Origin of the sequence: Sphingomonas donggukensis, assembly GCF_023674425.1 — a bacterium.
In the GTDB taxonomy this organism is placed as follows: domain Bacteria; phylum Pseudomonadota; class Alphaproteobacteria; order Sphingomonadales; family Sphingomonadaceae; genus Sphingomonas; species Sphingomonas donggukensis.
The window spans coordinates 2,666,086-2,723,066 of sequence record NZ_CP098401.1 but is presented as its reverse complement, the minus strand read 5'-3'; the positions used below and the strand labels follow the sequence as shown (position 1 = coordinate 2,723,066).

Genomic DNA, 56,981 nt, shown 5'->3' with positions numbered 1-56,981 from the left:
GTCGAGCAGATCGGCCTGAAATCGACGCGCATCCGCGGCATCATGGGCGAACAGCGGATCGTCGCGAACAAGGTGCTGCTGGACAAGGAAATCCAGAACAACACCCAGCGCGACCACCGCCGCATCAAGTTCGCGCTCGGCCTGATCTACCAGACGCCGCCCGCGGTCTGCGCGCGCGTACCGCGGATGTTGCAGGACGTCGTCGAGAAGCTGGACCTGTCGTTCGTCCGCGCCGGCTTCGTCGGATTCGGCGCATCTAGCCTCGATTTCGAGGTCGAGTTCGACAGCCCCCATGCCGATTTCCAGCACGCCTACGACGCGCGCCACGAAGTGGGCCTCGCGATCCTGCAGAAATTCAACGCAGAAGGGATCGAGTTCGCCTACCCGACCCAGACGACCTTCACCTCCGCGCCCGACGGGACGATGGTGATGCCCTATGCAACGCTGCACGAGGACGGTGCCGGCGACCACGACCCGCGCCCGCCGGCGAACGATCCGGAGCCGGCGACGAACGCTTAGGACCGGTCGGCCTGAGGCTCCGCCTCGGCGACTTCGTCAGCCGGTTCTTCGTTTCGCCCGAACAGGCGCCGACCCCAGCGCAGGATCGCGCCGCCGGCCAGGACGAGCAGGATGATGAACTTCTTTCCGAAGCCGAGCAGGATCGCGAGCAATCCCAGTTTCTTGGCGGCAGCCACGCCGACGCCCGCGGCGACCAGCCCGGCGAGCCCGAATTCGGCCTTCTTGTCGGTGGATGAGTCGAAATCGGCGTAGCGAGAGCCCGGCGTGAACGCCGCGGTGCGACCGAATTGCTCGGCCGCGGCTTTCACCTCGGGCAGATGCGCCATGTCGGACACCATGTTGAGGCTCAGCACCCCGCGCCGTCCGAGCAGGCGCACGTCGTAGTTGAGCGAATCGACTTTCGAACCGTCGAACTTCAGGTCGCGGGCCCAGATCAGCGCGTGGCTGCGCGCATCATAGGCGGGCGGCTGTGCCCAGCCGACCAGGCGCACGCCGGCGTAACCCTCCTTGCGCCGCGCCGCGCTCGTTTCTTCGGCGGCATCGCGGGATTGCTTCAGAACCTCGTCGTAATCCTGATCGGCGGCATCCGCGTCGGAGACGTAGCCGGTATCCTCGTACGTAACGACGGCACCCCAGACGTTGTCGAACGCGGTCTTGCCTGCAGGCAACACCATACCCAGCACATCGGCGACGCCATCGGGCGGGTTGCCCCACACCTGGGTCAGCACGCGCTTCGCATCCTCGGCCGGCAGGAAATAATAATCCTTGCCCAGTCGCAGCACCGCGCTGGCCGCTGGAATGGCGACGTCACCCGATTGCGGATGCAGGCTCTTTTCGAACGCAGCGAACTGCGCGGCCTGTTCGGCGGCGGTCGGGACTGCCACTGCTGGTGCCGTCTTCGGCGCCTGCGCGGTTGCGGGCACCGCGGCCAGCGCGATGCCCAGCACCATCCAGAATTTCATGCTTTTCCCCCGTAAACTCCCCGGGAGCATCAGAAATTCAAATACCCCCTTCGTCAAGCGAAAGCAGGCTGGCGTTGCCGCCGGCGCTGGTGGTGTCGACCGAGACCGCGCGTTCGGCGCAGAAGCGGGGGAGGTAGTGGGGGCCGCCGGCCTTGGGGCCGGTGCCCGACAACCCTTCGCCACCGAACGGTTGCGAGCCGACCACCGCGCCGATCATCGAGCGGTTGACGTAGAGGTTGCCGACGCGCGCCATCGCCTCGACCACCTCACCCGAGCGGGCGATGCGGCTGTGGAGCCCCATCGTCAGGCCGTAGCCCTTGGCATTCACCCGCGCGACGGTGTCGGCGAGGGCGCCTGCCTTCCACGTCGCGACGTGGAGGATCGGGCCGAAGAATTCGGACGTCAGCGAATCCATGTCGTCGAGGCGGATCAGCGTCGGCGGCACGAAATGACCGGTTGCGGGCGCGGCGACGGTCTTGATCCAGCGATCCTTCGCGCTTTCGCGGTACGTCATCAGCCGGTCGTAAGCGGTCTGATCGATCACCGGGCCGACGTCGGTGCGCGGATCGGCGGGGTCGCCGATCGTAAGCAGATCCATCGCGCCGGAAAGCATCTCGATCACGCCATCGGCGATCTCCTCCTGGAGCAGCAGCAGCCGGAGTGCCGAGCAACGCTGGCCGGCGGAGCGATAGGCTGAGGTCAGGACGTCGGCGACCACCTGTTCGGGGAGCGCGGTGGAATCGACGATCATCGCGTTGATCCCGCCGGTCTCCGCGATCAGCGGCACGATCGGGCGGGCGTCGTCGTCGAGCAGCGCGCGGGCGATCTTTTTCGCGGTGGCGGTCGAACCGGTGAAGGCAACCCCGGCGACGCGGGTGTCGGCGACCAGCGCGGCGCCGACCTCTGGCCCGCCGGGCGCGAGGATCAGCGCGTCCTCTGGCACGCCGGCGTCATGCGCCAGCGCGACCGCGCGGGCGGCGATGCCGGGCGTCTGGGGTGCGGGCTTGGCGACGACGGTGTTGCCGGTGACGAGCGCCGCGGCACATTGGCCGAGGAAGATCGCGAGCGGGAAGTTCCACGGCGCGACCGTGGCCCACACGCCGCGCCCCTCCAGCCGCATTGCGTTGCGTTCGCCGGTCGGGCCGGGCAGCGTGATCGTGGCGAGGTCTTCACGCGCGCGCATCGCATAGTAGCGGCAGAAATCCGCGGCCTCGCGCACTTCACCGACGGCGTCGGCCAGCGATTTGTATGCTTCCTTGACGGCGTAGGCCATCAGTTCGGTGCGGTGTTCCTCGAGCAGGTCGGCGAGGCGTTCGAGGATGGCCGCGCGATCCTCGACCGGGGCGGCGGACCAGGCGGGGAAGGCGGCGGCAGCGCGCCCCACCAAATCTTCTGAACCTCCCCGGCGAAGGCCGGGGTCCAGTTTCGAACCGCTCGCAGCTCGACCCCGGCCTTCGCCGGGGAGGCGCGTTTGATTTACGGCGCTGACTGTCTCCGCCAGGATGTCGATGTCCTGCAGGTCGACGCCCTCGCTGTTCCGCCACGCCCCGAAAAGGTCCTTCGGCAGCGGGATGTTCGGGTGGCGGCTACCTCCCACCGCGGCGATCTTTTCGACCGGGTCGGCGAGCAGTTCCTCGTCGCTCAACCCTTCGTCGGCGAGCTGGTGGACGAAGCTGGAATTCGCGCCATTCTCCAGCAGCCGGCGGACGAGATAGGCCAGCAGGTCGCGGTGGCCGCCGACCGGGGCGTAGATGCGGGTGTGATAGCCCTCCTCGCGCACCAGCCGTTCGTACAGCCCCTCGCCCATGCCGTGCAGGCGCTGGAATTCGAAGTCGCGGCTCTCGCCCGCCCATTCGAGGATGGTGGCGACGGTGAGCGCATTGTGGCTGGCGAAGGCGGGACGGATGTTCTTCGCCTCCAGCATGTCGCGCGCGCAGGCGAGGTAGCTGACGTCGGTCGCGGCCTTGCGCGTGAACAGCGGATAGTCGGCGAGCCCCTCGACCTGCGTGCGCTTGATCTCGCTGTCCCAATAGGCGCCCTTGACCAGCCGTACGTTCATCAGCCGCCCGCGGTCGTTGGCCCATTGGATGACGGGGCGGCAGCGCTTGCCGTACGCCTGAACCGCCATGCCAAAGCCGTCCCAGCCGTCGAGCGACCGGTCTGCCGCGACGGCAGCGATGATGTCGAGGCTCATCTCCAGCCGCTCGCTCTCCTCGGCATCGACGGTGAAGGCGATCCCGGCCTTCGCCGCCGCCTGTGCCAGCTCCAGCGTCATCGCGGTCAGTTCGGGCACGCAGGTGTCGTATTGCGCGACCTCGTAGCGGGGATGCAGCGCCGACAGCTTGACCGAAATCGAGTGCCCTGCGCCCGCATCCGCAGCGATCGCGGCGATCGCCCCGGCATAAGCGTCGAAATAGCGGCATGCGTCCTCGGTCGTGCGCGCCGCCTCGCCCAGCATGTCGAAGCTGGCGGTGAAGCCCTTGTTTTCGGAGCGGCGCATGCGCCTTGCCGCCTCGTCGATGGTGCGGCCCATCACGAAGATCTCGCCCATCATCTTCATCGCGGCACCGACCGCCTGGCGCACGAACGGCTCGCCCGCGCGGCTGATGAGGCGCTTGAGCGCACCGCCGCCGTCGCCCACCAGCACCCGCCCGACGACGAGGCCCCAGGTCGCCGAATTGACCAGCAGCGAGCTCGACTTGCCGGTGTGGGCGCGCCAGTCGGCATCGCCCAGCTTGTCGGCGATCAGCAGGTCGGCGGTCTCTGGATCGGGCACGCGCAGAAACGCCTCGGCGAGGCTGAGAAGCGCAACGCCCTCGGATGAATTGAGGCGATATTCCTGCAGGAACTGGTTGACCCACCCCTTGGTCTGCGCGGCGCGCAGGTCGGCGATCAGTCCGGCGGCATGATCGACGACGTTGCGCCGCGATTCGGGCGTGAGGCGAGCACGCTCCAGCAACGGCTTTAGAACATCGGGTTCGGCGGCGCGGTGCAGCGTCTTCATCGTGGCGCGAGCGGTTGCCGTAGCGTCGAATGCCATTTTCGTAATCTCGGTTTAGCGCGGGCTTGCGGCAGGGCCGTTTCGCCGGTTAGGGAACGCTCGCGCTATGCGACAAAGCCTTGGCGGAGGGAATGCCGTGCCGACGATCACGATCCAGGAACGCAGCGAACAGATCGGTTCGGAGGCGGTGTCGGATTGGGTCGAGGTGACTCAAGGCATGATCGACCAGTTCGCGGAAGCGACCGGCGATCACCAGTTCATCCATGTCGATCCCGCCAAGGCGGCGATGACCCCGTTTGGCGGCACGATCGCGCACGGATTCCTGACGCTGTCGCTGATGCCTTTGCTGTCGGCGAAGACCGCCCTGCCCACGATCGCGGGCGTGAAGATGGGCGTCAACTATGGGGGCAACAAGGTCCGCTTCCTGACGCCGGTCCGCTCCGGGAAACGCGTCCGCGGACGCTTCAAGCTGCTCGAACTCACCGAGAAGCGCCCCGGCCAGTGGCAGCAGACCAATGAATTTACCGTCGAGATCGAGGGCGAGGACAAGCCCGCGATGATCGCCGAATGGATCAGCCAGATTTTCGTGTAGCAACCGTCACCCCAGCCTTCGCTGGGGTGACGAAAATCAGGAGATTTTCGTCATGCGCAGCGCCGTCATCGTTTCCACCGCCCGCACCCCGATCGGCCGCGCTTATCGCGGGGCGTTCAACAACCTGCCCTCGCCGACGCTCGCGAGCCACGCGATCAAGGCCGCGGTCGAGCGCGCCGGGATCGACGGGGCTGAGGTCGACGACGTGATCCTCGGCTCCGCGTTGCAACAGGGGCATCAGGCGGGCAACATCGCGCGCACATCGCTGCTGCGCGCCGGGCTGCCCAACACCGTGTCGGGCATGTCGGTCGATCGCCAGTGCGCCAGCGGGCTGATGGCGATCGCCACCGCCGCCAAGCAGATCACCGGTGACCTGATGGACGTGTGCATCGGCGGCGGCGTGGAGAGCATCTCGCTCGTCCAGACGCCGCAGATGCGCGTCGCGCCCGACCATGAGCTGCTGGCGATGGTGCCGGACGTCTATATGCCGATGCTCCAGACCGCCGAGGTCGTCGCCGAACGCTATGGCATCGGCCGCGACCGCACCGACGCCTACGCTCTTCAGTCGCAGCAGCGCACGGCGGCGGCACAGGCCGCAGGCTATTTCGATGCCGAGATCGTCCCCGTCACCGCGACGATGAACGTGGTGAACAAGGAGACGAAGGAAGTCTCGACCAAGGAAGTCACCCTGTCGAAGGACGAGGGCAACCGCGCCGACACCACGCTGGAAGGGTTGCAGTCGCTGAACCCGGTGCTGCCGAACGGGACGATCACCGCGGGCAACGCGTCGCAGCTGTCCGACGGCGCCAGCGCCAGCGTGCTGATGGAGGAAAGCCTGGCATCGAAGCGCGGCCTGACCCCGCTCGGCCGCTATGTCGGCATGGCGGTGGCCGGCACCAAGCCCGACGAGATGGGCATCGGCCCGGTCTTCGCGATCCCGAAGCTGCTCGAGCGTTTCAACCTGAAGATGGACGACATCGGCCTCTGGGAACTGAACGAGGCGTTCGCGGTGCAGGTGCTGTACTGCGCCGACAAGCTCGGCATTCCGCAGGAATTGCTGAACGTCAACGGTGGCTCGATCGCGGTCGGCCACCCCTACGGCATGACCGGCGCGCGCTGCACCGGCCACGCCCTGATCGAGGGCAAGCGCCGCGGGGCGAAGTACGTCGTCGTGACGATGTGCGTCGGCGGCGGCATGGGCGCTGCCGGGCTGTTCGAGGTGCTGTGAGCCGTATCTTGCCTTTCAAGGCAAATTTGCCTATGTAGGCAGCTCTGCAAGAGTCATTCTCTTTCTATCTGAGCCCCGGTCGTGCCAGCGGCCGGGGCTCAAATCGTTTGGGGCCCGACTGCCAGGTCGGACCCAGCCCGGTGCTACTTGGTACGCGCCACTTCGATGATCTTCACGACCAAGGTCGCAAAGGCGAAGAGCGCGCCCAGGATCAGGCACAGTTCTGCAATCGTCATCGTCACTCCTTCTATCCGATGGCTGGATTGCCGTCGCATCGATCATGGCAGCGTCGCGCGACCGCGCAACCATCGCCCGCGCCCCTCGTTTCGCTCCCGAACCCCTATTCGAGGAGCACCCCCGCGATGGCCGACAAGACCGACGACCAGATCAAGCAGGACATGTGGAAGAAGATGGCCGACAGCCCGTTCGTGATGATCGGGCTGACCGGCGATCACCAGCACAGCGCGCCGATGACCGCGCAGCTCGATCCCGATGCCGACGGCAAATTCTGGTTCTACACCAGCAAGGACAATCGCATCGCCAAGGGCGGCGCGGCGATGGCGCAGTTCGTCGCCAAGGGGCATTCGCTGTTCGCATGCCTGGCCGGCACGCTGGTCGAGGAAACCGACGAAGCGGTGAAGGACAAATATTGGTCGAAGCAGGTCGAGGCCTGGTTCGAGGGCGGGCGCCAGGACCCGAACCTGCTGATGCTGCGGTTCGAGCTGGGCGATGCCGAGATATGGGAATCCGACATGAGCGTCGGCGGGTTGTTCAAGCTGATGACCGGGCAGACGATCGACCCGCAGCAGGCCGGCAGCCACGCCGAGGTCGCGCTGTAACGCCGACTGTCGTAGGAGCACCGGACGGGCGGCGGGTCGTGCGATCCGCCGCCCGTTCGTTTTCAGGAGAACCCCGTTGAGTGTTGCCTTCCGTCGCGAGAATGACGACGAGCATCTGGAACCGAAGTTCGAGGTGCCGATCGCGCCCGGCCCCAATCTGGTGACGCCGCGCGGCCTGCGGCTGATCGCGGCGAAGCTCGCCGAGCTGGACGCCGCGATTGCGGGCGAGGCCGACGAGGCGGCGCGCAATGTGCTGAAGCGCGACCATCGATACTGGGGCACGCGCCTGTCCACCGCGCAGGTGGCCGAGCCGCCGCCGACGGGCGAAGTCGCGATCGGATCGCGAGTGAAGTTCCGGCTGAACGGCAAGATCCGCACCATCGACATCGTCGGCGGCGACGAGGCCGATGCCGCGCACGATCGCATCGCGTTTTCCGCGCCGCTCGCCCGCGCGCTGATCGGCGGAGAGGTGGGCGAGACGGTCGATTTCGGCGATCGTACCGATGCCCTCGAAATCCTTGCCACCACCGCATCGCCCGACGCAGACTGACCGCGATTGAGCGGGGAGAGCGAGCGCGTGGCGCACTACGGCGATTACCAGAACGAACTGTACGGCGCTGGCCTGCGCGGCGTGCTGCCGAAAGTGCCGGTCGATTTCGCCACGCTGGAAGCGCGCGCGACGGCGGCGATGCCGCGCTATGTGCTCGATTACGTCCAGGGCGGGTGCGGCGACGAGCACACCCAACGCTGGAATGCCGAAGCGTTCCGCCACTGGGGGATGGTGCCGCGGATGCTGGTCGACACCGCGACCCGCGACCTGACGACCGAGCTGTTCGGGCTGGCGCTGCCCAGCCCCATCTTCATGGCGCCGATCGGGGTGACCGGCATCTGCACGCAGGACGGCCACGGCGATATCGCGGCGGCGCAGGCTTCGGCAGCGACCGGCGTGCCGCTGATGCTGTCGACGCTGAGCAACGATCCGATGGAAGCGGTGGCGAAGGCGTGCGGCGACACGCCGGCGTTCTTCCAGCTCTACACGCCCAAGGATACGGCGCTCGCCGAGAGCCTGGTGTCGCGGGCCGAGGCGGCGGGGTACAAGGCGATCGTCGTGACGCTCGACACCTGGGTGACCGGATGGCGCCCGCGCGACCTGAACTCCGGCAATTTCCCGCAACTGCGCGGGCATGTGCTGGCGAATTATTTCTCCGATCCGGTGTTCGGCAAGCTGCTCGGCCACGCGGTCGCCGATGATCCCGCCGCCGCGGTCGGGCTGTGGGCGCGGCTGTTCGGCAAGGTGCTGACGTGGGACGACCTCGCGTGGTTGCGCGGGGCGACCAAGCTGCCGATCGTGCTGAAGGGCATCTGCCACCCCGACGACGCCGCGCGCGCAGCCGATGCAGGGGTCGACGCGATCTATTGTTCGAACCACGGCGGGCGGCAGGCGAACGGCGGGGTCGCGGCGATCGACATGCTGCCGGGCGTGGTCGCCGCGGCGGGCGACGTGCCCGTGCTGTTCGACAGCGGCGTGCGGTCGGGCAGCGACGTGGTGAAGGCGCTGGCGATGGGCGCGCGGGCGGTCGGGGTCGGGCGGCCGTATCTGTACGGGCTGGCGCTGGGCGGCGCGGACGGGGCGGCGCACGTGCTGCGATCGATCCTGGCCGAGGCGGATTTGATGATGGCGGTCAACGGGTGGCCTACTCTGGAGGCGGTGCGTGCGGCGGGGGCGGCGCGGCAGGGGTAAAGACCATCCAACCCGTTCGTTTCGAGCGCAGTCGAGAAACCGCTCCGAGCGCCGCGCCAGGTTTCTCGACTTCGCTCGAAACGAACGGAGGGCGAGTGCATGGCGATAATGGTTCGCCCTACCGGACCCCGGCCTGCGCGGGGGAATGGGAAATTCCGCCCCCCGTGCTCCCGCCTGCGCGGGGGCACCGGCTATCTCGCGTGATCCGCAAGCGCCAGCGGCGTGGGCCCAGGCGCCCTACCTGACACCCTCCAGCCCCGCGCCAGCCGGAGCGGTCGCCGCATACCGCGGCGCGATCCGGGCGCGCGCGACCTGCTCATAGGCATAGCCTGCGCCGAGCAACGTAGCCTCGCTCCATTTCGGGCCGATGAAGCTCAATCCCACCGGCAATCCGTCGACCAGCCCCATCGGCACGGTCAGGTGCGGGTATCCGGCGATGGCGGGGAGTTCGCTGGCGCTCGGTCCCTGGAAATTGTCGCCGTACACCGGGTCGGACAGCCACGGCATGCCATAGGTCGGCGCGACCAGCATCGTCGCGTTCGCGGTCTTCAGCATCGCGTCGATGCCCTCGACGCTCGCCTGACGCAGCGATTTCGCGCGCGCGGCCTTGTAGGCGGGATCGTCGGTGCCGCCGGTCTTGTCCGCCATGTCGAAGATTTCCTGTGCGAAATACGGCATCTCGGTGCCCGCATTCGCACGGTTGAAGGCGATGACGTCGGCCAGCGTCCGCGTCTTCACTGCCGCCGGGGTGGTCGCGAGATAGGCGTTGAGGTCGGTCTTCAACTCCATCTTCAGCACCTCGAACTCTGCATCGCCCATGCCGTCGAGCTTAGGCTGGGTGACGTCGACCAGCACCGCCCCGGCCCGCCGCAGCGCATCGAGCGTCGCGGCGTAGTGGGCAGACAGATGCGCGCCCATCTTGGGCCGCAGCACGCCGACGCGGACGCCTTGCAGCGCGGTGGGCGACAGGCCTGCGGCAAAATCGCGGCGGCGGGCGTCCGCCCCCAATGTCGTCGCATCGGCGGGATCGTTGCCGACCATCGCGCCGAACAGGAGCGCGGCGTCGCGGACGCTGCGCGCCATCGGCCCGGCGGTGTCCTGGCTGTGGCTGATCGGGACGATGTGCGTCCGGCTGACCATGCCGATCGTCGGCTTCAGCCCGACCAGCCCGTTCATCGACGACGGGCAGACGACCGATCCGTCGGTTTCGGTCCCGAGCCCCGCCGCCGCGAAGCTCGCCGAGACTGCGGCACCGGTGCCGCTCGACGATCCGCACGACGAGCGATCAAGCGCATAGGGGTTACGGACCAGCCCGCCGACCGCGCTCCACCCGCTCATCGACGCGGTCGAGCGGATGTTGGCCCATTCCGACAGGTTGGTCTTGCCCAGGATGACGGCACCCGCCGCCCGCAGCCGCGCGACCACGGGCGCGTCGCGATTGGCGAAATTGTCCTTGAGCGCCAGACTGCCCGCGGTCGTCGGCATGCGGTCGCGCGTTTCGATATTGTCCTTCACCAGGATCGGCACGCCGTGGAGCGGTCCGCGGATACGCCCCGCGCGGCGCTCGGCATCCAGCGCGCGGGCCTGCGCGATCGCGTCGGGATTGACGGCGATGACGCTGCGCAGCCGCGGCCCGGCGCGGTCCATCGCGGCGATCCGCGCCAGGTATGCGCGCGTCGCCGCCTCCGACGTCGTGCGCCCGCTCGCCAGCATCGCGGCGAGATCGGCGAGCGGCAGCTCCTCGACCTGGGGCGCGCTGCGCCGCTGCGCGGTCGCCGGCATCGCGACGCAAGCCAGCATCGCCAGTCCAATTCCGATCGCGCGCATCGTGCTGCTCCCCCTCAAGATATCCGTCAGGCTAGGGCGGCGCGCGCGCTGTCGCAACGCCCGTGATTCGGCTATGGTCGGGCATCGGGAGTGGGCGCGATGCTGGTCACCAAACGCGAGGTCACGCTGGGGCTAGGGGCGGCGATGCTGCTGCCCGCCTGCACCGCCCGCGCCGATGCCGAGGCGGGGCAGGCGCGTGCCGACCTGTATGATTGCGAGGGGTGCGAGGCCGCGCTGGAGGGTGCACCCGCGGCGCTGCGGTCCCGCACGACACTGGGCGGCGCGAGCGAACCGGGCGAGCGCATGCTGCTGATGGGACGGGTGCTGAGGCCGGACGGTCGCACCCCGGCGCCGGGCGTCGTGGTCTATGCCCATCACACCAACGCCGCGGGCCTGTACGCCGGCGGTCATCGCGGCGCGACGTGGAGCGCGCGCCACGGGCGGTTGCGCGGCTGGGTCGTGAGCGCGGCGGACGGCGGATATGCCTTCGACACTATCAAGCCCGCGCCCTACCCCGACCGGTCGATGCCGGCGCACGTCCACCTCTACATCGCGGAACCGGGTCGGCGACCCTATTATATCGACGACGTGGTGTTCGCCGGCGAGTTCCGGGTCGACGATTCGTACCGCAGGCGCATGCCGCTGCGCGGCGGCAACGGCATCGTGCCCGTGATCCGGCGCGGCGAGGTCTGGCATGTGCGGCGCGACATCATCCTGGAACGGCATCCCGCCTGACAGCCGCCCCGCGCACCAAAATTTTTTCGGTTCGCGCTTCGTTCGCTTGCAACTCGCAAACCCGTGGGAAGTCCACGCGTCGCGGGGTTTCGGACGCCATTTCGCGGCCACGAAACGACTCAAAATAGCGACGAACCGTTGGTCGCACCCCCGCGTCCCCCACTTGCGTTACCGAGCGAATAGGCACAATCTGTTGTGGTTGTGTCGGGGGACCAACCCAAGCATTGGTGATAAGCCTCTACGATCCCATATCGTGGAGCAGCCTTTCCTGCGCCCCGGGCACCGGCCGCGGCCTCGTTTTGTTCTCGGACAAGCGGGGCGAGCGGTGGTAGCATGGCGGCGCGCCCGATTCGGGGCTCGTCGCGGACGAGCGGACGAGGAACGGCGCGATGGATTTCAGGGATACGGCGGAGACGAACATGAACGACGCGACCACCATGTTCGAGGCGGCAGCCGGGGCGATGGCCGCGGCGACGGCGAGCGCGCCGAGCACGCTGGAAACCGACGGCACGCGGCACATCGCGACGCCCTATCCGGTCGAGGTCGATCACGGTCGCGATGCGCTGCTGACCGAATTCGGCAAGGAGACGTTGCGCGACCGCTATCTGCTGCCGGGCGAGAGCTTCCAGGACCTCTTCGTCCGCGTCGCCTCGGCCTATTCGGACGATGCCGCGCATGCCCAGCGCATCTACGACTATATCAGCCGCCTGTGGTTCATGCCGGCGACGCCGGTGCTGTCGAACGGCGGCACCGGGCGCGGCCTGCCGATCAGCTGCTTCCTCAATTCGGTGCCGGACAGCCTGAACGGGATCGTCGACACCTGGAACGAGAATGTCTGGCTCGCCTCGCGCGGCGGCGGCATCGGCACCTATTGGGGCCATGTCCGCGGTATCGGCGAGCCGGTCGGGCTGAACGGCAAGACCAGCGGCATCATTCCGTTCGTGCGCGTCATGGATTCGCTGACGCTCGCGATCAGCCAGGGCTCGCTGCGCCGCGGGTCGGCGGCGTGCTACCTCGACGTCAGCCATCCGGAGATCGAGGAATTCCTCGAAATCCGCAAACCCTCGGGCGATTTCAACCGCAAGGCGCTGAACCTGCACCACGGCGTGCTGATCCCCGACGCCTTCATGGAAGCGGTGCGCGACGGCGGCGCATGGGAACTGAAGAGCCCCAAGGACGGATCGGTGCGCGGCAAGGTGGATGCGCGCGGGCTGTTCCAGAAGCTGGTCGAGACGCGGCTGGCGACCGGGGAGCCGTACATCGTCTTCGCCGACCATGTGAATTCGACGATGCCCAAGCACCACCGCGACCTGGGGCTGAAGGTGTCGACGTCGAACCTGTGCAGCGAGATCACGCTGCCGACCGGCAAGGATCACCTAGGGCAGGAGCGTACCGCGGTGTGCTGCCTGTCGTCGCTGAACCTCGAGACGTGGGATCAGTGGAAGGACGAGAAGGGCTTCGTCGAGGACGTCATGCGCTTCCTCGACAACGTGCTGCAGGACTTCATCGAGCGCGCCGAGCCGGGCATGGAAAAGGCCGCCTATTCCGCCGCGCGCGAGCGTTCGGTGGGCCTGGGCGTGATGGGCTTCCATTCGTTCCTGCAGGCGCGCGGGCTGCCGTTCGAAGGCGCGATGGCGAAGTCGTGGAACCTCAAGATCTTCAAGCACATTCGCGCGCAGGTCGATGAGGCATCGATGCAACTGGCGGTCGAGCGTGGGCCCTGCCCCGACGCCGCCGACATGGGGGTGATGGAGCGGTTCAGCTGCAAGATGGCGATCGCGCCGACCGCATCGATCAGCATCATCTGCGGCGGCACCAGCGCCTGCATCGAGCCGATCCCGGCCAACATCTACACGCACAAGACGCTGTCGGGGTCGACCAGCGTCAAGAACGTCCACCTCGAGCGCGTGCTGAACGCCAAGTCCAAGAATTCGGACGCGGTGTGGAATTCGATCCTGGAGCGCGGCGGATCAGTCGCGCACCTCGATTTCCTGAACGAGGACGAGAAGGCGACGTTCAAGACCAGCTTCGAGATCGACCAGCGCTGGCTGCTCGAGCTCGCCGGCGACCGCACGCCGTACATCGACCAGGCGCAGTCGCTGAACCTGTTCATCCCGGCTGACGTGGAAAAGTGGGACCTGCTGATGCTCCACTTCCGCGCATGGGAGCTGGGCATCAAGTCGCTCTATTACCTCCGCTCGAAGTCGATCCAGCGCGCCGGGTTCGCCGGCGGGGTCGAGGCGGACAACACGATCGAGAAGCCGACGTTCGATCTGGGCGAGAGCACGGATTATGACGAGTGTTTGGCGTGTCAGTGAGGTGGTCGAGCTAGTCACCCTCACCCTTCCCACGCCGCTTCGCGACGCGGGCCCCTTCCCTCTCCCGGCGGGAGAGGGAGGGAGGCGCGCAGCGCCGGAAGGGTGAGGGCGATGCGGCTGTACGAAAACCAGCCATCCGGCACCGTCGATCGCGCGAGGCAATTGCGTCGTGACGCGCCGGAGCCTGAACGTCGGTTGCTACGCGCGATACGTGAGGCTTTTCCGCAGCTGAAATGGCGGCACCAAGCGCCAGCCGGTCCGTTTTACGCCGACATCCTGTGCTTTTCGGAGCGGCTGGTGATCGAGGTCGATGGCGATACCCACGCGGGGGAAGAAAGCCGGGACGCGACACGGACGGCGATCATCGCGCGCGAAGGTTTTGGCGTGCTGCGGTTCGCGAATGCCGATGTGATGCAGAATCTGGAGGGCGTTATCGCCCGAATTTCCCTCTCCCTCAGGGAGAGGGAGGAAGCACTGAGGGTGCGAAAGGGTGAGGGTGACAAGACATGAACCAGATCACCCTCACCCTTCCCACCGCTGACGCGGCGGGCCCCTTCCCTCTCCCGATGGGAGAGGGAGAGTCAGCCGGCGTTCTCTTCTTCCTCGAAGGTCACGGCGACGTCGCCGTTGGCGCTGAGGCGGACCTTGTCGCCCTCGACATCGGCGACCAGGCCGAGCGAGATGAAGTGGTGGTGCCCCTTGTGCGAGCCTTCGCCCGAGTCCTTCTTGGTGAGCTTGATGCGGTCACCTTCGACGTGATCGACGGTGCCGACGTGGACGCCGTCGGCGCCGATGACTTCCATATGTTCGCGGATTGCGGATGCGTCGGCCATGGGGTTTCTCCTGTAATGGTTACGGCGGCAGAACGCGCGCGGTGGAGTTTGGCTGCATGAGCACCCCTGATCCGCGCTCCCGCGCAGGCGGGAGCCCAGAGCCGCAAGCGACGCCCCCCGTTACCCTGGGCTCCCGCCTGCGCGGGAGCACGGCCGGGGTGTTGCTGCTGTCGCTCACCGCCTGTGCAACCCAGGTTTCGACCGCCGTCGCCCACACTGCGACGACGCCGGGCTTCCTGCTCGGGCTGTGGCATGGCTTCATCTTCCCGGTCGCGTGGGTGCTCAGCCTCTTCATGCCCGACGTCGCCGTCTACGCGGTGCCGAACACCGGCGGCTGGTACGACTTCGGCTATTTCCTCGGCATCGTCGTGTTCGGCGTCGGTGCGCGTCAGACCCGGACGGTGTACGTGACAAGGCGCTCGCGCTGATGCCGCTGGAAAGCATCATCATGTACGCCGTCGCCGCGGTGTTCAGCCTGCTCGGCGCCGGCCTGCTCCTCGCGCTCGCCCGCCCGCGCTCGGCCGGACAGGTTTATGCCTTCCGCATGGTCGGCATCATGGCGCTGTCGGGCGGCGTGGTGCTCGCGATGAGCGCGACCGCGATGTGGCAGTGGAGTGCCAGCATACCGCCACCCTGAATTTCAATCGCCCGATCACACCTGTTATATATTGCTCAAGGAGCTGCCCCCATGTCCCTCACCGAAGCCCGCAAGACCTACAAGCCGTTCGAATATCCGTGGGCCTATGAGTTCTGGAAGCGCCAGCAGCAGATCCACTGGATGCCGGAGGAAGTGCCGCTGGGCGAGGATTGCCGCGACTGGGCGCAGAAGCTGACCGATCACGAGCGCAACCTGCTGACGCAAATCTTCCGGTTCTTCACCCAGGCCGACGTCGAGGTGCAGGATTGCTACCACGAGAAATACGGCCGCGTGTTCAAGCCGACCGAGATCAAGATGATGCTCGCCGCCTTCTCGAACATGGAGACGGTGCACATCGCGGCGTACAGCCACCTGCTCGACACGATCGGCATGCCCGAGAGCGAGTATGGCATGTTCCTCGAATATAGCGAGATGAAGGACAAACACGACTATCTGCAGAACTTCGGCGTCGATACCGATGAGGATATCGCCAAGACGCTGGCGATGTTCGGCGGGTTTACCGAAGGACTTCAGCTGTTCGCGTCGTTCGCGATGCTGATGAACTTCCCGCGCTTCAACAAGATGAAGGGCATGGGGCAGATCGTATCGTGGTCGGTGCGCGACGAATCGCTGCACTGCGAGGGCATCATCAAACTGTTCCACACCTTCGTGAAGGAGCGCGACTGCCTGACGCCGAGCGTCAAGAAGGACATCCGCGACATGTGCCACACGACCGTGGACCTGGAGGACGCGTTCATCGACCTGGCGTTCGAACAGGGGCCGGTCAACGGCATGAGCCCGGAGGAGATCAAGCGCTACATCCGCTACATCGCCGACTGGCGGCTGGGGCAACTCGGCCTGAAACCGATGTACATGATAAAGGAGCACCCGCTCCCCTGGCTCGCGCCGCTGCTGAACGGCGTCGAGCACGCCAATTTCTTCGAACAGCGCGCGACCGAATATTCGAAGGGCGCGACCAAGGGCCAGTGGAACGACGTGTGGTCGAGCTTCGACAAGCGCCAGAAGGCGAAGGCGGGGCCGGCCGCGAACGAGGGTGGCGACGCGGGCGACCAGGGCGGCGACATGTTCGCAAGGGCGGGGGTCGCGGCGGAGTAAGTCGCGCCGAGCAAGGGATTAGCAATCGCTAATCCCGCGCACCCGCGGCGCGACCGGCCGGCGGTGCCCAAGCACCGTCCGACGACACGGGCTTTGCCCGTGTCGCGCCCCACTCACTCCGAAGCCACCACCCGTCCATCCCCCGGCACATAGCGCGCATAGAGCCAGCCGATCCCGATCAGGCTGAACCCCAAAGCAGCGAAGGAGGCGATGCGCAGCAGGCCGTCGAGCCCGGCGGCGTCGGACAGGAACACCTTCCCCACCGCGACGAGCATCACCAGCAGCGAGGCGATCCGCCAGTCGCGGGCGCCGGTGCGACCCTCCGCGACGATGCCGTGGCGCAGGAACGCGACGGCGACGGCGATCAGCGCCACCGAGCGGAGGATGTCCTCCCCCGCGCCGACCGGCCCGACCGCTAGGATCGAGCCGTGGGCGAACTGGCGCAGGGTCGAGGCGACGAACAGCAGCACGAGCGCCATCTGGACGCCGCCGCGGAGACGCTCGGCCACGGGCGGCAGGGCGAGGCGCGCGCCGAACAGGGTGACCGCGAAGGCGGTGGCGTAGGCGGGCAGCAGCAGGTTGGCGAGCGGCCACCCGCCGACCGCCTGGACCGCCCACAAGGGGTTGTGGAGCAGGCCGGTGAACAGAGCGAAATGCGCGAGGCTCGTCGCAGCAAACGCCTTCGCGACGCGCGGCCAGCGTGGCCATGCCGCGAAGGCTGCGGTGGCGAGGGCGGCCTCCCACAACGTGCGCTCGGCCAGCCCCAGGCGCACGAAGGCGGTGGTGTCAGCAATCGCGAACAGCTGCTTGTACGCGATGTGAGCGACGACGACGCCGAGCAGCGCCACGGCGATGCGCGCGGGCGTGGCGATGCTCGGGTCGGGCTGGCGCAGCGCGACGACCGCGACGGCGAGCGCAGGGATGCCGAGCCGCAGCAGCGCGTCGGCGATAGATGGGAGTGCAGTGACGAGCGTCGGTACGCCGAACACCGCGCCGCCGCTCGCCGCGATCCACTGGCCGAGCGGCACGATCGCCCAGGCGACGGCGATGGCGCCCGCCGCCAACAGCGCAGGCCGCACGCCGCGGGCGACCGCGAGCGCGGCGAGCATCGCGGCGGGCACCAGCGGCAGCAGGTGCGACGGCACGACTTGCGCCGCGGCGACATAGCCGAGCCCGACCGCGACCGGCTGGGCAAGGCGCTGCGCGGCGGCGATCCGCCCGCGCCACGCGAACACCGCCGCGATGATGGCGGGGATGAGCCAGCGCACCGCCTCGGTCACGCCGCCGCCGTGGTCGATGCCGACGGCGCGCCACGCATCGGCGGGCGGGGCCAGCACCAGCGCGGCCACGGCTGCCGTAGCGAAACCCCAGGCGGCGAGGTCGATGCGACCGTCCCCGGCGCGGTGGGCGAGCAGCAGCACGCCGCCGGCGACCAGCGCGATTGCCGGGGGCGCCAGCCACGGCGGCGCGACGACGACCAGGGCAACCGCTAGCAGCCCCGCCGCCGCGGTGGCGAGGGTCGCGAAGCGTGCGTCCTCGCGCCGATCGGCAGCCCGCCAGCCGAGTGCGGCCACCGTCCCGGCAATCGCTCCGCCGGCGAACGCGAGCAGGCTCGAGGTGCTCTCGGCTAGAGGCAGATGCAGCGCGGGCAGCGCGACGATGGCGACGGCGACGGCCGCGACCTGGCCGGCATCGCCGACCCGGGCATCCCGCCACACCCGCCACGCCGCGGGTCCACCGTAGATCGCGACGATGCCGGCGAGCACCAGCGCCAGCGCGCGGGCCGTAGGATCCGGCCACGCGGCGGTGAGCAGCAGCGCGACCGTCAGGCCCGCGACCGGCAGGTCGGCCAGCGCCGCCTCGCGCCGCGACAGCCAGACGATCGCGATCGAGACGAGCGCGAACAGGCCCCATTCGAGGCCGCCGAACCCGCCCATCGCGACGAGGGCGGCAAGCTGCGCACAGGCCGCGAGACTCCCCGCCAGCCGCACCCAGCGCCCGCGGTCGCCGGCAAACGCCAGCACCGGCAGCGCGACGCCGAGCAACAGCATGTACGCCCCGATCGACAGCGACGCCGCCGCATCGAGCGCCCCGCCCAGGACCAGCACCAGCCCCCAGCCGAACCCGCCGACGAGAGCGGACACGCCGAGCCACATCCACCGCTGCGACCGCGACAGAGCGCACAGGCCGCCGACCGCAAGCGCGAGATAGGCAGAGAGCAGGGGCACGTCGGGCGATCCCGACCCGACCAGCGCCGGCGCGGCGAGCCCGCCGACCAGCCCCAGCACCGCACTCGGCGCGCCGAACCGCAGCGACAATCCGCCGGCGAGCGCGGTGACGAGCGCCATGCCGACGAACGCGACCGGCGGAGAGATCAGCTGGTACAGGTTCGCCGCCACCAGAATGCTGGCGTAGAGCGTGGCGATGCCGGCGCCGGCCAGCGCCTGACGCACGCGCGGATCGCGGACGCGCGCCTCGGCCCGCAGCGCGACTTCGGCGCCAGCGATCAGCGCGGTGCCGAACGTTAGCCCGAACAGCACGCGAATAAGAGGCGATAGCAGGCCGGCGTCGATCGAATATTTGACGATCAGGAACCCCGCGACCGCAAGCGTCACGCCGCCCGCCCAGATCGGTAGCTTGCGACCGAACAGATCCTCGAACGCGAAACCGCGCGGGGCCGGCGTGGGCTGGGTGACGGGGATGTCCGGCGCGGGTTCGGGCTCCGGTTCGGGCTCGACCGCCGCGACCACCTGTTCCTCGATCACCGATTCCGGCGGAGGTGCGGCATGGACGATGCGGGCGGTGGCGCGTGGCGCAGGGGTATCGTCCCACGGCAATGGCGGCGGCGCGGCGCGAGGAGCGGCGACCTCGCGCGGCTGCTCCCTCTCCAGCGCCTCGACCCGCGAACGCAGCGTGCGCACGTCGAAAACCAGCTTCGCGCATACTGCCATCAGGCCGAGCAGGAGGATTGCCGTCATCGCTTGTTCTCCAGTTGCCGCACGCCTAGCCCAGAAATGAGCGATGTTCAATTAAATAATTAGGCAGTGTTAAATTAACCGCGTAGCCTCGTTTCATGGGGCGGCGTTCGGATCATTCGCGGGGCGAACTGGAGGAGATGATCCTGTCCGCCGGCCATGCGCTGATGGCCGAGCAGGGCTTTGCGCGGTTTTCCGCGCGCGAAGTCGCCAAGCGGATCGGCTATTCGGTCGGCACGCTGTACAATGTGTTCGGCAGCGCCGACGCGCTGGTGCTGGCGATCAACACACGGACCTTTGCGGCGTGGGCCGAGCATCTGCGCGCCGCGCTGGCCGAGGCGGGCGACGATCGCATCCGAGCGCTGGTCGCGGGCTATTTCGCGTTCGCACGCGCCAATCCGAATCTGTGGATGGCGATCTACGACCACCGCCTGCCGCCCGGCATGGCGATGCCCGAACGCGATGCCGCCGCGCGCGGGGTGTTGACCGGAATCGTCGCCGACGAGGTCGCCGCCGCGCTCGGCACCCTTCCGGGCGAGCGCAGCGTGGCGCTCGCCCGCTCGCTGATCGCGACCGTCCACGGCCACTGCGCATTCGACCTGACCGGAAGCTTCGCGCTGATGGGCGAGGGCGCACCGATGGAAGCAGCACTCGCCCGCGTCCGCGAAAGCCTGGCCGCGGCGCGCGATTGACCGGGGGGCGGCGGCGGGTGCATTTCCGCTGCGATGATCGTCCTGCTGCTCGCCGCTGCCGCCGCCCCCGCATCGCCGTCCCCATTGCGGGTGATGAGCTTCAACGTCCGCCTGCCTGTCGAGGCCGACGGCGCCAACCGGTGGGAGGCGCGCCGCGATATCGCCGCCGCCGCGGTTCGCCGTGCCCGTCCCGACGTGATCGGCACGCAGGAGTTGCACAAGCGCCAGGGCGACGACCTGATCGCGCGGTTGCCGGGCTATGCGTGGTTCGGGATCGATCGCCGTGGCGGCCATGCCGACGAGCATATGGGCGTGGTCTATAATCGCCGCACTATCAGGCTCGTGCAGTTCGGCGAGTTCTGGCTGTCCGATACGCCCACCATTCCCGGCAGCATCAGCTGGGGCCACCCCTATCCGCGGATGGTGACGTGGGCGATCTTCGAACGGGTGCGTGACAAGCGCCAGTTCCGGCTGCTCGACACCCACCTGCCATATCGCGCCGAGGATGAGGGCGCGCGGGAGAAGGGGGCGCAAATGATCGTCGCGCGGCTGACGACATTGCCGGGCGCCGACCTGCCGACCGTACTGACCGGCGATTTCAACACGACGCCCGACAGCGCGACATATGCCACGCTGACCGCGGCGCTGGCCGACACCCGCCCCGCCGCCGCCCGGCGCGACGGGCCGGAGGCGACGTTCCACAACTATACCGGCGTCGCCGATCGCCGGATCGACTGGATCCTGGCGCGCGGCTTCACGCCCCTCACCGCCAAGACGCTGAACGACCACAAGGGGCCGGTGTGGGCGTCGGACCATTTCCCGATCCTCGCCGAGCTCAACTTCACTCGCTGAGCGTGAAACGCACCGGCGTCGCCACGTCCGACGACCCGCCGATGAACAGGTCGAAGTCGCCGGCCTCCGCACCCCAGCTCATGTCGGCGCGGTGGAAGGCGAGATCCTTGTCGCTGACCGTGAAGGAAACGCGCCGCGCCTCGCCCGGCTTCAGCGTGATCTGTCGGAAACCCTTCAGCTCCTTCAGCGGGCGCGTCACCGATCCGACGAGATCGCGGGTGTAGAGCTGCACGGTCTCGGTCCCGACGCGCTTGCCGGTGTTGGTCAGCGTGACGCTGGCGGTCAGCGTCTGGCCGGGGCGGATTGTCGCGCGGTCGAGCGTCACCGGCGAATAGCCGAAGCTGGTGTAGCTGAGGCCGTAGCCGAACGGCCACTGCGGGGTGTTGGGCGAATCGAGATAGCGCGAGCGATATTTCTGCTCCGGCCCCTTGGGCTCGTACGGGCGCCCGGTGTTCTTCATCGCGTAGTAGATCGGCACCTGCCCGACCGAGCGCGGGAAGGTGACGGGCAGCTTGCCGCTGGGGTTGTAGTCGCCGAACAGCACGTCGGCGACGGCGTGGCCGCCCATCGTACCGGGATACCACGCCTCCAGGATCGCATCGACATTCTCCGCCGCCCACGCAACGGTGTTCGGGCGCCCGGACAGCAGCACCAGCACGATCGGCTTGCCCAGCGTCTTCAGCTGCTTGAGGAGCGCCTCCTGGTTGCCGGGCAGGTCGAGCGAGGTGCGGCTCGCCGCCTCGCCGGTCATGTCCCAATGCTCGCCCATCGCCGCGACGATCACGTCGGCGTCGCGCGCCGCCGCCATCGCCTCGGCAAACCCATCGGTCTTGGCCGCGTCGGCGAAGGCGTAGCTCGCGCCCTTCGCATAGGTGACGGTCACGCCCTTGCCGGCGCGGGCGCGGATGCCCTCCAGCACGGATACCGGCTTGGTGGTGCGGTCGCCCTGCCCGGCCCAACTGCCGATCATGTCGGCCTTGCTGTCACCGAGCGGCCCGACGACCGCGATCCGCTTCGCCGAGCTTGCGATCGGCAGCGCGTCGCGATCGTTCTTCAGCAGCACCATCGACCGCCGCGCGACGTCGCGTGCCGCCGCCAGGAAGGCCGGCGTCATCACGTTCGCCTTCTCGCGCTTCGCATCGCTGAACCGGTAGGGATCGGTGAACAGGCCGAGGCGGTATTTCATCTCGAGCACGCGACGCACCGCGGTGTCGATCGTCGCCACGCTCACCTTGCCCTCGGCGACCGACTTGGCGAGGTGGTTGAGGTACACCGCGCCCTGCATGTCCATGTCGACGCCGGCATTGATCGCCTGCTCGCCGGCCTGCTTCTCGTCCTTGGCATAGCCGTGCGGGACCATTTCGTTGATCGAGGTGAAGTCGGTGACGACGAAGCCCTTGAACCCCCATTCGTTGCGAAGGACGTCGGTCATCAGGAAGTGGTTGCCGCTCGCGGGCACGCCGTCGACCTCGTTGAAGCTGGTCATCACGGTCGCAGCACCCGCGTCGATCGCGGCCTTGTACGGCGGCAGATAGGTGTCGCGCAGCTCGCGCATCGACATGTCGACCGTCGAATAATCGCGGCCCGCCTGCGGTGCGCCATAGGCCGCGAAATGCTTGACGGTGGCGAGTACGGCGTCGGTGTCGCCGATGCGCTTGCCCTGGAACCCCTTCACCCGCGCCTCGGCGATGCGGCTGCCGAGGTACGTGTCCTCGCCCGCGCCCTCGCTGATCCGGCCCCAGCGCGGATCGCGACTGATGTCGACCATCGGCGCGAAGGTCCAGTGCAGCCCCTCCGCCGCAGCCTCGGTCGCGGAGATGCGCGCCGACTTCTCGATCGCCGCCAGATCCCACGACGCCGCTTCGCCGAGTGAAATCGGGAAGATCGTGCGGTGGCCGTGGATGACGTCGTAGCCGAAGATCAGCGGGATTTTCAGCCGCGTGCCCTCGACGGCAAGCTTCTGCAGCTCGCGCGTGTAGGCGACCGAATGCGCATTGAAGATCGCGCCGACCTTGCCCGCGGCGACATCCTCCTTGTAGCCGGCGCGCAGGGTCGGGCCGGTCGACACCCAGTCGCTGGTGAGCAATGTCAGCTGGCCGATCTTTTCCGCCAGCGTCATCTTCGCGATCAGCGCGTCGACGAAGGTCGTCATCGCAGGCGTATCGCCCCAGCCCTGCGGCACCGCGGCTTGCGTGCGGGCCTGCGCGACCGGCGCATCGCGCGCGGCGAGCGGCGTGGCGACGAGCGCGGCGATCAGGCTGGCGCCCGTCAACAGGCGGCGGGCGGTGGCGATCGGCATCGTATTTCTCTCCCTGGAACACGCATCACTGACCTTCGTCCGCGCAGGCGCACGCCACCCGAATGCTGTTGCCAAATTACATCTTGACGAGAACCGGTGGACGGGACGAAGAGACGATCAAATGTAACCGGTTCCAAATCGGGTTACAAGGGAAGCAAGGGGAGGAATTCAGTCATGGCCAACCAGGCACACACCGGCACCGCCCGCCGCGCGCACCGCGCGTTGGCCGCGGCATTGCTCGTCGGCACCGCATTCTCCGCAGTCGCGATCGCCACGCCGGCGGCGGCGCAGGTCAACACGGCATCGCTGCGCGGGCGCGTCACCGGCGCCGCAACCCAGGTTACCGCGGTCGAGGTCAACACCGGGTTCCGCCGCAATGCGACGGTCGGCAGCGACGGACGCTATAACTTCCCCAGCCTCGCCGTCGGCACCTACAAGCTGGAAGTGACGACGCCGACCGGCACGCGGTCGACCGACGAATTCACGCTGGCGGTCGGACAGGCCGCGGTCTTCGATTTCGACCTGTCGGCACCGACCACGCCGACGACCGGCGCAGAGGGCGCCGCGACCACGTCGAGCGGCGACGAGATCATCGTCACCGGCAACCGCATCCAGACGATGCAGGCGGGCGAGGTCGGCACGACGATCAGCCAGCGCCTGATCGACCAGCTGCCGCAGAACAACCGCAACTTTCTGGCGTTCGCCGATCTGGCGCCGGGCGTGCAGTTCATCACCAACGGGTCCGACCAGTCGCGCCTGCAGGGCGGCGCTCAGAATTCGAATTCGGTCAACATCTTCATCGATGGCATCGGTCAGAAGGACTATGTCCTGAAAAACGGCATCACCGGCCAGGATTCGACGCAGGGCAATCCCTTCCCGCAGCTCGCGGTCGGCGAGTACCGGGTCATCAGCTCCAACTACAAGGCGGAGTTCGACCAGGTCAGTTCGGTCGCGATCACCGCGGTGACGAAATCGGGCACCAACGAATTCCACGGTGAGGGATTCGTCGACTTCACCAATCAGGACCTGCGCGACGCGCGCCCGATCGAGCTGTTCCCGGCCGGCGCCAAGAAAATCCGCAGCAAGGATCTGCAGTTCGGCGGCGCGCTGGGCGGGCCGATCATCAAGGATGTGCTGCACTTCTTCGGCAGCTATGAAGGCAAGCGCCGCATCAACCCGCGCGACGTGACGATCCCGGCGACGCTGTCGTCGGCGTCGTCGCTGATCCCGTCGACCCTCGCGGCGAATTACGGCACCTTCAACGAGACGTTCAACGAGAACCTGTACTTCGGCAAGCTCGACTTCTCGCCGACGTCCAAAGACCTGATCGAACTGTCGGCGAAGTACCGTGACGAGGACGGCGAGCAGTTCAACAGCGGCCTCGCGGCGTTCGAGACGCGGACCTCGATCCGCGTCGAGGAACTGCGCGGGCTCGCCCGCTGGCAGCATACCGAGGACGCCTGGGTCAACGACTTCAAGGTCGCGTACGAGGACGTGTCGTGGAACCCGCAACCGGTGACGCAGGGTATCCGCAACGTCTACCGCGTGCGCATCACCAACCCCGCCAACACCGCGGCGTTCATCGACGGGACCGTGCTGGAAACCGGCGGCGGCACCAATTTCCAGGACAAAGGCCAGAAGGGCTGGCAGATCTCGAACGACTTCACCTACACCGGGCTGTCGGGGCACGCGATCAAGGTCGGTGCGAAGGCGAAGTGGGTCACGCTCAATTCGCTCCAGCTGAACGGCTTCAACCCGGTCGTGCGCTATTTCACGCCGCAGGGCGCGACGGCGCTCAATACGACGGTACCGTATCAGCTGAGCTTCCAGGCGCTGGCGAACGGCTTCACCGACGCCCAGATCCGATCGAAGAATTTCCAGCTCGGCCTGTATGCGCAGGATGACTGGGACGTCACCGACCGGCTGACGCTCAACCTCGGCCTGCGCTGGGATTACGAGCGGACGCCGGCGTTCCTGAACTACGTCACCCCGGCGGCGCAGGTGGCCGCAGTCCAGCCGGCAAACTATCCGAACCTGACCGGCGCCAACTACAACATCAACGACTACATCTCGACCGGCAGCAACCGGAAGGCGTTCACCGGCGCGTTCCAGCCGCGCATCGGCTTCACCTACGAGCTCGACGATGCCGGGCGCTTCGCGATCTTCGGCGGCTATGGCCGTTCGTACGACCGCAACCAGTTCGACTTCATCCAGCAGGAACTGGCGCAGGGTCAGGCCGCGGGACGCACGTTCAACTTCCTGAACAGCGGGCTGCCCTCAGGCGAGCAGTGCACCGCGAGCGCGACCTGCATCGCGTTCAACTCCTCGTACTTGACCGAAGCCGGACGCCAGAGCCTGATCGCCGGTCTGCCCGCGGGCGCCGGGCGCGAGCTGCGCTTCATCAAGAACGACCTGAAGATGCCCTATTCGGACCAGTTCAGCCTGGGCCTGCGCGGGCGCTTCGACCTGGTCGAAACCGAAGTCGGCTATTCGCATGTGCTGAGCCGCGACGGCTTCGTCTATCTGCTCGGCAATCGCCGTCCGGGCGGGCTGTTCTTCCCGGCGACCGGCGCACCCGATTCGCCGTTCGGCAACCCGCCGTCGCCGTTCGGCTCGATCATCGTCGGCGACAACGGCCTCGCGACCAACGCCGACACCGCCTATGTGAAGCTGGTGAAGCGCTACACCCGCGCATCGCCGTGGAGCATCGACGCCACCTACACCTATACCGAGGCGACCGAGAACCGGCAGTTCGGTGAGGTGTTCAGCCTCGATTATTCCAGCATCGACGAATATCCCTTCCGCCGCTCGGCCGGGGTCCGCACCCACCGCTTCGTGATGGCGGGAACGGTCGATCTGCCGTGGGGCCTGACGCTGGCCAGCAAATTCCAGATCGCGTCGCCGGCGTGGCTGAAGTCGTTCGTGACGGTGCCCGGCGTCGGCCAGCCCGGCACCAAGGATATCGTCGCGATCGAAGGTGCGGGTAACGGCGATCGCTGGGGCTATCGCCAGATGGACCTGTCGCTCACCAAATATGTGGGCCTCGGCTTCATCAATGCCGACACCCGCGTCTGGGTGCGCGCCGACGTCATCAATCTGTTCAACGACCGCAACTACAACGGTTTCAACTCGGTCACCGGACAGCGCGACTTCAACAACCTGAGCATCGACGGCCCGCCGCGGACGGTGAAGGTGTCGACGGGCTTCAGCTTCTGAACCCATGCCGGGCCCGCGCGATTGGCGTGCGGGCCCGGTTTCGTTTCGCGGGGGGCGGGACCAAAGGATTTCGATGCGTTTCGTTCCCCTGCTTGCCGCCGCGCTGTCTGCGGTCCTTGCCGCGTGCCAGCCGGTGCCGGCGCCGCACATATCCAACGCGCCGCCTCCTGCATTCCGCGCGACGCCCGAACAGACGGCGTTTGCCGACGATCTGTCGCAGCGTACCTTTCGCTATTTCTGGGACACCACCTCCCCCACCACTTGCCTGGCGCCGGATCGCTGGCCGTCGGCGCCGTTTTCGAGCGTCGCGGCGATCGGCTTTGCGCTGACCGCCTACGGCGTCGGTGCCGAGCGCGGCTATGTCACGCGCGAGGCGGCTGCGGCGCGGACTGCTGCCTGCCTCGACTATCTCTACGCGCTGCCGCAGGGGCCACAGGCGTCGGGCGTGGCGGGGCACAAGGGCTTCTTCTACCACTTCCTCGATTTCGAGCGCGGGCACCGCTACCGCACCGTCGAACTGTCGAGCGTCGACACCAGCCTGATGCTGGGCGGCGTACTCTTCGCGCAAAGCTATTTCGACCGCGACACGCCCACCGAACGCCGCATCCGTGCGGCGGCGGAGCGGCTGTACGCGCGGGTCGACTGGACGTTCATGCTGCGCCCCGCCGGCACCCCGCGCGCGATCAACCTGCCGTCATCGCAGGGGCTGTCGATGGGGTGGAAACCCGAGCGCGGGTATGAGCCGCACGACTGGGTCGGCTATAACGAGGGCATGCTGGTCTATGTGCTGGCGCTCGGCTCCCCGACGCATCCGGTCGCGAAGAGCGCGTGGGACAAGGGCTGGATGCCGGGGCTGGCGGACAGCTGGGCGACGTACATGGGCCAGACCTATGCGACATTCGAGCCGCTGTTCGGGCATCAGTACAGCCATGTCTGGATCGACTTCCGCGGCATCCGCGAGCCGTTCATCGCGTCCAAGGGCATCGATTATTTCGAAAACAGCCGCCGCGCGACCTACGCTCAACAGGAATATGGCCGGCGCAATCCGTTGGGCTGGACCGGCTATTCCGCGGATCTGTGGGGGTGGACCGCATCGGACGGGCCGGAGAATTCGGACACGCGCGTCGTCAACGGGCGGGTGCGGACGTTCCAGACCTATTCCGCGCGCGGCGTCAGCCCCGGCGTCGTCCGTGACGACGGCACGCTGGTGCCGACCGCGCCCGGCGGGTCGATCGCGTTTGCGCCAGAGATCGCCTTCACCACGCTGATGGCGATGAAGGCGCGCTATCCGCGGGTGTGGGACCGCTACGGCTTCAAGGACGCCTTCAACCCCAGCTTCACCTTCACCACGCCGCCCAGCCGATCAGGGACGGTCGATCCGAGGTCGGGGTGGGTCGCGAACGATTATCTCGGGATCGACCAGGGGCCGATCCTGGCGATGCTGGAGAACCAGCGCAGCGAATTGGTGTGGCGGACGATGCGCAAGAATCCGCATATCCGTCGCGGACTGGAGCGGATCGGCTTCACCGGCGGGTGGCTGGCGAGACGCACGTCCTGAGGTCGCCGTGCTCCCGCGCAGGCGGGAGTCCGGAGTCACAAGCCGCAACCCCTCGGCCCTGGGCTCCCGCCTGCGCGGGAGCACGATGGTAAGCGGTCATTCAGAACCCGGCCGTTGGTGGCGATGCGCTTGGCGAGAGACGGTCCGACGCCCTCCGACCGCCAGATCAACGTCACCCCGGTCTTGTGCCGGGCTGACGAGCGGCGTGGCGGGTCAGTCGTTCAGCACGGCGCCGTTCGTCGCGATCACCTGGCTGTAGAGTTTCGCGCTGTCCTTCGGCGTGCGTTCCTGGGTCGCGAAATTGACGTGGACCATGCCGAACCGCTTCGAATAGCCGAGCGACCATTCGAGATTGTCGAACAGCGACCACAGCATATAGCCGCGCACGTCCACGCCTTGGGCAATCGCGTCGCTAACGGCGGCAAAGTGTTTTTTCAGGTACGACACGCGCAACGGATCATGGACCGCGCCGTCCTCCGCCTGGGGCGGGTCGTAGAAGGCGGCGCCGTTTTCGGTGATGTAGAGCGGCAGGTCGCCGTAGCGATCCTTGAACCAGACGAGCAGATCGGTCAGCCCCTGCGGATACACTTCCCAGCCGGTTTCGGTGTAGGTCGCGTCTTGGCGCACCGGGCCGGCATTCAGCGGCCAGCTGGCGTCGGCGGTGACGACGTTGCGGGTGTAGTAATTGATGCCGACGAAATCGAGTCGCTGGCGGATCAGCGCCATGTCGTCGGTCGGCCATTCCGGCCACGCCTCCCCGAAGATCTCGCGCAGTTCGTCGGGGTAGGTACCGAGCATCGCGGGGTCGAGATACTGGCGATTCATGTACGCGTCCGCCCGCGCAGTCGCGGCGGCGTCGGCTGCGCTGTCGGTGGCGGGATATTTGGGCTCGATGTTGACGACCAGGCCGATCTGGTGGGCGCCCACCTCTCGGTACACCTGCACCGCCCGCCCGTGCGCGCGCATCAGGTTGTGGCTGGCGATCGGTGCCTCGAACATGTTGCGGTGGCCGGGCGCCAACGCGCCGTGGAGATAGCCGCCGTCGGTCACCACCCACGGCTCGTTCAACGTCACCCATTTCTTCACGCGCCCGTCCAGCGCCTGGAACATCACGCGGGCATAGTCGGCGAACCACTCCGCGCTGTCGGGGTTGAGCCAGCCGCCGCGATCATCGAGCGCGGCGGGCATGTCCCAGTGAAACAGGGTACACAGCGGCTCGATGTCGTGGGCGATCAGCGTATCGACCAGCCGTTCGTAGAAAGCGAGACCGGCGGCGTTCACTCGCCCCGTGCCTTGCGGAAGCACGCGGCCCCAGGCGACCGAGAAGCGATACGCCTTCAGCCCCAGCGCCTTCATCAGCGCGACGTCGCTTTCCATGCGGTTGTAATGATCGCAGGCGACGTCGCCGGTATCGCCCTTGGCCGCCATCAGCCGCGGGTCATGGCTGAACCGCTGCCAGATGCTGGGACCGGCACCGTCGGCTAGCGGCGACCCCTCGATCTGATAGGCGGCGGTGGCGGCGCCCCAGAGGAAATCGGCGGGGAAGGAAACGCGGGTCATCGAACATCCTGTACTGGGGAGGAGGTGGAAGGCGGGGTTATCCCTTCACGCTGCCGGCGAGCAGCCCGCGCATGTAGTAGCGTTGCAGCGCGAGGAAGAGGATGAGGACGGGGAGCGTGGTGACGACGGAACCCGCCATCATCAGCTCGTTGTCCTGGACGTGCTCGCGGCTGAGGGCGGCGAGCGCGACGGGGAGCGTGTAGAGACGGTCGTCGCTGAGGATGATGAGCGGCCACATGAAGTCGTTCCAACTCCCCAGGAACACGAACAGTGCCAGCGCGACGAGGATCGGCTGCAGCGTCGGGAGCACGATCCGGCGCAGGATCGCCCCCTCCGACGCACCATCGACGCGCGCGGCCTCCAGCATCTCGGTCGGGATCGCGAGGCAATATTGGCGGACGAGGAAGATGCCGAAGATGCCCGCGAGCCACGGCACCAGCACGCCGGCATAGCTGTTGACCAGGCCCAGCGCCTTTAGCTCGAGGAACAGCGGCAGCATCCCGATCTGCCCCGGAATGACGAGTGCGGCGACGAGCAGCTGGAAGATGCGGTCGCGACCGCGGAAGCGCAGCTTGGCAAACGCATAGCCGGCGGGAACGACGAACAGCAGCGCGAGACCCGTGGCGAGGCTGGAGACCAGCAGCGAGTTGGCGAAATAGCGCCCGATTCCGTAAGTTTCGAACAGCGTGCGGTAATTGTCGAGCGTCGGGTGCGCGGGCACCAGCGGCGGCGGGAAGGCGGCGGCCTCCCCCGGCGCCATGAACGACACCGCCACCATCCACATCAGCGGCGCGAGCGTTACCAGCGCGACGACCACCGCTGCGGCATTCAGCAGGATGGCGCGCGCCTTCATTGCGGCGCCACCCGCTTCGCGAACCACAGCTGGAGCAGGGTCACGCCGAAGATCATGACAAACAACAGGAACGCGACCGCGCTGCCGGTGCCGAGGTTCCACCATTTGAACCCCTCCTCGTACATGAAATACAGGATGGTGACGGTCGACTGGTCGGGCCCGCCCTGCGTCATCACATAGGGTTCGGCGAAGAGCTGGAAGAAGCCGGCGATCGACAGGATCGACACCAGCAGCACCGTGGGAGCGATGGCGGGCAAGGTGACGTGGCGGAACCGCGTCCACGCCCCCGCCCCGTCGATCCGCGCCGCCTCATGCAGTTCCTGCGGCACCGTCTGGAGGGCTGCGAGGAAGATCACCATGTTGTAGCCGAACGTCTTCCACGCGACGAAAATCAGGATCGCGGGCATCGACGCGGTCGGGCTGCCGAGCCAGTCGACGGGGCCGATGCCGACGCTCGCCAGCGCATAGTTCACCAGCCCGTAGCGGGTGTGGAGCAGGTAGCGCCACACGACCGCGGTGGCGACCAGCGTGGTGACATAGGGTGCGAAGAGCGCGACCCGCCACACCGGTTTCCACCGGAGCGTGCGCGCGTCGAGCAGGACCGCCGCCGCGAGCGACAGCGCCACCGTCAGCGGGACGCCGAGCACCACGAACCAGAGCGTGTTGCGCACCGCCCGCCAGAACAGCGGATTGCCGAACAGCCGGGCGTAATTGTCGAGCCCGACGAAGCGCAGATTGCCGAGATCGGCGAGCGCGTAGATGTCGAAATCGGTGAAGCTGAGCAGCAGCGACGCGGCGGCGGGCAGCGCGAAGAACAGCGCGATCGCGGCGAGCGCAGGGGTCGTGAACACCCATCCGGCGCGGGTCTCGGCAGTCATGCCGCGCGGTCCTTTTCGACCATCCAGCGGCGCTTTTCGAGCAGGCGATCGACGCGGGCGTCGATCTCCGCGGCGGCGGAGTCGATCGTGCGGCTGCCGCGCACGGCCTGTTCGGCGACGATCTGCATCTCGCTGACGATGCGTTCCCATTCGGGCACTTTCGGCACCGCGCGCGCGCGCGCGAGCTGCACGCCGAACGGCGCCATCAGCGGGTCCGCCGCCAGGCCAGCCGCGCGCCATGCGCTCGGGCGCGCGGGCAGGTCGCCGGACAATTGCGCGAAACGGGCCTGCACGCCCACCGTTGAGAGGTGACGGACCAGCTGCCACGCCGCCGCAGGATCGCGCGCGGTGCGGCACACGACCAGGCTCGATCCGCCGGGTGCCGCAGCGCCGGGGCCGTCGGGGCCGGGCATCGGCTGCGTCGCCCATTTGCCGGTGAGGTCAGCGGGCAGTCGCGCCTTCAGATCGGCGACGGTCCAGGGGCCGGAGATATAGGCCGCGAAGAACCCCCGCGCGAATTCGGTCCAGACATTGGCGATCTGCGCCGCGGAGACGATCGGGGCCAGCCCCTCCCGAAACAGCGACACGTAGAAGGCGAGCGCAGCCTTGAACCCGGCGCTACGGAAATTGCCGCGGGTATCGTCATCGCGCAGCAGCGGCTCGCCGGTCTGGAGCGCTAAGGTCAACAGTTGCTCGAATTCGTTGACCGGCAACAGGATGGCGTAGCGCCCGTCGCCGCCGGCGCGCTTGACGGCGTGCAGCGCGCGCTTCCAACCGGCCCAGTCGGTCGGCAGCGTGTCATAGCCGGCGCGGGCGAACAGGTCGGTGCGCACGAACTGCAACCGTGTGTCGACGTACCAGGGCAGTGCCATCAGCCGTCCGCCAATGCGGTTGGTGTCGAGCACCGCGGGGAACTGGTCGGCGGTGAATGTGGCCGCGTCCGCGGGCAGCGGCGCGACTGCGCCCAGCGCGGTGAGCTCCGCGAGCCAGGTGTTGCCGATCTGCGCGACGTCGGGCAGCGAGCCCCCGGCGAACCCGGTCAGCAATTTCTCGTGCGCGCCGGTCCACGGCAACGCCTGCACGCTGACCGCGGCGCCCGGATGTGCAGTGTCATAGCCGGCGAGCAGCGCGGGGAGATGCGCGGCTTCGTTCCCCATCGCCCAGATCCGCACCGCGGCGGTGGCGGGGGGCGCACACGCTGCCAGCGGAGCGCCCAGCGCCGCCCCCAGCAGCGTGCGGCGTGCGATCACGCCGACCCCCGCACCACCAGTTCGGGGGCGAGCGTCTCGTCCGGGGGCGTCGCGACGCCGGGCTCGGCGATCAGCGCGGCCAGCCGCTCGAACGCGCGCGCGCCCAGGTCGGCGATGTGGACGCGCATCGTCGTCAGCCCCGGGGTCACGTAGCGCGCGATCGGCACGTCGTCGAAGCCAGCGACCGCGACGTCGCCCGGCACCGCCACCCCGGCGTCGGCGAGCGCCGCCATGCAGCCGACCGCCATCACGTCGTTGGCGGCGAACACCGCGTCGATGCCGCCGTCAGCAGCGATTGCGCGTCCCGCGGCCTCGCCCGCCGCCTCGGTGAAATCGCCCGCGAACACGCGCGGTGCGGTGTCGCCGACGAGCTCCGCCATTGCCGCGCGAAAGCCCGCGAGCCGCTGGTCGGCGTCGGAATTGCCCGACGGACCGGCGATGTGCGCGATCCGCCGGTGCCCACGCGCCACCAGATGCGCGACCATCGCGCGCGCGCCCGCGCCATTGTCGATCGACAGCGATCCGTGCCCGACCCCGGTGATGTGACCGTTGAGCACGACCGCGGGCAGCCCGCGCGGGAGGTTGGCGTTCAGGAAATCGGCATCGACGTCGGGCGACATGATGAGCAGCCCGTCGACCCGGCCCCGCATGGCCCGGATCGCGTGGGCGGTCTCGGCCCGCTCGCCATGCATGTTGGCGAGCAGCAGTTGCAGCCCGCCGGCATGCGCGACGCGGTCGATGCCGCGGATGATCTCTGAAAAGAACTCGCCGAACAGGTCGGGCAGCACGACGCCGATCGTGTTGGTCTTCGCCATCGTCAGGCTGCGCGCGCCGAGATGGGGGACGTAATCGAGCGCGGCAGCGGCGGCTTCGACCCGCTCGCGCGTCTTGGTCGTCACGTTGCTGTGGCCGTTCATCGCCCGGCTGGCGGACGCGACCGACACACCGGCAGCGCGCGCGACGTCGCGGATCGTGGCGGTCGCCTTCGTCACTTCGCCGTCTGCCCTCCCCGCCGCGCGGCGGGAACACCCCGCGCTACGGGGACAAGGTGTAACCGGTTACACATGCCGATGCCAATCGAAATCAGGCAGCCCGCGCGACCGCGCGGTTGCTCCGCGGGAAGGCGCGCCCGTCGGCATCGAACAGGTGCAGGCCGGACGCGGGCAGCGTCAGCGTGACGGTATCGCCCATCGCCGGCTGGACCCCGCCCGGCGCCTGCCAGACCAGGGGCTCACCGCCGCCGGCGTGGTCGAGATAGGCGAAGGTGGTGCCGCCCAGTGCTTCGACGAAGCGCACGGTCGCGGGAATCGCATTGTCGCCGCCGCCCGCCGCCAGCGCCTCAGGCCGGACGCCGACCATGACGGCATCGCCGACCGTAACCGAGCGCGCATCGGCTGCGACGCGCAACTGCGCGCCGCCCGCCAGCGTGACGACGGCCTCGCCATCGCCCGCCCCGACCAAAGTGCCGCCAAGAAAATTCATCCGCGGCGACCCGATGAACCCGGCGACGAACTGCGTCGCGGGATGATCGTACAGCTCCATCGGCGCACCGATCTGCTCGACCCGCCCGCCGTTCAGCACGACGATGCGGTCGGCCAGCGTCATCGCCTCGGCCTGGTCGTGGGTGACGTAGATCATCGTCGTCGCCAGCGCCTTGTGCAGGCTGGCGAATTCGTACCGCATCCGCACGCGGAGCGCGGCGTCGAGGTTCGACAGCGGCTCGTCGAACAGAAACACCCGCGGCTTGCGCACGATCGCACGGCCGATCGCGACCCGTTGGCGCTGGCCGCCCGACAGCGCCGCGGGCTTGCGCGCCAGCAGGTCGGTGATGCCCAGCGTCTCCGCCGCCGCCCGCACCGCCGCGTCGATCTCCGCCCGCGGCACCCGCGCCAATTTCAGCGCGAAGCCCATGTTCTCGGCGACGGTCATGTGCGGGTAGAGCGCATAGGACTGGAACACCATCGCGATGCCGCGGTCGCTGGGGCCGGCATCGTTCACGCGCACGCCGTCGATGGCGACGGTGCCGGCGTCCAGATCCTCGAGCCCCGCGATCGCGCGCAGCAGGGTGGACTTGCCGCAGCCGGACGGACCGACCAGCACCAGGAACTCCCCGTCGCGCGTTTCCAGGTCGATGCCGTCCAGCACCTGCGTCGCGCCGAACGCCTTGTGCGCGCCCGACAGGCTGACGATCGCCATCGCTCTCTCCCGTGCCGTCCGAGCGGCGCCGAGCAATTAGCCCCGATTGCCGGTTCGACGCCAGAGGGGTCCGAGCATCCGTCCGGCAACCGCCGTCACGCCGGGGCGCAGCAGCAGCCAGTCGCGGATCGCCGGCCCCTGTGCGGCGCCGATCGTTCGCTTGTAGCCGCTGTCGCCCGCGCCCCAATCGACGTGGGCGATGCCGTCGTCGATCCCGCGGACGAGGTTGCGGTAGTAGAGCAGCTTGCCCGGCGAATGCTTACCCACTGCCGGGTCGTAGCTGTTGGCGATAGCGTATTTGAGGGCGCCGGCGTTCATGTCGAACGAGAAGGCGGCCGGGGCGCCGTCGATGGTCAGCAGCGCCGCCCACATCATCTCGGCGAGCACCGGGTCGGCAGCGGCGGCGCGCCAGAACGCGCCGTGGCCGGCACGGGTGAATTTCGCGTCGCTACCGTCGGTCCGTGCGGCGATCCAGCTCGCCTCCTCGACCGCGGCGAGCGCATCGAACTGCGCATCGGACCAGTCGGCGCCGGTCACGAACCGCCAGTCGAGTGTTCCGTGAGCAGCGAGATGCTTTTCGTGGAAGCGGTTCTTCTTGAGGGTCGAGGCGCGCGGCCAGGCGCCCTCGGCACGCGCGGCATCGATGTCGAGCACGAAGCTGTCGGCGACGAAGCGGTCGAGCACCGCCCAGCCGCGCGCGCGAGCGGCGGCGATCAGCGGCATCACGCTGGCGTCGCCGTCATAGACCGGGCCGATGCGCAGGCCCCGCACGGCACCGCCGAGCGCCGCCAGCGCCGCATCGAACACCGCAGGCGGCGCCGCCTCCCGCACCGGAAAGCCGCGGAACGGCCAGTAGCAGCCGGGAATCTGGGCTAAGCCGAGCGCGGCCGGGCCGAAGCCTGCGAACGGCAGTGCCAGAGCGGGCACGCCCTCGCGCTCGACGATCAGCGTGCGGGGGTGGCCGCCATAGGCCGTGACCGCCGCGCCATACCAGCCGTAGCGCAGGAACTGGTGGGACGCGGGCGCGCGGTCGGCCACCGCGTCGATCGCGCCGGCGAGCCCGTCGAGCAGCAGCGCGGTGCAGGCGGGCGGCGACTGCGCAAAGTCGGTGATCGGCACGGGCTTGGTCATCGCGCCTGCGTGTACGCGCGGAGGGGTTACCAAGCGGTGATGCGAGGGGGCGTTTGCGCCGACCGGCAATTTGCCACCGCGGCCCCGCCCCTTTACCGTCGCGGCGATGATGTTCGACCCGCGCCTCGCCACCGTCGCCGCGACGATCCAGACCGCGATCGCGCCGGTGTTCCTGCTCGCCGGGATCGGCGCGATCCTGAACGTGCTCGCGGGGCGGCTGTCGCGGATCATCGACCGCACCCGCGCGCTGGAGGCGCTGCACCCGCGCTCGACCGGGCCCGAGCACGACCGTCACGTGTGGGAGCTGCGCATCCTCGACCGGCGCATCTCGGTCATCAACGCGGCGCTGAGCCTGTGCGTCGCGAGTGCCGTCGCGGTGTGCCTGGTCGTCGCGCTGCTGTTCGTCGCGCGGCTGGTCAACCTGCACATCGGCCAGGCGGTGGCGGTGATCTTCATCGCGACGATGGCGATGCTGACGACGGGGCTGATCCTGTTCCTGATCGAGGTGCGCATATCGCTGCGCGCGATCCACGTGCGCAGCGAACTGCTGGAGCGCGAGGGGCGATGAGGCGCGAGAGCGAGAAGCTGGCGCTGCAGATCACGCTGTCGCTGGTCCTGGTGCTGCCGTTCACCGCGGCGATCGCGGGCGTCGTGCAGGGGCCGCATTTCCTGGGCCACCCGCCGGTCGTGCCGGTCGATCTCGACAGCCATTTCCACTATCTCGCCGGCATCTTCCTCGCCAAGCTGCTGCTCTACGTCAGCTGCATCCCGCGGATCGAGCGCAAGGGCGCGCGGTTGCAGCTGCTGTGCCTGCTGACGGTCGCGGGCGGCCTGTCGCGGCTGTGGTCGCTGGCGAGCGCGGGCGTGCCGTCGCTCGGCCACCAGATCGGGCTGGTGATCGAACTCGGCATCGCGCCCGCCCTGCTGCTCTGGCAGATGCGGCTCGCCCGCCGGTTCTAGCCCGGCATGTCCTCCAGCTCGCGGCCCCGCGTCTCGGTCACCATCGCGCGCACGAAGAAGAAGGACACGAGCGCCGCCGCCGCGTAGAAGCCGTAGGTGACCGGCAGGCCGATCCCCGCGGCGAGCGCCGGAAACGACACGCTGATCGCGAAATTGGCGATCCACTGCGCGAAGCCCGCCACCGCCAGCGCCGACCCGCGGATCTGGTTCGGGAACATCTCCCCCAGCATCACCCACATCACCGGGCCCCAGCTGCCGTTGAAGAACACCACATAGGCGTTGGCCGCGACCAGCGCGATCGTGCCGGTGCCGTCCGACAGGCGCAGCGACCCGTCGACCAGCGTCGCGGTCGAGAAACACGCCGCCATCGCCGCCAGCGTCACTGCCATGCCCGCCGACCCGATCAGCAGCAGCGGCTTGCGCCCAATGCGGTCGATCACCGCGATCGTGCCGAGGCAGGCGAGGATCGAGAGCGTGCCCGACAGGATGTTGATGAGCAGCGCGTCGTTCTCGCTGAAGCCGACCGACTGCCACAGCACCGCGCCGTAGTAGAAGACGATGTTGATGCCGACGAGCTGCTGGAACACGGCGATGCCGATGCCCGCCCAGACGAGCGGGCGGACCCGGCCCGACGCGCGGTCGACCAGGTCGGACAGCCGCGGGCGGTGATGGTCGGCGGCGAGCGAGGCGCGGATCTCGGCCACCTTGCGCGCCGCCTCGCGCGCGCCGAACAGCCGCGCCATGATCGCTTCCGCTTCGGCATCGCGGCCCTTGGCGACCAGATAGCGCGGGCTTTCGGGGATTAGCGTTAGCGCCAGGAAATAGACGGCGGCGGGGATCGCCTGCATCCAGAACATCCACCGCCACGCGGGGTAGCCGAGCCACAGGGGCGCGGTCGAGCCGCCCGCGGTGTGGGCGAGCACGTAATTGGCGACGAACGCCCCGGTGAGCCCGGCGATAATCATGATCTGCTGCACGCTCGACAGCCGCCCCCGGATGCCGGCGGGCGTGACTTCGGAGATGTAGACCGGGGACAGCACGCTTGCCGCACCCACCCCGAAGCCGCCGATGACGCGCGCGACGATGAAGACGATCGAGCTGGGCGCGGCGCCCGCGGCGAAGGCGGAGACGAGGAACAGCAGCGCCGCGATCATCATCACCGTGCGCCGCCCGATCATGTCGGCCAGCCGTCCCGCCGCGAACGCACCGATCGCGCACCCGACCAGGATCGCGCCGACGTTCAGCCCGGTGCCGAGCTTCGACAGGTCGAACGCGCGCTCCAGCCCGTCCTGTGTCCCGTTGATGACGCCGCTGTCGTATCCGAACATGAACCCGCCGATCGTCGCCACCGCCACGATCGCGCCGATGAAGGCGAGGTTCACCCGCTCCCCTGCTGCCGTCGTCATGCCCTCTCCCCCAGCTCGCTGCCGGCGCACGATAGCGTGCCGCGCCGATTGTTCGAGGGGGTTTGTCCGTGGAGCCCGCGCTAGGGCGCCAGCGGGTAGCGTTCGAACCGCGGCACGGCGTGCGCGGTCTTCATCCAGCCGATTTCCTCCGCGGTCTGGACCTGGATGCCGAGCGGGATGGCATCGGGGTCGTCGAGCGTCGCGGTCTGCACGTCGATCATGCCCGGAAAGATCGTCTCGTTGGTGTAGAACAGGCTGGTCCCGCACGCGCCGCAGAAATGGCGCTGCGCAGTGGTCGAGGACGCATAGACGCTGGGCGTGCCGGTGATCGTCACCGCGTCGCGCGGTACCAGCGCCCATGCGACGACCGGCGCGCCGGTCGCGCGGCGGCAATCGGTGCAATGGCACAGCGCGTGATAGGCGACGTCGGCGGGCATCTCATAGCGGATGGCTCCGCAGTGGCATTGTCCCGTGGGCATCGTTTCGCCTCCCCGATCGAGTCGATACGTTCTATATATGTTCCAACGAGGCCTGTCGAGCCCGTGCCGGGGCGCGGCTCCTCCCCGCTGCGCACATCAGGCCCGGTCGCGGGGAGGGCGCCGCCGCCCCTTGCGGGTTCAGGCGCCGCTGCCCCTCAGTGCAAATTCGGGCGCAAATACCGCTCGGCGAGCGCACGGTCGATGCCGCGGCGGGCGGCATAATCCTCGACCTGATCCTCGCCGATCCGCGCCACCCCGAAATATTCGGCCTGGGGGTGGCCGAAGTAGAAGCCGCTGACCGCAGCGGTCGGCAGCATCGCGAAGCTTTCGGTCAGGGTCGCACCAGTGGCGTGATGGGCATCGAGTATGTCGAACAGGATCGGTTTCAGGCTGTGTTCGGGGCACGCGGGGTAGCCGGGCGCGGGGCGGATGCCGCGATATTGTTCGCGGATCAGCGCCTCGTTGGTCAGCTGCTCGCCCGCGGCATAGCCCCACAGGTCGGTGCGGACATGGCTGTGCAGGCGCTCGGCGAAGGCCTCGGCCAAGCGGTCGGCCAGCGCCTTCAGCAGGATGTCGCTGTAATCGTCGATCCCGGCCTTGAAGCGCACCAGATGCGGCTCGATACCGTGGATGCTGACCGCGAAGCCGCCGATCCAGTCGCCGTCGCCGTCGATGAAATCGGCCAGGCACATGTTGGGCCGCCCCTCGCGCTTGGCGATCTGCTGGCGCAGGAACGGCAGGCGGACGAGGTCGTCGTTCTCGGCGAGACCGAGATATTCGAGCGCGCCCAGTTCCTCGGCGCTCCACACGCCCTCGCGATCGACGAACACGTCGTCGCCGTGGCGCACGCACGGCCATAGCCCTGCGACACCGCGCGCGGTCAGCCATTTCTCGGCGATGATCTTGTCGAGCATCGCCTGCGCATCGGTGAACAGCGACGTCGCGCTTTCCCCCACCACCGGATCGTTCAGGATCGCGGGGTAGTTGCCGGCGAGCTCCCACGCGCGGAAGAAGGGCGTCCAGTCGATCACCTCGCGCAGGTCGGCCAGGTCCCAGTCGCGGAAGACGTGGATGCCGGGCTTCGCGGGCGTGCCGGGCTTCAGCCCCATGTCGGCGTGGAACGGGTTGGCGCGGGCCTTGGCGAGCGGGAGCAGGTCGTTCTGCCCCTTGCCCTCGCGCGCGGCGCGGACCGCGGCGTAATCGGCGTCGGTCTTGGCCACGAAATCGTCGCGGATGGTGTCGCTGACGAGTGTCGTCGCAACGCCCACCGCGCGCGAGGCATCGAGCACATGGACGACCGGCCCGTCATAGGCGGGCGCGATGCGCAGCGCGGTATGGACCTTCGACGTGGTGGCGCCGCCGATCAGCAGCGGCATCGTCATCTTCGCGCGCTTCATCTCCTCGGCGACGGTCACCATTTCGTCCAGCGACGGCGTGATGAGGCCCGACAGCCCGATCATGTCGGCATCGTTCTCGTTCGCCGCCTCGAGAATCTTCGACCACGGCACCATGACGCCGAGGTCGACCACTTCGAAGCCGTTGCACTGGAGCACGACGCCGACGATGTTCTTGCCGATGTCGTGGACGTCGCCCTTGACGGTCGCCATCACGACCTTGCCCTTGCCCTTGGCGCCGGGCTCCTTCGCCGCTTCGATGAAGGGCAGCAGATGGGCGACCGCCTTCTTCATCACGCGCGCCGACTTGACGACCTGCGGCAAGAACATCTTGCCCGATCCGAACAGGTCGCCCACGACGTTCATGCCGTCCATCAGCGGCCCTTCGATCACCTCGATCGGTCGTGCAAAGGCGAGGCGGCATTCCTCGGTATCCTCGACGACGTGCGCGTCGATGCCCTTGACCAGCGCGTACTCCAGCCGCTTCGTGACCGGCAGCGACCGCCATTCCGCCGCCGCCTTTTCCGCGACCGCATCGGTGCCGCGGTACTTCTCGGCGAGCGCGACCAGCCGCTCGCCGGCGTCGGGATCGCGGTTGAGGATCACGTCCTCGCACGCGGTGCGCAGCTCCGGGTCGATCTGGTCGTAGATGTCGAGCTGCCCGGCGTTGACGATCGCCATGTCCATGCCGGCCGGGATCGCGTGGTACAGGAACACGCTGTGCATCGCGCGGCGCACCGGCTCATTGCCGCGGAAGCTGAACGACAGGTTGGAGAGCCCGCCCGAGATGTGGACGTGCGGGCAACGCGCCTTGATCTCGCGCGTCGCTTCGATGAAGTCGACGCCGTAGTTGTTGTGCTCCTCGATCCCCGTCGCGACCGCAAAGACGTTGGGGTCGAAGATGATGTCCTCTGGCGGAAAGCCGATATCGGTCAGCAGATCGTAGGCGCGGGCGCAGATCTCGACCTTGCGCTCCTTCGTGTCGGCCTGCCCGACCTCGTCGAACGCCATCACCACGACCGCGGCGCCGTAGTTCATGCACTTTCGGGCATGATCGAGGAACTGGTCGACGCCTTCCTTCATACTGATCGAATTGACGATCGGCTTGCCCGACACGCACTTGATCCCCGCCTCGATCACCTCCCATTTCGAGCTGTCGATCATCACGGGCACGCGGGCGATATCGGGCTCGGCGGCGATCAGCTTCAGGAACGTCGTCATCGCCTCGACGCCGTCGAGCAGCCCCTCGTCCATGTTGACGTCGATGACCTGCGCGCCGTTCTCGACCTGCTGGCGCGCGACCTCGACGGCACGCGCGTAATCGCCCGCCATGATGAGCTTCTTGAACGCCGCGGAGCCGGTGACGTTGGTGCGCTCACCGACGTTGACGAAGGAGGTGGAGGAGGTGGTGGTCATGTCACTCTCAAATCCTCCCCGGCACGGGGAGGGGAACCGCTCGCAGAGCGGTGGAGGGGGCTCTCCACAAAAGTCATCGCTGGTGGAGAGCCCCCTCCACCATGCTTCGCACGGTCCCCCTCCCCGCGAGCGGGGAGGAATATTTCTACGCCGCCATCGTGAACGGCTCGAGGCCCGCCAGCCGCGTGCGGACCTCCGGGCTGGCCGGCACCCGCGGCGACAGGCCGCGCACGGTGTCCGCTATCGCCTTGATATGCGCGGGCGTCGAACCGCAGCAGCCGCCGAGGATGTTGACCTGCCCCGCATCGGCCCACTCGCGCACCAGCGCCGCGGTCGTCTCGGGCAGTTCGTCATAGGCGCCGAGTTCGTTGGGCAAGCCGGCGTTCGGATAGACCATGATGAGCGTGTCGGCGATGCCGGCTAGCGTCTTCACATGCGGGCGCAGCTGTTCCGCGCCGAACGAGCAGTTGAGCCCGATCGTCACCGGCTTTGCATGGCGCACCGCGTGCCAGAACGCCTCGACCGTGTGGCCGCTGAGGTTGCGGCCTGAAAGATCGGTCAGCGTCATCGACAGCATGATCGGCAGGTCGCGGCCGAGAGCCTCCTGCGCCTCCAGCACCGCCATCACGCCGGCCTTGGCGTTCAGCGTGTCGAACACTGTCTCGATCAGGATGAAATCGGCCCCGCCCTCGACCAATGCATCAGTCTGGTCGCGGTACACGCCCTTCAGAAAATCGAAGTCGATCTCGCGGAAGCCGGGGTCGTTGACGTCCGGCGAAAGCGACAGCGTCTTGTTGGTCGGCCCGATCGCCCCGGCGACAAAGCGCGGGCGCCCGTCGCGGGCTTCATATTCGTCGGCCAGGCGGCGCGCGATCTTTGCGCTCTCGACATTAATCTCGCGCACCAGCGCCTCGGCGCCATAGTCGGCCTGACTGATGACATTCGCCGAAAAGGTGTTGGTCGACACGATGTCCGACCCGGCGTCGAGGTACGCGCGGGTGATCGTCTCGGGCACGTCCGGCTTCGTGATCGCCAGTATGTCGTTGTTGCCCTTCTGGTCGTGGGTCAGGCCGAGCGTGCCGGCGTAATCGCCCTCCGACAGCTTCCAGTTCTGGATCTCGGTCCCGAAGGCGCCATCGGTGATGAGGATGCGCTTGGCGGCCTGCGCCAGCAGGCGTTCGCGGGGAGTGGTCATGCTGCTGTCTCCTCAAGCGCGGGGTCGGGGCGAATGCCCAGCAGATGGCAGATCGCGTAGGACAGCTCGGCGCGGTTGAGCGTGTAGAAGTGAAACGCGCGCTCGCCGCCGGCATAGAGCTTGCGGCAGAGTTCGGCGGCGACGGTCGCGGCGACCAGCTGGCGCGCGGCGGGGCGGTCGTCCAGCCCCTCGAACAGCCGGCCCATCCATGCCGGCACGTCCGTACCGCACATCGCCGACATGCGGACGACGCTGGCGAAGCTCATTACCGGCATGATGCCCGGCACGATCTCCGCCGAAATCCCCGCCGCCGCCACCGCGTCGCGGAAGCGGAAGAAGGTTTCGGGCTCGAAGAAGAATTGCGTGATCGCGCGGCTGGCGCCCGCGTCCAGCTTGCGCTTCAGATTGTCGAGGTCATGGCCGGCGTCGGGCGAATCCGGGTGGCATTCGGGATAGGCGGCGACCGAGATTTCGAACGGGTGCAGCCGCTTCAGCCCCGCGACCAGCGCGGCGGCGTTCTCGTAGCCGCCCGCCGGCGACACGAATTTCGTGCCCGCCGTCGGCGGATCGCCGCGCAGCGCGACGATGTGGCGCACGCCGGCTTCCCAGTAATCGTTTGCGACCGCGTCGATTTCCTCGCGCGTCGCCTCGACGCAGGTCAGATGCGCCGCCGCCGGAATGTTCGTTTCCCGCGCGATGCGGGCGACGGTCGCGTGGGTGCGCTCTCGCGTGGTGCCGCCGGCGCCGTAGGTGACCGACACGAAGCGCGGGGCAAGCGGGCTCAATGTCTGCACCGACTCCCACAGCGTCGCTTCCATCTTCTCGGTCTTGGGCGGGAAGAATTCGAAACTCACCTGTGCGTCGCCGGCGACATCGGCGAACAGCGGCGCGTTCAGCGCGATCGCGCTGTCATGGTCGGCTTGGGCGCGACGCGCTTCTTCCAGCTGGCCCAGGGATAATGTCACGCTGCCTTCACCTCTTTCATGCCGGTCGCGACCTTGCGCGCCAGCCATAGTTTCACGGTCAGTTCGCCGCCCTCCAGCGTTTCGACCTGCACCGGCGCCAGGCCCGCGGCCTCGAACCAGCCGAGCAGCTGATCGTCGGAGAAGCCCAGGCGCGTATGCGCGTCGCGCAGGCGCAGCTCCTCGCGGTCGTGCGGCGCGAAATCGGCGATCAGCAGCCGCCCGCCGGCGCGCAGCACCCGCGCCGCCTCACCGATCGCGGCACCCGGCTGCTGCGCGAAATGCAGGACGTGGTGCAGGATCGCCAGATCGGCCTCCGCATCCGCCATCGGCAGCGCGTAGAGATCGGCCTGGCGCAGGTCGGCATTTGGCTGTCCGTGCAGCTTCGCGCGCGCTAGCCGCAGCATCTCCGACGACCGGTCGATGCCGAGCGCGCGGTCGGCGCGCGGGGCGAACAGCTCCAGCATGCGCCCGGTGCCGGTGCCGATGTCGATGATCCGTCCGAGCGGCACGGCATCGCTGCCATCGACGCCCAGCACCCGCGCCATCGCCGCTTCGACCTGGTCCTCGGCAACATGGAGCGAGCGGATCGCGTCCCATTCGCGGGCGTGCGCCTCGAACCATTCCGCCGCCGACGCCGCGCGGTCGGCACGCACTGCGGCCAGCCGCGCGCTGTCGGCGATCGCCCAGTGATCGGTTTCGGCAAGGTGCCACTGGTCGAGCGCGTCGAGCACGGGATCGACCCGTTCCGCTTCGCCCAGTGCCACGAACACCCAGCTGCCTTCCTTGCGCCGCTCGGCAAGCCCGGCGTCGCACAAGATCTTCACATGCCGGCTGACCCGGGGCTGGCTTTGCCCCAGCACCTGCGCCAGTTCGCCCACCGACAGCTCCATCGACCGCAGCAGCGCCAGGATGCGCAGGCGGGTGGCGTCGGCAAGAGCCCGGAAGATGTCGAGTGCGGTGGTCATCGGGACATGGAGATATAAAGATATCTTTATATGCGGTCAATCGCGCGCGCTTGTCGCACCCTTCTGGGTCGTCTAGCGTTGCGGACCCCAGTTCACATGAAAAAGGGAATTTCTGACATGAAGAAGTCGATCGTACTGCCGCTTGCCCTCGCCGCCGCCTTCGGCCTCGCCGCCTGCAGCGAGAAGACCCAGGATTCGATGGCCAACGACATGGACAACGCCGCTGCCGACGCCAACGCCACGATGGGCGAAGCCGCTTCGGACGTCGACGCCGCGACCGACCAGGCCGTCACTTCGGCAGAAAACGCCGCCGACCGCACCGGTGCCGCACTCGACCGCGCCGGCGATGCGACCGCGAATGCCGCCGACCGCGCAGCCGACGCGACCGGCAACGCGCTGACCGCGGCCGGCAACTCGATCCGCGACTAAATGAGCACCCTGCGCCTCGCCGTGCCGGCCCTTGCCCTGCTGATCGCAGGGTGCGGGCGGGCGGACGACGCCGATCCCGGCGGGATCAGCGCGAGCGAGGCGCAGGAACTCAACGACGCCGCCGCGATGCTCGACGCCAATGCGATCGAGATCAACGCGGTGACCAGCGAAGGGAATGCCTCGTGACGCCGCGCCGGCTGGGATCGACCGACCTCGAGATCGCACCGCTGGTGCTTGGCGGCAACGTCTTCGGCTGGACGGCGGACGAGGCGACGAGCTTCGCGATCCTCGATGCCTTCGTCGATGCTGGCGGCACGATGATCGACACCGCCGACGTCTATTCGGCGTGGGTGCCGGGCCACAGCGGCGGCGAATCCGAAGGCGTGATCGGGCGCTGGCTGAAACGATCGGGCAAGCGCGACGCGGTGCTGCTGGCGACGAAGGTCGGCATGCTGCCCGGCGACGGCGGCGAAAAGCTGGCGCCGACGCGCATCGCCGCCGCGGTCGAGGCGTCTCTGAGGCGGCTCGGGACCGATCGCATCGATCTTTATTATGCGCACCAGGACGACGATGCGGTACCGCAGGATGCGGTGCTCGAAGCGTTCGGGCGGCTGGTCGATGCCGGCAAGGTTCGCCTCGTCGGCGCGTCCAATTTCCATGCGATGCGGCTGAAATCGGCGAACGATATCGCACAGGGCGCCAAGCTGCCGCATTACCGCGTGCTCCAGCCCGAATATAACCTCGTCAGCCGCCGCAAGTTCGAGGGCGAGCTGCAGGATTATTGCATCGAGCACAACATTGCGGTGCTTCCGTACTATGGCCTGGCCTCTGGCTTCCTGACCGGCAAGTATCGCTCCTCCGACGACCTCGGCAAAAGCGTACGCGGCGGACGGATGACCGAGTTGCTGGAGGGCAAGGGCGGCGCGGTGCTGGCGGCGATGGACGCGGTCGCCGCCGAGACCGGCGCGACGCTCGCCCAGATCGCGCTCGCCTGGCTGATGGCGCAGCCCGGCGTCACCGCCCCGATCGCGAGCGCGACCAGCGTCGAACAACTGCGCGAGCTGACCGGTGCGTGGGACGTGACGCTGTCCAAGGACCAGCTCGACCGGCTGACGTCCGCGGGCGCCTGACACCCAGCCTTTATTCAGTTTCGCGCGTTTACTGGCGCAGAACCGATGTCCAGCTATCGCCCCCAAGCGCGGGATCGCCTGCCCGCCCTGATCGTCACCGGCGTCTTGCAGGCGGCGTTGCTGTGGGCGCTGATCGCGGGGCTCGCGGTCAGTGTCCGGCAGGGGGTGAGCGAGGATCTGGCGCTGTTCAGCGTGCCGCCGCCAAAGCCGCCGCCGCCGGTGCAGAAGGTCGAGAAGCGCCCCAACCCTTCGCACCGGCCCGAGGGCGCCGCGTCGCCGCCCAACCTCCGCTCCCGCGCGACCGAGATCGTCGCGCCGAAGGTCGAGATCATCTTCCCCCCGCCCGTCGTTACGGCGCCCGCGCCCAGCATCGGCATGGACGCCAGCACCGGCTATGCCGACATCGCAGGCCCGGGCACCGGTGCAGGCGGGGTCGGCAACGGTACCGGTAGCGGCGACGGCGGCGATGGCGACGGCGCGGGCGGGGACGAGACGCCGCCGCGCTGGATCGGGGGGCGGATGAGCGACCGCGACTTCCCCGACGCCCTGCGCGAGACGACGAACGGTGGCGTGGTCGGCGTGCGCTACACCGTGCTCACCACCGGGCGCGTCGGCAATTGCCGCATCACCCGTTCGAGCGGCGTGCCCCTGCTCGACCAGACCACCTGCCGCCTCATCACCCAACGCTTCCGCTTCCGCCCCTCCCGCGACGCTGCGGGTCGCCCGGTCGATTCGGAGATCGTCGAGAACCACGAGTGGGTGAACGAGATGACCGCGGCGGACTTCGAGGAGCCCCCGCCCCAGCGGCGCCGGCGCGGGTGGTAAGGACTGCCCGAAAGCAAGCGATGCCAGAGCTGGCGGGCGTTGGCAGGGCCCCTCAGGCCCTGGTCGTAGCGCGGGCCTGCGCAAAGGCAGCGCCCGGCGCCCCGGTCAGCAGGACCGCGGCAAGCCCCCGCGCGATCGTCTGCGACTCTGTCAGGCGGCCCTCAGGCGAGGTCGCGCAACGGAATGCCGGTGTCGGCCAGCGCCGCCGGATCGGGGGACGCCCCGCCCTCGACGAGCTTGCGACCCTGCGCATAGTCGCGCACGGCGTTGACGCAGTCGAGCGCGATCACCCGCCCCTCCCTCAGATACACGACCGAGAAGCCGGCGGCGTCGGGATCGCCGCGCACGACGGCGGCGTCGTGGCCGGTCGACAACCCGACGGTCTGGAGCTTCAGGTCGTACTGGTTCGACCAGAACCACGGCACCGCGTCATACGCGGCCGGCACGCCAGCGATCGCGCGCGCGGCGACCCCGGCCTGGTCGTTGGCATTCTGCACCGATTCCAGGCGGATGCGGGCGCCCCCGGCATAGCGATTGGCGTGGCGCGCGCAGTCGCCGATCGCGAAGACGTGCGGCAGGCTGGTGCGGCACTGCGCATCGACCTCCACGCCGTCGCCGCCGATCGCCCCGGCGGCCAGCAGCGGCGCGACCGCGGGCGCGATGCCGACGCCGACGACCACCAGGTCCGCCGGCACGACCGCTTCGTCCGCCAGTACGACCCCGGTCACGCGCGCCTCGCCCGCCAGCCGCTGCACCGCCGTACCGACGCGGATCTCGACGCCGCGGGCACGGTGGGCGCGTTCGAAGAACGCCGACAGCGCCGGCCCCGCGACCCGCGACAGCACGCGGTCGAGCGCCTCGATCAGCACCACCGGCTTGCCCATCCCCGCGACGACCGCCGCCGCCTCCAGCCCGATATAGCCGCCGCCGATCACCGCGATACGCTGCGCCGCGCCTAGCTCTGCGCGCATCCGGTCGACGTCGGCGCGGGTGCGGACGGTGTGGACGCCGGGCAGCCCCGCGCCCTCGCACGCCAGCCGCCGCGGCGCGCCCCCGGCAGCCCAGACGAGCGTATCATAGCCGATCGTATCGCCCGCCACCGTCGCCACCGATCGCGCCGCCGCATCGACCGCGACCACCTGCGTCCCCAGCCGGAAATCGACGGCGCGCTCGCGCCAGAAAGCGGGCGGCCGGATCAGCATGCGCTCGAACGGCCTGGTGCCCTGCAGATACTCCTTCGACAGCGGGGGCCGCTCATAGGGAAGCTCGGCCTCGCCGCCGATCACCAGGATCGATCCGGGGAAGCCCTGCTGCCGGAGCGCAATCGCACATGCCGCCCCGGCATGGCCCGCCCCGACGATGACGACGTCGGCGCGCACGGGCGCGGTGTCGGTCCTGGAGGCAAGGTCTTGGCGGTCGGGCTGCATCGGTCACCTCAATCGGGCCCTCACCGATACGAAAGCCGCGCGGACGGCGAAACCGCTATTCGACGGCGGTGCCGGTGCCGGCGGCCAGACGAGGCGCGATCGATGAGGATGCGCTACCGGCGAAAGGTCGTGGCGGAGACGGAGGGATTCGAACCCTCGGTACGGTTTCCCGTACGACGCTTTAGCAAAGCGTTGGTTTCAGCCACTCACCCACGTCTCCGGATGCGGCGCGAGGGCGGGCTATAGCGGGCGGGCGGGGAGCGATCAACCGCGCTGGGAGGCTAAATATTGCGGCGGCGGACTCGGTTCGACCGGCCAATCGATTCACTTCGTCGCCCGTTCATTGCCGGGCAAGGCGGCTTCGGGCTTACTCTGACGCGGACGGGGTTGGGGAACAGGGCGATGCGAGGGTATTTCAGGGCGATCGGGCTGGCGGCGGGCGCCGTGGCGCTGCTGGCGACGCCGCTTTCGGCGCAGGTGCGCACGGTCGACCCCAACAGCGCGATCGACGCCGATCTCTCGGCGCAGGGCACGCGCACCACGCCTCCGCCCCCGCCGCCCTATTATCGGGAAGCGCCGTCGGGCACGCCGGTCGATGCCGGTGGCGACGCGCCCACGCCCGCTCCATCGCCTGCGACCACGCCGATGTCCGCCGATGTCGCAAGCCGCACGACCGCGGCCTCCGAATCGCCGACCTACAAGCGCGACGACGTGCTAGCCGCGGCGGAGAATACTTTCGGCAAGGGCGCCGAGGGCTTGGCCGGCATGGTCGAGAAATTGCTGAAGGAACAGGGCGAACCCAACGCCTATATCGCAGGGCGCGAGGTCGGCGGCGCGTTCGTCGTCGGGCTGCGCTATGGTTCGGGCGTGATGACGCACCGCGTCGAGGGCCAGCGCAAGGTCTATTGGACGGGGCCGTCGCTCGGCTTCGACGTCGGGGGCGACGCCAGCAAGGTGTTCGTGCTGGTGTACAACCTGTACGATTCACAGGAACTCTATCACCGCTTCCCCTCCGGCGAGGGTCGGGTGTTCTTCGTCGGCGGCATGGCGGCGACCTATCTGCGGCGGGGCAACACGGTGCTGATCCCGATCCGGCTGGGCGTCGGCTGGCGACTGGGCGCAAACGTCGGATACATGAACTTCACCGAGAAATCGCGGCTGCTGCCGTTCTAGGCGTAGCGCGGCGGGCGACCATGCTGGTCGCCGACTCGCGCAAGCACGGCCGGCGGGCAAAGCCCGTCCGACGCCATCGGCTTTGCCGATGGCGGGCCAGCATGAAGCGACCGGCCCGAAGAACGACAGTGCTCCGACAGGCTCAGCACGAACGTAGGTGGCGCAGAGGCTCCGCCTGCCCACCAACCTGAGCCTCACAGGGTAACCGGGGCCTCTAACCCACCATGCGCCACCCGAGCGTCTCGCCCGCGCGGAACGGCACCACGCCGCTATCGCCCGCCGCCAGCATCTCGGGCACCGCCAGCGCCCCGCGCTCCAGCGTCACTGTTCCCGCGTTCAGCGGGAGCCCGTAGAAGCGCGCGCCGTTTTCGCTGGCGAACGCTTCGAACCTGTCGAGCGCGCCGTCCTCGTCGAACACGCCCGCATAGAGCTCCAGCGCCGTGAGCGCCGAGAAGATGCCCGCGCAGCCGCAGCCGGATTGCTTGGCCTCGACAACGTGCGGCGCGCTGTCGGTGCCGAGGAAGATGTTGCGCGCGCCCGATGTCGCGGCACGGCGCACTGCGATCCGGTGGCGCTCACGCTTGGCGACGGGCAGGCAATAGGCGTGCGGGCGAAGGCCGCCTGCGAACAGCGCGTTGCGGTTGATGAGCAGGTGCTGGGGGGTGACCGTCGCGCCCAGACGCTCCGGGTTCGCGAGCACGATCGCTGCGGCTTCCTGGGTGGTGATGTGCTCCAGCACGATCTTCAGTGCCGGGAAATCGGCGAGCAGCGGGGTCAGCACGCGCTCGACGAACACCGCTTCCCGGTCGAATATGTCGATCGCGGGATCGGTGACCTCGCCGTGGATCAAGAGCGGCATGCCGACCGCCTGCATCGCCTCGAGCACCGGGGCGATATGGGCGATGCTGGTGACGCCGTGGGCGGAATTGGTGGTGGCGTGCGCGGGGTAGAGCTTGCAGGCGGCGAACACGCCCTCTGCATAGCCGCGACGCACTTCGTCGGCGTCGGTCGCGTCGGTCAGGTAGCAGGTCATCAGCGGCGTGAAGTCCGCGCCGCCGGGCAGCGCCGCCAGGATGCGGGAGCGATAGGCTGCGGCGGCGGCGACGTCGGTCACCGGCGGGACCAGGTTGGGCATCACGATCGCGCGGGCAAACTGGCGCGCGGTCGCCGGTGCCACCGCCGCCAGCATCGCGCCGTCGCGCAGATGGACGTGCCAGTCGTCGGGCCGGCGGATCGTCAGGCGGTCGGGCGGTGTCTGGGGGGCGGTCATGGCGCGGGTCCGGGTTGGAAATGTCGCCTGCGGGCTTACCTAGGGTCGATGACCGGTACCACCCTTCCCGATCGCGCCGTCCTGCGAGTGGCCGGCGACGGCTCACGCGAGTTCCTGCAGGGGCTGGTGACGCAGGACGTTGCGGCGGTGTCGCCCGATCGACCGCAGTGGTCGGCGCTGCTGACGCCGCAGGGCAAGGCGCTGTACGACTTCCTGCTGTGGGACGGCGGCGACGGCACGGTCCTGATCGATTGCGAGCGCGCGCAGGCCGAGGGATTGGCGCGGCGGCTGACGATGTACCGGCTGCGGCGGCCCGTGACGATCGCGGCGACCGACATCGCGGTGCACTGGTCGCGGGATGGGGGCGAGGGGGTGCCCGATCCGCGACTCGCAGCGCTTGGCCGCCGCTGGCTCGGTGCGGCGGGGGAGCCGGCGAGCGGATGGCACGCGCACCGCCTCGCGCTCGGCGTCACCGAAGGTGTGGCGGAACTCGGGCAGGACGCGACGCTCTGGCTCGAATGCAACGCGCGCGAGCTAAACGGAGTCAGCTTCATCAAGGGTTGCTACGTCGGGCAGGAGAATACCGCGCGCATGCACCACCGTGCGAAGGTCAACCGGCGGCTCGTGGTGGCGCCGGGGACCGAAGCCGCCGACCGCACCCGGGCCGTCTATCCCGAACTGGGCGTGAAGGTGGAATTGCGCCGGGTCGAGGCTCTGGGCGATGCGCTGATGACGTCTTGGCTGATGCAGGCCGTGGCGGCGTAAGGGGACAGGCGCTGTGTCCGGCGCGGCGCAGCGTGCGGGGGCTCGGCGCCGGGTTGCGGGGCCGCGCATGCTCACCCGTATCTTGTGTGTCTTGGTCGGGCTGGCGAGTCCGTCTTCTCGGGTTGCTATCGCAGGTGCGCGGGCCGCTAGAACCGAAGGCACAGCAGGCGTCGGCAAACGCCCTACCGTTGGGCGAGCGAGGACTGAGCTCACTCGCCACCCCGTGCAGAGTTTGACGTGGCGTGGTCCAGCTGGCGAGCCTCGATCGCGGAAGGCGTTCACCGACAAGCTCTCGTGGGATGGACCGTATGCCAGCGGGCGTCACATCGGCTCGCTCCCTGAACGCTGATCGAGCAACGACCGCGCAGTACAATGCGGCAAGGCCTCGTTTCCTGCGGGACTGGAGAACTCCGCAGCAAACACGGCCTCGACCCGGATGTCCACTCAAGACGGCGCTATGCCGCGCGGGAACGTGACGGGCGACATCGTCGGCGCGGGGACTATCGAATGATCCCGGCCAGACTCGGGGCGGTCGAGCCGCGCACAGCTGGTTTGGCGCGGTAAATCCGAGAGACTGTCGCCATTCGCTTTACGACCTGAGCCGATCCTCTAGCCGCTGTCTCCGACGCGCTTGGTGCTTGGCCCTCGCCGTCATCGGCTCGGCGAGCGCACGGACGGTCGGATGCAATATTCGACTCCGGCTCCGTCGCCGGTCGGTCTTCGCTACTTCGCCGCTGGCGCTGCCGCGCCCGGAAATGACTGGGATGCGCGTGGCACAAGGCGGACACGCGGGCGGCGAAGTTCCTCTCGAGGCAGCGACGACCCCACCCTCAAATTGCCGCAACCACGCAAACAAAAAGGGAGGCCGGATTGCTCCGACCTCCCTCGATGTCGTGTCCGAAACCGGACGCGGCGGAATTACATCCCCGAGCCAGGCCCGTAGGTGATTTCCACGCGACGGTTCTGGAGCTCGCGAACGCCATCGGCGGTTTCGACGCGCGGACGGCTCTCGCCGAACGCTTCGCTCGTGATCGTGCCGTCGGCGATGCCGCGACCCGTCAAGTAGCCACGAACCGCATCCGCACGGCGCTGCGACAGGCCGACGTTGTAGTTCGCCGAACCCGAACGGTCGGCGTGACCGGCGAGCATGACCTGTGCGTTGCCGCAGTTCTGGTAAGCCGAGACGGCGTTGTCCAGAATGCCCGACGCTTCCGGCGTGATGTCCGAGCGATCCCACTCGAAGAACACGATGTACGGCCCGGGCGTGCAGACCGGCGCAGGAGCCGGCGGCGGCGGAGGCGGCGGAGGCGTCTCGACCGGCGGCGGCGGAGGCGGCGGAGCCACTTCCTCGACGACCGGGCCACCGAAGTTGTACGTCAGGCCACCCAGGATGCTGTGCGAACGGTAACGACCGTCGAACGTGCGACCCGAGACATCGACCAGACGGACGTTGTCGGCGTTGAAGAAGCGATACTTCAGCGTCGCATCCAGATGATCGCCGAGCGGCGCGCGGATACCGGCGAGGCCCTGATAGGCGAACACTGTGTCCGAATCGTCCAGGAACGGCCCACGCGTGTTCAGCGCGTAGTTCTCCGCCTTGACGCGAGCGACGCCGACGCCACCGCCGACAAAGCCGGTGATTCCGTCATCGTCGCCGAAGTCGAGCAGGCCGTTGACCATGAAGCTGAGCACCGAGGTGGTGCCGCCGGCATAGCCGAAGTTGCCCGCACCGGTGTTCACCAGAGTGCCGGCCGCATTGTAGGACGGCGTGGTGACGGTCGAGCGATACGCGTCGATGTTGGCACGCTTGTAGCCCACTTCGGCCTCGGCGCGGAACGCACCGAAGTCGTAGCCGATGATGCCATCGACATCGAAGCCATAGTCGTGATCGACGGTCGCAGCGTTCGTGGTGTTCACGCCGGCTGCAGTCCGGATGTCAAAGTCGATGTCTTCCACGATCATCGCGCCACCCTCGACGCCCACGTACCACGAATCATCGCGGGCCAGGGCGGGAGTGGTGAGCGCGGTCGAGGCAAGCGCCAGAACGACGGCAAGCTTCCGCATAAAATCCCCTTTCTTGGTTGTCACTACGGACAGCGCTAACTCACTACCCCTGACATGGTTTCGGTGCAAGCGCACAAATTCGGGAACTGTTGCGGAATCAACACAGGTTAAGCGCCAATCATAAGGCCGTGATGGCGCAGGGCGGAAAGAATGGCGGCGATCGTGGAGCGCCCCTCCGCATCCACGGTCGCGCCGCCGGCCGGACCGGCGATCGCCGCGACGGGGGCGCCCAGCATCGCATGGCCGCCCACCGTCAGGATATCGGCGGCGACTGGACCGACCGCCCACGACCCGTTCCTGAAGAGCAAGCGGCGCGCGTCGGCGGCCACCCACGCGGTCATCCCCTCGCACGGCGGCACGAAGCGCCACCCGCCATCGCTCCATCCGGCAAGCATGCGCGCGTGGCCGCTCCACGCGCCGACCGGCGAATCGCCGACGATCCAGCACGCTCCCGGTGCCGGGCTCGCGGGCGGCACGTCGATCCCCGCCGCCACCACGCCCGCATGGAGCGCGATGTCGATCGACGCCAGAGCCTCGTTATGGGTCATTTCCTTTTGCGCCTGCCCCGGCTGGATGAAGGGCAGGGCGAAGCGCGCCGTCATGTCGGTCATCTCGAATCCTCTCAGCTTGCGATGTCAGTCAAAAACCGGGCGCGCGACGATCCGTAGGTGCCGATCTGGCGGACGCTGGCGATCCCTTCGGAGGCGGCAGGCGGAGCAATCTCGGCCATTGTCGTCTCGATCGCGGCGCTGCCGATCTCGACCCGGTACGCCTCCCGCTCTTCGGCCAGCGGCGCGTCGATTCCGTCGCTCCACCGCCATCCGCTGCGACTGCGGCGGATCCAGCGCAGGCGAGCGATACCATCGAGGACGTCGCTCCGTCCGTGGACGGGCGACGGCGGGCGCACCGAATCGCCGCTGATCGCGGTGCTTGCCGTCACCTCGCCGCCCGCACCCGATGCCAGGACGGTCGCCGTCCCCCCGACCGCCGACAGTGGCAGCGCGACGTCGTTCAGCGCCGCCGCGTCGATCAGCACGAAGCGATCGCCCGCCCCTGCCGCGCCCGCCGCCCACTCGGTCCCCCGCCGACCGCGCCACAATCCGCTCAGCCGCCACGCCGCGCCGCCCAGCGGCTCGGCACGCTCGAACTGGATCAACTCGTCGCCGACGATTGCCAGGTTCGCGCCGCCATCGACAGCCGCGGCATCGGCATCGCCGAGCGTCATCGCCTCGGTCGCCAGCGTCACCGTCAGCGCGTTGTGGCGATCGACCAGCGTCGCCCCCGCCGCGGCGAGCGACTCTGCGACCCAGCCGAGCACCGCCGGCGCGCGCCGTTCCCCGACCGCGACCCAACGCGCGCCGCCGTCCAGGCTCAGCTGCAGCGCGGCCCCACGCCACCCCGGCCCGGTCCCCGCCGCTGCGATCGTCAGCCGCGGCGCGGTGAGCAGAGTGTCGTCGACCGGCGGCATCTCGAACGCGTGGAGCACAGTCTCCCCCACCGCCAAATCTGGCGCCGACACCACTCGACCCGGCGTCGCCGCCGTCGCGATCGGCGCGCGCGCGATCCGTACCAACTCGAGCGTCAGCGCCATTCCTTCGAGCGACCAGCCCGCGACGCGCCACACGCCCGCCTCCCCGGTGATCGCCACCCGCGCGCCCGGAGCAAGCGCGATTGATCGCCAGTCCAGCGTCACCACCCGCCGCTCGCGCGCGACGTCGATCCGCGTCAGCGTCGCCGCCGCCAGCGTCTTCGCCGCACCCGCATCGAGCACCGCCGGCAGTTCGACGCGCAGCACCCGCTGGCCACCGCCGGGCCGGGCCGCGACCTGCAACCCCGTCTGATAATCGCGCGCGGCATCGTAATATTGCACGGTCACGCTGCGCGGCGCGGTATCGGCAGGGGCGATCGCGCGCCGCGCGCGGCCCTTGCCCCCGGTCCCGGCATCGACGATTTCGCTGACCGGCCCCGCACCCTCGGTCAGCGCGCCGCCGTCGCCATCGCTCCACGCGCCGCTGACCTCGGCCAGAGTCGCGACGACGCTGCGCAGGCTGTCGCCATAGGCCGAATACCCGCCGAGCGGCAGCGTCGCGCCGGCGCCATCGACCGCGCCGTCGGACAGCGCCGTCACGATGCCCCCGCATGACACCGGCCCGGCGTCCGCGGTCACCTCGAACGTCAGCGACGGAATGCGATTTCCGAATTCCGCAAGCGCCAGATCCTCGAACACGACATAGGCGATGCCGCGGTGCGCCGGCGCCAGGGCGATCCCCTCCGCCGATGTGATCAGCGGGTCGGCGTCCTGATCCTCGTCGCCCGCATGGACGCGGAACTGCACCGGCATCTTCCAGTCGCCCGCCGCCCCGCGCAGCAGGTTGCCGTCCGCCCAGATCCGCCCGATCGACGCGATGGGGCGTCCCGACAGCGCCACCGCGAAGCTCGCGGCATAGCTGTACGTGCGCGTCGCCGGGCGCGACTTGCCGCCCCCGCTGGTCGTCACATGCTCGATCAGGTCGGTCGACCAGATGACGGTGCCCGCCACCCGCATCGTTCCGAACAGCTTTGGGATCGGCGCGCCGTAGGACGAGGATTGCAGCGCCAGTTCGGTCAGCCGCGGCCCCTCGCGCGTCGGCGGCTTGAAGATCGCATTGTCGATCGCCTGCCCCGCAATCGCGCCGATCGCGCCGCCGATCGGCCCGGCGACCACCGTGCCGACCGCGGTCAGGATCACCGTCGCCATGTCGCGTCCCCCTTTGCCTTGCTCGTCAGCCGCCAGCGGCCCACCACCGGCCACGGCGGCGCGCCCGGCCGCTCGACCACGCGCCTCAAGCCCGCATCGGCGTGGACGAAGCCATCCACGGTCACGATCCCCAGATGCAGCTGGCCCGGCCCGCTCGCCATCGCGATCACGTCGCCGGGTCGCATCAAGCGCACCCGCGCAAAGCCCGCCGCACGCATCTGTTCGGTGAGCGCCCCGCCATCGCCGCTGCGCAGCGCGTACCCGGTCGGCACCGGCCCATCATAGCCGCCCGCCCGGAACGCCACCGCGACCAGCCCGACGCAATCGAGTCCGTTCGCCAAGTCGCGCCCGTGCAGGCGAAACCGCGCCCCCACCGCAGCCTTCGCCGCCGCGGCGATCCGCTCACCCCGCGTCATGCGCCGGGGAACCGCGTCAGCAGGTCGATGCCCGGCAGATACGGCTCGCCGCGAAAGTTCGCCACGTTGGCAAAGCGCCCGCTGCACGTCGCCAGGCTCTTGTCGCATCCCTCGATCACCTCGACCCGGTCGCCCACCGCGACCGCAAACGGCGGCA

General features: G+C 68.6%; 50 protein-coding genes and 1 tRNA gene (2 of these 51 only partly in view). 24 read left to right on the top strand and 27 right to left on the bottom strand.

Annotated elements, in window-relative coordinates; translation table 11 throughout:
- A protein-coding gene (locus M9980_RS13370; protein WP_250751767.1) for a mechanosensitive ion channel family protein crosses the window boundary here: on the top strand, positions 1-519 show its final stretch. The gene continues 699 nt to the left of window position 1, outside the view; only the last 519 of its 1,218 coding nucleotides appear in the window; the start codon falls outside the window, past its left edge; it ends in the stop codon at positions 517-519.
- On the opposite strand, the gene M9980_RS13365 is transcribed toward M9980_RS13370, so the two are convergent.
- Together M9980_RS13365 and M9980_RS13360 are read right to left on the bottom strand one after the other, a co-directional pair.
- Positions 516-1,481, bottom strand: coding sequence for a DUF2167 domain-containing protein (locus tag M9980_RS13365; RefSeq protein ID WP_250751766.1), 966 nt, complete (start codon positions 1,479-1,481; stop codon positions 516-518). The genes M9980_RS13370 and M9980_RS13365 overlap by 4 nt on opposite strands.
- A gap of 37 nt (positions 1,482-1,518) precedes the next feature.
- Complete coding sequence (locus tag M9980_RS13360; RefSeq protein WP_250751764.1) at positions 1,519-4,521, bottom strand: L-glutamate gamma-semialdehyde dehydrogenase; 3,003 nt, start codon at positions 4,519-4,521, stop codon at positions 1,519-1,521.
- Between the two features lie 97 nt (positions 4,522-4,618).
- Between M9980_RS13360 and M9980_RS13355 the strand changes: the two genes are divergently transcribed.
- The 5 genes from M9980_RS13355 to M9980_RS13335 all read left to right on the top strand — a co-directional run bounded on the left by M9980_RS13355 (position 4,619) and on the right by M9980_RS13335 (position 8,882).
- On the top strand, positions 4,619-5,074 hold the full coding sequence (locus M9980_RS13355) for a MaoC family dehydratase (protein WP_277998304.1): 456 nt from the start codon (positions 4,619-4,621) through the stop codon (positions 5,072-5,074).
- A 52-nt stretch (positions 5,075-5,126) separates the two neighbouring features.
- Positions 5,127-6,302 (top strand): acetyl-CoA C-acyltransferase, encoded by a 1,176-nt coding sequence (locus M9980_RS13350; protein WP_250751762.1) that lies wholly within the window; start codon positions 5,127-5,129, stop codon positions 6,300-6,302.
- 362 nt (positions 6,303-6,664) lie between these two features.
- On the top strand, positions 6,665-7,141 hold the full coding sequence (locus tag M9980_RS13345; protein ID WP_250751761.1) for a pyridoxamine 5'-phosphate oxidase family protein: 477 nt from the start codon (positions 6,665-6,667) through the stop codon (positions 7,139-7,141).
- Positions 7,142-7,217: 76 nt separating this feature from the next.
- A complete protein-coding gene (locus M9980_RS13340) occupies positions 7,218-7,691 on the top strand; it encodes a GreA/GreB family elongation factor (protein WP_250751759.1) in 474 nt (157 codons plus the stop codon).
- 6 nt (positions 7,692-7,697) lie between these two features.
- Positions 7,698-8,882 (top strand): alpha-hydroxy-acid oxidizing protein, encoded by a 1,185-nt coding sequence (locus M9980_RS13335; RefSeq protein WP_250751757.1) that lies wholly within the window; start codon positions 7,698-7,700, stop codon positions 8,880-8,882.
- A 237-nt stretch (positions 8,883-9,119) separates the two neighbouring features.
- Here M9980_RS13335 and M9980_RS13330 read toward each other — a convergent pair whose 3' ends face one another.
- The gene (locus tag M9980_RS13330; RefSeq protein WP_422921370.1) at positions 9,120-10,709 is read right to left on the bottom strand and encodes an amidase; all 1,590 of its coding nucleotides are present in this window, start codon (positions 10,707-10,709) and stop codon (positions 9,120-9,122) included.
- Positions 10,710-10,808: 99 nt separating this feature from the next.
- Between M9980_RS13330 and M9980_RS13325 the strand changes: the two genes are divergently transcribed.
- From M9980_RS13325 to M9980_RS13315, 3 genes are all read left to right on the top strand, one after another.
- A complete protein-coding gene (locus M9980_RS13325) occupies positions 10,809-11,444 on the top strand; it encodes a dioxygenase family protein (protein WP_250751755.1) in 636 nt (211 codons plus the stop codon).
- A 389-nt stretch (positions 11,445-11,833) separates the two neighbouring features.
- Positions 11,834-13,762: a ribonucleoside-diphosphate reductase subunit alpha gene (locus M9980_RS13320; protein ID WP_250751753.1), complete on the top strand. Its 1,929-nt coding sequence runs from the start codon at positions 11,834-11,836 to the stop codon at positions 13,760-13,762.
- Between the two features lie 111 nt (positions 13,763-13,873).
- Positions 13,874-14,272 (top strand): endonuclease domain-containing protein, encoded by a 399-nt coding sequence (locus M9980_RS13315; protein WP_250751751.1) that lies wholly within the window; start codon positions 13,874-13,876, stop codon positions 14,270-14,272.
- A 71-nt stretch (positions 14,273-14,343) separates the two neighbouring features.
- On the opposite strand, the gene M9980_RS13310 is transcribed toward M9980_RS13315, so the two are convergent.
- Positions 14,344-14,595, bottom strand: coding sequence for a DUF2171 domain-containing protein (locus M9980_RS13310; protein ID WP_250751749.1), 252 nt, complete (start codon positions 14,593-14,595; stop codon positions 14,344-14,346).
- A gap of 158 nt (positions 14,596-14,753) precedes the next feature.
- Between M9980_RS13310 and M9980_RS13305 the strand changes: the two genes are divergently transcribed.
- The 3 genes from M9980_RS13305 to M9980_RS13295 are packed head-to-tail and all read left to right on the top strand — an operon-like array spanning position 14,754 to position 16,348.
- Positions 14,754-15,023: a hypothetical protein gene (locus M9980_RS13305; protein WP_250751746.1), complete on the top strand. Its 270-nt coding sequence runs from the start codon at positions 14,754-14,756 to the stop codon at positions 15,021-15,023.
- Complete coding sequence (locus tag M9980_RS13300) at positions 15,023-15,232, top strand: hypothetical protein (protein WP_250751745.1); 210 nt, start codon at positions 15,023-15,025, stop codon at positions 15,230-15,232. The genes M9980_RS13305 and M9980_RS13300 overlap by 1 nt, the downstream gene beginning before the upstream one ends.
- Positions 15,233-15,283: 51 nt before the next feature.
- Complete coding sequence (locus M9980_RS13295) at positions 15,284-16,348, top strand: ribonucleotide-diphosphate reductase subunit beta (protein ID WP_250751742.1); 1,065 nt, start codon at positions 15,284-15,286, stop codon at positions 16,346-16,348.
- 113 nt (positions 16,349-16,461) lie between these two features.
- On the opposite strand, the gene M9980_RS13290 is transcribed toward M9980_RS13295, so the two are convergent.
- The gene (locus M9980_RS13290) at positions 16,462-19,326 is read right to left on the bottom strand and encodes a DUF2339 domain-containing protein (RefSeq protein WP_250751739.1); all 2,865 of its coding nucleotides are present in this window, start codon (positions 19,324-19,326) and stop codon (positions 16,462-16,464) included.
- 95 nt (positions 19,327-19,421) lie between these two features.
- Between M9980_RS13290 and M9980_RS13285 the strand changes: the two genes are divergently transcribed.
- Positions 19,422-20,015 carry a TetR/AcrR family transcriptional regulator gene (locus tag M9980_RS13285; RefSeq protein WP_250751737.1) on the top strand — a complete coding sequence of 198 codons (594 nt, stop codon included), beginning with the start codon at positions 19,422-19,424 and terminating at the stop codon, positions 20,013-20,015.
- Positions 20,016-20,048: 33 nt separating this feature from the next.
- Positions 20,049-20,867 carry an endonuclease/exonuclease/phosphatase family protein gene (locus M9980_RS13280; protein ID WP_250751735.1) on the top strand — a complete coding sequence of 273 codons (819 nt, stop codon included), beginning with the start codon at positions 20,049-20,051 and terminating at the stop codon, positions 20,865-20,867.
- On the opposite strand, the gene bglX is transcribed toward M9980_RS13280, so the two are convergent.
- Positions 20,857-23,166, bottom strand: a complete 2,310-nt coding sequence (gene bglX, locus M9980_RS13275; RefSeq protein ID WP_250751733.1) for a beta-glucosidase BglX — start codon at positions 23,164-23,166, stop codon at positions 20,857-20,859. The genes M9980_RS13280 and bglX overlap by 11 nt on opposite strands.
- Positions 23,167-23,340: 174 nt before the next feature.
- On the opposite strand from bglX, the gene M9980_RS13270 reads away from it, so the two are divergent.
- Complete coding sequence (locus M9980_RS13270) at positions 23,341-26,382, top strand: TonB-dependent receptor (RefSeq protein WP_250751731.1); 3,042 nt, start codon at positions 23,341-23,343, stop codon at positions 26,380-26,382.
- Between the two features lie 73 nt (positions 26,383-26,455).
- Complete coding sequence (locus M9980_RS13265) at positions 26,456-27,940, top strand: glucoamylase family protein (RefSeq protein WP_250751729.1); 1,485 nt, start codon at positions 26,456-26,458, stop codon at positions 27,938-27,940.
- A gap of 213 nt (positions 27,941-28,153) precedes the next feature.
- Here the strand turns inward: M9980_RS13265 and M9980_RS13260 are convergent, their stop codons facing one another.
- The 7 genes from M9980_RS13260 to M9980_RS13230 form a co-directional block, all read right to left on the bottom strand.
- Positions 28,154-29,500 (bottom strand): GH1 family beta-glucosidase, encoded by a 1,347-nt coding sequence (locus tag M9980_RS13260; protein ID WP_250751727.1) that lies wholly within the window; start codon positions 29,498-29,500, stop codon positions 28,154-28,156.
- Positions 29,501-29,537: 37 nt separating this feature from the next.
- Positions 29,538-30,353, bottom strand: coding sequence for a carbohydrate ABC transporter permease (locus M9980_RS13255; RefSeq protein WP_250751725.1), 816 nt, complete (start codon positions 30,351-30,353; stop codon positions 29,538-29,540).
- The gene (locus M9980_RS13250) at positions 30,350-31,231 is read right to left on the bottom strand and encodes a carbohydrate ABC transporter permease (protein ID WP_250751722.1); all 882 of its coding nucleotides are present in this window, start codon (positions 31,229-31,231) and stop codon (positions 30,350-30,352) included. Before M9980_RS13250 ends, M9980_RS13255 begins: the two co-directional genes overlap by 4 nt.
- Positions 31,228-32,481, bottom strand: coding sequence for an extracellular solute-binding protein (locus M9980_RS13245; RefSeq protein WP_250751719.1), 1,254 nt, complete (start codon positions 32,479-32,481; stop codon positions 31,228-31,230). Before M9980_RS13245 ends, M9980_RS13250 begins: the two co-directional genes overlap by 4 nt.
- A complete protein-coding gene (locus M9980_RS13240; protein WP_250751716.1) occupies positions 32,478-33,473 on the bottom strand; it encodes a LacI family DNA-binding transcriptional regulator in 996 nt (331 codons plus the stop codon). The genes M9980_RS13245 and M9980_RS13240 overlap by 4 nt, the downstream gene beginning before the upstream one ends.
- Before the next feature lie 91 nt (positions 33,474-33,564).
- Complete coding sequence (locus M9980_RS13235; protein WP_250751713.1) at positions 33,565-34,677, bottom strand: ABC transporter ATP-binding protein; 1,113 nt, start codon at positions 34,675-34,677, stop codon at positions 33,565-33,567.
- A 36-nt stretch (positions 34,678-34,713) separates the two neighbouring features.
- Positions 34,714-35,808: a GNAT family N-acetyltransferase gene (locus M9980_RS13230; protein WP_250751710.1), complete on the bottom strand. Its 1,095-nt coding sequence runs from the start codon at positions 35,806-35,808 to the stop codon at positions 34,714-34,716.
- A 109-nt stretch (positions 35,809-35,917) separates the two neighbouring features.
- Between M9980_RS13230 and M9980_RS13225 the strand changes: the two genes are divergently transcribed.
- Entirely contained in the window at positions 35,918-36,376 is a 459-nt protein-coding gene (locus tag M9980_RS13225) for a DUF2721 domain-containing protein (RefSeq protein ID WP_250754959.1), read from the top strand.
- Positions 36,373-36,768 carry a DUF4345 domain-containing protein gene (locus tag M9980_RS13220; RefSeq protein WP_250751707.1) on the top strand — a complete coding sequence of 132 codons (396 nt, stop codon included), beginning with the start codon at positions 36,373-36,375 and terminating at the stop codon, positions 36,766-36,768. The genes M9980_RS13225 and M9980_RS13220 overlap by 4 nt, the downstream gene beginning before the upstream one ends.
- On the opposite strand, the gene M9980_RS13215 is transcribed toward M9980_RS13220, so the two are convergent.
- From M9980_RS13215 to M9980_RS13190, 6 genes are all read right to left on the bottom strand, one after another.
- On the bottom strand, positions 36,765-38,174 hold the full coding sequence (locus tag M9980_RS13215) for a sugar porter family MFS transporter (RefSeq protein WP_250751704.1): 1,410 nt from the start codon (positions 38,172-38,174) through the stop codon (positions 36,765-36,767). The genes M9980_RS13220 and M9980_RS13215 overlap by 4 nt on opposite strands.
- Before the next feature lie 80 nt (positions 38,175-38,254).
- A complete protein-coding gene (locus tag M9980_RS13210; RefSeq protein WP_250751703.1) occupies positions 38,255-38,653 on the bottom strand; it encodes a GFA family protein in 399 nt (132 codons plus the stop codon).
- 155 nt (positions 38,654-38,808) lie between these two features.
- Positions 38,809-41,463, bottom strand: coding sequence for a methionine synthase (metH, locus tag M9980_RS13205; RefSeq protein ID WP_250751701.1), 2,655 nt, complete (start codon positions 41,461-41,463; stop codon positions 38,809-38,811).
- A 145-nt stretch (positions 41,464-41,608) separates the two neighbouring features.
- Positions 41,609-42,658 (bottom strand): homocysteine S-methyltransferase family protein, encoded by a 1,050-nt coding sequence (locus M9980_RS13200; RefSeq protein WP_250751699.1) that lies wholly within the window; start codon positions 42,656-42,658, stop codon positions 41,609-41,611.
- Positions 42,655-43,623: a methylenetetrahydrofolate reductase [NAD(P)H] gene (gene metF / locus M9980_RS13195; protein ID WP_250751697.1), complete on the bottom strand. Its 969-nt coding sequence runs from the start codon at positions 43,621-43,623 to the stop codon at positions 42,655-42,657. Before metF ends, M9980_RS13200 begins: the two co-directional genes overlap by 4 nt.
- Positions 43,620-44,588, bottom strand: coding sequence for an ArsR/SmtB family transcription factor (locus M9980_RS13190; RefSeq protein ID WP_250751695.1), 969 nt, complete (start codon positions 44,586-44,588; stop codon positions 43,620-43,622). Before M9980_RS13190 ends, metF begins: the two co-directional genes overlap by 4 nt.
- Before the next feature lie 117 nt (positions 44,589-44,705).
- On the opposite strand from M9980_RS13190, the gene M9980_RS13185 reads away from it, so the two are divergent.
- The 4 genes from M9980_RS13185 to M9980_RS13170 are packed head-to-tail and all read left to right on the top strand — an operon-like array spanning position 44,706 to position 46,972.
- Positions 44,706-45,017, top strand: coding sequence for a hypothetical protein (locus M9980_RS13185; protein ID WP_250751694.1), 312 nt, complete (start codon positions 44,706-44,708; stop codon positions 45,015-45,017).
- Positions 45,018-45,203 (top strand): hypothetical protein, encoded by a 186-nt coding sequence (locus tag M9980_RS13180; protein ID WP_250751692.1) that lies wholly within the window; start codon positions 45,018-45,020, stop codon positions 45,201-45,203.
- Positions 45,200-46,147 (top strand): aldo/keto reductase, encoded by a 948-nt coding sequence (locus tag M9980_RS13175; RefSeq protein WP_250751689.1) that lies wholly within the window; start codon positions 45,200-45,202, stop codon positions 46,145-46,147. Before M9980_RS13180 ends, M9980_RS13175 begins: the two co-directional genes overlap by 4 nt.
- 45 nt (positions 46,148-46,192) lie before the next feature.
- Positions 46,193-46,972 (top strand): energy transducer TonB, encoded by a 780-nt coding sequence (locus tag M9980_RS13170; RefSeq protein WP_250751687.1) that lies wholly within the window; start codon positions 46,193-46,195, stop codon positions 46,970-46,972.
- Between the two features lie 161 nt (positions 46,973-47,133).
- Here the strand turns inward: M9980_RS13170 and M9980_RS13165 are convergent, their stop codons facing one another.
- Both M9980_RS13165 and M9980_RS13160 read right to left on the bottom strand, forming a co-directional pair.
- Complete coding sequence (locus M9980_RS13165; protein ID WP_250751685.1) at positions 47,134-48,399, bottom strand: NAD(P)/FAD-dependent oxidoreductase; 1,266 nt, start codon at positions 48,397-48,399, stop codon at positions 47,134-47,136.
- A gap of 130 nt (positions 48,400-48,529) precedes the next feature.
- Positions 48,530-48,619: transfer RNA gene (locus tag M9980_RS13160), tRNA-Ser, on the bottom strand.
- A gap of 182 nt (positions 48,620-48,801) precedes the next feature.
- Between M9980_RS13160 and M9980_RS13155 the strand changes: the two genes are divergently transcribed.
- A complete protein-coding gene (locus tag M9980_RS13155) occupies positions 48,802-49,572 on the top strand; it encodes a DUF1134 domain-containing protein (RefSeq protein ID WP_250751682.1) in 771 nt (256 codons plus the stop codon).
- Between the two features lie 214 nt (positions 49,573-49,786).
- On the opposite strand, the gene pyrC is transcribed toward M9980_RS13155, so the two are convergent.
- Entirely contained in the window at positions 49,787-50,842 is a 1,056-nt protein-coding gene (pyrC, locus tag M9980_RS13150; RefSeq protein ID WP_250751679.1) for a dihydroorotase, read from the bottom strand.
- Positions 50,843-50,890: 48 nt separating this feature from the next.
- Between pyrC and ygfZ the strand changes: the two genes are divergently transcribed.
- Entirely contained in the window at positions 50,891-51,607 is a 717-nt protein-coding gene (gene ygfZ, locus M9980_RS13145) for a CAF17-like 4Fe-4S cluster assembly/insertion protein YgfZ (RefSeq protein WP_250751676.1), read from the top strand.
- 918 nt (positions 51,608-52,525) lie between these two features.
- Here the strand turns inward: ygfZ and M9980_RS13140 are convergent.
- From M9980_RS13140 to M9980_RS13120, 5 genes are all read right to left on the bottom strand, one after another.
- Positions 52,526-53,671 (bottom strand): OmpA family protein, encoded by a 1,146-nt coding sequence (locus M9980_RS13140; RefSeq protein WP_250751674.1) that lies wholly within the window; start codon positions 53,669-53,671, stop codon positions 52,526-52,528.
- A 107-nt stretch (positions 53,672-53,778) separates the two neighbouring features.
- The gene (locus tag M9980_RS13135) at positions 53,779-54,282 is read right to left on the bottom strand and encodes a DUF2793 domain-containing protein (RefSeq protein ID WP_250751673.1); all 504 of its coding nucleotides are present in this window, start codon (positions 54,280-54,282) and stop codon (positions 53,779-53,781) included.
- Positions 54,283-54,293: 11 nt separating this feature from the next.
- Positions 54,294-56,408 carry a GTA baseplate fiber-binding domain-containing protein gene (locus tag M9980_RS13130; protein WP_250751671.1) on the bottom strand — a complete coding sequence of 705 codons (2,115 nt, stop codon included), beginning with the start codon at positions 56,406-56,408 and terminating at the stop codon, positions 54,294-54,296.
- Complete coding sequence (locus tag M9980_RS13125; protein ID WP_250751669.1) at positions 56,396-56,824, bottom strand: C40 family peptidase; 429 nt, start codon at positions 56,822-56,824, stop codon at positions 56,396-56,398. The genes M9980_RS13130 and M9980_RS13125 overlap by 13 nt, the downstream gene beginning before the upstream one ends.
- On the bottom strand, positions 56,821-56,981 hold the end of the coding sequence (locus M9980_RS13120) for a DUF2163 domain-containing protein (protein WP_250751667.1). Its footprint extends 643 nt past the window's final position; only the last 161 of its 804 coding nucleotides appear in the window; the start codon falls outside the window, past its right edge — the gene reads right to left on this strand; its stop codon occupies positions 56,821-56,823. Before M9980_RS13120 ends, M9980_RS13125 begins: the two co-directional genes overlap by 4 nt.

What these genes read in the sequence shown, in the direction of transcription:
- M9980_RS13360 (WP_250751764.1), bottom strand. Translation starts at nt 4,521, where the DNA reads ATGGCATTCGACGCTACGGCAACCGCTCGCGCCACGATGAAGACGCTG.
- M9980_RS13350 (WP_250751762.1), top strand. Translation starts at nt 5,127, where the DNA reads ATGCGCAGCGCCGTCATCGTTTCCACCGCCCGCACCCCGATCGGCCGC.
- M9980_RS13365 (WP_250751766.1), bottom strand. Translation starts at nt 1,481, where the DNA reads ATGAAATTCTGGATGGTGCTGGGCATCGCGCTGGCCGCGGTGCCCGCA.
- M9980_RS13300 (WP_250751745.1), top strand. Translation starts at nt 15,023, where the DNA reads ATGCCGCTGGAAAGCATCATCATGTACGCCGTCGCCGCGGTGTTCAGC.
- M9980_RS13130 (WP_250751671.1), bottom strand. Translation starts at nt 56,408, where the DNA reads ATGGCGACGGTGATCCTGACCGCGGTCGGCACGGTGGTCGCCGGGCCG.
- M9980_RS13200 (WP_250751699.1), bottom strand. Translation starts at nt 42,658, where the DNA reads ATGACCACTCCCCGCGAACGCCTGCTGGCGCAGGCCGCCAAGCGCATC.
- M9980_RS13290 (WP_250751739.1), bottom strand. Translation starts at nt 19,326, where the DNA reads ATGACGGCAATCCTCCTGCTCGGCCTGATGGCAGTATGCGCGAAGCTG.
- M9980_RS13135 (WP_250751673.1), bottom strand. Translation starts at nt 54,282, where the DNA reads ATGACCGACATGACGGCGCGCTTCGCCCTGCCCTTCATCCAGCCGGGG.
- M9980_RS13285 (WP_250751737.1), top strand. Translation starts at nt 19,422, where the DNA reads ATGGGGCGGCGTTCGGATCATTCGCGGGGCGAACTGGAGGAGATGATC.
- M9980_RS13140 (WP_250751674.1), bottom strand. Translation starts at nt 53,671, where the DNA reads ATGCGGAAGCTTGCCGTCGTTCTGGCGCTTGCCTCGACCGCGCTCACC.
- M9980_RS13345 (WP_250751761.1), top strand. Translation starts at nt 6,665, where the DNA reads ATGGCCGACAAGACCGACGACCAGATCAAGCAGGACATGTGGAAGAAG.
- M9980_RS13170 (WP_250751687.1), top strand. Translation starts at nt 46,193, where the DNA reads ATGTCCAGCTATCGCCCCCAAGCGCGGGATCGCCTGCCCGCCCTGATC.
- pyrC (WP_250751679.1), bottom strand. Translation starts at nt 50,842, where the DNA reads ATGACCGCCCCCCAGACACCGCCCGACCGCCTGACGATCCGCCGGCCC.
- M9980_RS13310 (WP_250751749.1), bottom strand. Translation starts at nt 14,595, where the DNA reads ATGGCCGACGCATCCGCAATCCGCGAACATATGGAAGTCATCGGCGCC.
- M9980_RS13280 (WP_250751735.1), top strand. Translation starts at nt 20,049, where the DNA reads ATGATCGTCCTGCTGCTCGCCGCTGCCGCCGCCCCCGCATCGCCGTCC.
- M9980_RS13255 (WP_250751725.1), bottom strand. Translation starts at nt 30,353, where the DNA reads ATGAAGGCGCGCGCCATCCTGCTGAATGCCGCAGCGGTGGTCGTCGCG.
- M9980_RS13215 (WP_250751704.1), bottom strand. Translation starts at nt 38,174, where the DNA reads ATGACGACGGCAGCAGGGGAGCGGGTGAACCTCGCCTTCATCGGCGCG.
- M9980_RS13330 (WP_422921370.1), bottom strand. Translation starts at nt 10,709, where the DNA reads ATGCGCGCGATCGGAATTGGACTGGCGATGCTGGCTTGCGTCGCGATG.
- M9980_RS13230 (WP_250751710.1), bottom strand. Translation starts at nt 35,808, where the DNA reads ATGACCAAGCCCGTGCCGATCACCGACTTTGCGCAGTCGCCGCCCGCC.
- M9980_RS13250 (WP_250751722.1), bottom strand. Translation starts at nt 31,231, where the DNA reads ATGACTGCCGAGACCCGCGCCGGATGGGTGTTCACGACCCCTGCGCTC.
- ygfZ (WP_250751676.1), top strand. Translation starts at nt 50,891, where the DNA reads ATGACCGGTACCACCCTTCCCGATCGCGCCGTCCTGCGAGTGGCCGGC.
- M9980_RS13155 (WP_250751682.1), top strand. Translation starts at nt 48,802, where the DNA reads ATGCGAGGGTATTTCAGGGCGATCGGGCTGGCGGCGGGCGCCGTGGCG.
- M9980_RS13315 (WP_250751751.1), top strand. Translation starts at nt 13,874, where the DNA reads ATGCGGCTGTACGAAAACCAGCCATCCGGCACCGTCGATCGCGCGAGG.
- metH (WP_250751701.1), bottom strand. Translation starts at nt 41,463, where the DNA reads ATGACCACCACCTCCTCCACCTCCTTCGTCAACGTCGGTGAGCGCACC.
- M9980_RS13180 (WP_250751692.1), top strand. Translation starts at nt 45,018, where the DNA reads ATGAGCACCCTGCGCCTCGCCGTGCCGGCCCTTGCCCTGCTGATCGCA.
- M9980_RS13190 (WP_250751695.1), bottom strand. Translation starts at nt 44,588, where the DNA reads ATGACCACCGCACTCGACATCTTCCGGGCTCTTGCCGACGCCACCCGC.
- bglX (WP_250751733.1), bottom strand. Translation starts at nt 23,166, where the DNA reads ATGCCGATCGCCACCGCCCGCCGCCTGTTGACGGGCGCCAGCCTGATC.
- M9980_RS13235 (WP_250751713.1), bottom strand. Translation starts at nt 34,677, where the DNA reads ATGGCGATCGTCAGCCTGTCGGGCGCGCACAAGGCGTTCGGCGCGACG.
- M9980_RS13260 (WP_250751727.1), bottom strand. Translation starts at nt 29,500, where the DNA reads ATGACCCGCGTTTCCTTCCCCGCCGATTTCCTCTGGGGCGCCGCCACC.
- M9980_RS13265 (WP_250751729.1), top strand. Translation starts at nt 26,456, where the DNA reads ATGCGTTTCGTTCCCCTGCTTGCCGCCGCGCTGTCTGCGGTCCTTGCC.
- M9980_RS13270 (WP_250751731.1), top strand. Translation starts at nt 23,341, where the DNA reads ATGGCCAACCAGGCACACACCGGCACCGCCCGCCGCGCGCACCGCGCG.
- M9980_RS13325 (WP_250751755.1), top strand. Translation starts at nt 10,809, where the DNA reads ATGCTGGTCACCAAACGCGAGGTCACGCTGGGGCTAGGGGCGGCGATG.
- M9980_RS13295 (WP_250751742.1), top strand. Translation starts at nt 15,284, where the DNA reads ATGTCCCTCACCGAAGCCCGCAAGACCTACAAGCCGTTCGAATATCCG.
- M9980_RS13185 (WP_250751694.1), top strand. Translation starts at nt 44,706, where the DNA reads ATGAAGAAGTCGATCGTACTGCCGCTTGCCCTCGCCGCCGCCTTCGGC.
- M9980_RS13125 (WP_250751669.1), bottom strand. Translation starts at nt 56,824, where the DNA reads ATGACGCGGGGTGAGCGGATCGCCGCGGCGGCGAAGGCTGCGGTGGGG.
- M9980_RS13225 (WP_250754959.1), top strand. Translation starts at nt 35,918, where the DNA reads ATGTTCGACCCGCGCCTCGCCACCGTCGCCGCGACGATCCAGACCGCG.
- M9980_RS13320 (WP_250751753.1), top strand. Translation starts at nt 11,834, where the DNA reads ATGGATTTCAGGGATACGGCGGAGACGAACATGAACGACGCGACCACC.
- M9980_RS13210 (WP_250751703.1), bottom strand. Translation starts at nt 38,653, where the DNA reads ATGCCCACGGGACAATGCCACTGCGGAGCCATCCGCTATGAGATGCCC.
- M9980_RS13220 (WP_250751707.1), top strand. Translation starts at nt 36,373, where the DNA reads ATGAGGCGCGAGAGCGAGAAGCTGGCGCTGCAGATCACGCTGTCGCTG.
- M9980_RS13165 (WP_250751685.1), bottom strand. Translation starts at nt 48,399, where the DNA reads ATGCAGCCCGACCGCCAAGACCTTGCCTCCAGGACCGACACCGCGCCC.